The following is a 43,280-nucleotide window of genomic DNA, read 5'->3' as shown; positions in this document are numbered from 1 at the left end:
GCGGGCAGTGGGAATCGAACCCACATCATCAGCTTGGAAGGCTGAGGTAATAGCCATTATACGATGCCCGCAATTTCTAATCATCTGGATGGATTACCGAACAAATCTCTGGTCTGTTCATTTCTGAAGTGCATTTTTTCGAATCAAACATCGAAAAACCGAGACAGAATATCATCCATGCAAAAATCACAAATAAGAAAACACTCTTGACGTTCCATTTCATAACGCTTTAATCCATTTACTCACTAAATTGGCCCGCCACCGAGGTCTCGCACCTACAACATCAATGGTTATCGGCTCTATCCAGCTGAGCTAGTGGCGGTTGGTGGCCCCTGCTGGGCTTGAACCAGCGACCGAGCGATTATGAGTTTTATCAATAGGCCTTACCTATCATTACCGCTATGTAATTTTACCTTTATGATCATAACATTGGTCAATTGCTTTGATTGTACGTTTTTACCGCAAAATACCTCATTCTACCGTTATGTAGTAGCCTATAGGTATCCTAGATTTTTTAGGAGTGGAAAATCAGCCCCGATCTGGCGATTTTTTTTCTAAAAACCTGTACTGGTCTTTATCATAAGAGATGGTGGTGCTCGTGGAACCCTTTAAATTCACAAAACTGAAATTACTCGATCTCCCTCTGCCGCCAGTTGGGACACAGGCTGAGTACAGAGACAGTCATGTAAAAGGGCTTAGGATACGCGTAGGAAACTCGGGCAAAAAGACATTTTGTGTTGTGCGGAAAGCTAACAATAAGTTTATACGTACATCGCTTGGCACGTTTCCTGAACTTTCGGTCGAAATGGCGCGGACGCTGGCACTCGAGAAATTAGGGCGTATCTCAGTCACCGGCCAGAACCCAAATGATGTTAAACGGGATCAGATTGCAGCGAAAGCCAGGCTTGGCGAGGCGCTGGAGCTTTATGTCAAAACAAGGGGCGGCAGACTTAAACCCACCACGGCAAGACAGTATCGGCGAACCCTGAGTAATTTTTCTGGTGACTGGCTTGAGAGGCCGATAGCTGAGATTTCCCGTGACGATGTGCAGGCCCGGCACAATGCCATTACCGAAGGTACTGTGTGGTTTGGTGGTGATTTGTCGAAAATGCGTGCGGGCGTAGCAGGAGGAAGCCGCGCCCAGGCTGATTTATGGGGGCGGGCTTTGAGGGCTATATGTAATTTTGCCTGCGACAATTACAGAACAACTGAAGGTGTCAGGCTTCTTCCTGAACCACCAACGACCGTACTGAGCAGCAAACGTCAGTGGCATGGAATTTCGCGTAAGAATACGCATATCCGATCGCATGACCTTGCCCGATGGTTGGCCGCTGTTGAATCCGTGCGAGCTTGGGCTATGGACAGCAGAGAAGATCACATTGTTGCATGTTGTGATGCCCTTGAGATGGCTCTTTATACTGGTCTTCGTCGCGGGGAGGTTTTTCAGCTTGAATGGAGTCGAGTTGATTTCCATGGCAGATTTTTTTGGATTGATAAAACGAAAAACGGGCACCCTCTGGAATTACCCACAACTGAAACGTTGATGAAAATATTTAAACGGCGTCTGGCATACCGGACTGACGGCCAAAAACTGGTATTCCCCAGCGTAAAGGGAGGGGTAATCACCGACCCACGTCGCGCAATTGATCTTATCAGTAAAAGTACTGTCCCAGATATTAACCCGGATAATTTAAAGGCAATAAAATTCAAGTGCCACGATACTCGCAGAACATTCGCTACTATTGCTGGTCTTGCAGGATTAAGCAGTTATGTTCTGAAAAGACTTATGAACCACAGAACGGATAAAAGTGCGGATGTTACGTTGGGTTATTCGCACTTTTGCTCTGAGGAATTGAGAGATGCGGCAGAACGAATTGAGAAATATATACTGAATACAAATATTGATAGCGACGAAGGCAGAATAAACAAGGTGATTTCTGATATGAGCAATGCACAGAAACGCATTATTCTAGAAAAGTTATTGACTGAACTTAAAGAGTGACAGGTGAAATATGATTAGATTCGACGATCAGCATTGGGCGGTTAACTCATTTAACGCCATTATTTTAGCCGTGCGGGTAAGCGCCATTCGGCCTGGACGGTGCAAAATGATCAAAATGTTTATCACGCCCGATATGTTTTTAAAATCCGATGGGGATCGGTTATTGATTGAGAAAATTAAAACAAATGATGATATTGAATCTGCTGAGGAAATTCTCGAAATTAGTAAAAAATCCACCCGCCGACAGGTTGATAATTTTATAGATTTTCTTTCGCGCCTGTCTCGTAATATAAGGGAAAGTAAAAATTATAGGGCATATATTTTCGAACGATACCCCGTAACTCCAATGAGAGGCAAAGATGATGCGTTATTTATTTTGGAGAGCAGGGTTTATATGTCTTGCGGTAACAGGGTATCAAATGAAGATACCTTTATCATATTACACCTGATAAAAAATGCATTTCTGGAAGTCCTTGAGGGGCGGCGAGATAGTGCCGAAATATTTTGTACCGTTGCACTCAGGATTTTAAAAGAAAGAACGGTGGCTCGACTTGAAATATTGGTTGAGGAACTCAAATCAGTAAAAAAGTAGCAAGTAGAAACGGTAAGGGGAAAACCGTTTCAAAGGGGCAAACCGTGATGTCTGAAATAATCAAAGAAACCCTTAAGCATTACCCGACAGCAAGCGATGGGAGCCTCATAGATAAGGTCATAGATTACATGCAGCAATCGGAAAGCCTCACCCCTGCCTCCAGAAACCCAGTTTTGGGGTGGATCAAAGATGCCAAGAACGAATGCGGAATAGAAGTAAAGGGGCCAAGACACGCGGGTAATACCATAAGAGATTACGATCTTGTCATTCCGGAGCACTTAAAATTTATCAGTGGGCCTGAATGGGAAAGTGAATAAATAATCAATTCTATATTTCAAATTGATATATCTGTGCATTGTTATGATTTAAAAGGCTTTATCTCCAACATTCCTTGTTTTTAACAATTGCGGGACAGTACCAGATCTGATTTGGTACTGTTTTTCCCGTTTCTCCCCATCCATGCTTGCCGCAAGTAATCTCAATGAAGGGCAAGTAACATGAAAAACCCCAATCGCTTAACCCGTAAAGAAGCTGCCGATTATCTAGGTTTGTCAGAGCAGACGCTGGCTAACTGGGCCAGTACCGGAAGGGTGAAAATCCCCCATTACAAAATTGGCGGTCACCGCGTGACTTATCTCATGAGCGATTTAGACGCGTTTGTTGAGTCTGGTCGCCGTGTACAGACGTTATGAAAGGCAATAAAAAACCCCGCCAAGGAGCAACCGGGCGGGGCTTTTGATACGTGTGCACATGGCTTGATTAGAGTAGGCGCACATCACCTGAACTTTTTCTGAGAAAGAAATACTACGGAGTCATTATGCAACAGTTGAGCAAAAATGCAAAATTCTGTTTGACAACGCCCGTCTGCGGATCGCATGATCGCCACGTTGCCCCACATTGGGCAACCGGGGTTCGAAGCCCGATACGTTTACAGGCGACACCAGACGCGCCATGCGTCTTTTTTATTGTCGTAGCCTCAGTGCACCCTTATTCAGCGGCTTTGATCCGCACAGAATCAATGGTGGCTCTGGCGGGGCTGACTTCGGTCAGGCCGGTTTCCTGTAACGCCGGTACTTCGAACCCCGTCAGAGTCACCACCAATCAAGAGGTTCGAAGCTCCGGTGGTGGCATTAGATTGCCGTTACAGGAGATTGACGCATGTCAACGATCCCTACCCATACTCGCCCGCAATTTACCTGGCTTTTTCTGGCCGTTCGCCGCGCAGACCTGTGCGACAAACCACACCGTATCAACGTCACCGCACCTGATGAACGCGCAGCCCGCCGACTGCTGGCCCGTGATTTCGTGTTCAGCTTTGCCGGACGTATTCCCGCAGGGGAGATGCTGATATGACAACATCACTCCAGGACAAAACCTTTTCCATTTCTGGTTATGCCGTTAATGCACGCGGTTACACGCGCGGCGTACACATCGAGGTTTCAGCCCCCGACACAGACCAGGCGAAATCTCTTGCCGCTGCTCGTCTGCGCTGGGATGGGTTAACCCATTTTCGCCCGTTGACCGTCCGTGAAATCACGATCGCCCCTGACCGCCTGCAATAAGGAAATGAGAAAATGACAAATCAAAATATCGCAAATACTGCCAAAGGCATTAATAGCGCTGCGGATACCGAAGTACAGCCGCAATCAACGATCCAACAGCCATTTGAAAGAAAAAATTACGCCGCTTTTATTTCTGAGGATGCACTGAACCGCCTCGATAGACTGTGCAAAGCCTGCACGATGCTTGAAGTTTTGACGGGTGCTTTTGGGGAATTAAGTATTGATAAAGCTATTAATGCCCAGCAGGTTGAAGCTCTTCTTGAGTATTTAGGTAATGATATCCGGGCTATACAAAATGGCCTTCATATGGCGGCCGGCATTTTTACCGCATGGCAAGGTGATGCCGGATTGGAATATATACACAATAACCAATAACGCTTAATTAATCTTTATTAAATAAATATATGCGCTCAGGCGCAGGGCCTCCCCTTGCCCAAAAATACCGCCCGGCGTTATTGCCGGGCATCACATAACCAGGCAGAAAATATGAGCATAAATACTGGTGTTCCTAAAAGTAATAATCAGTTCGTTACGCCGACTTGTGGTCGGCTCGTGCCTCATGAGTCCACAATGACGGGGGAGAATACACACGCCAGCAAAACGGGACAGCCGCCCACGGCTGATATTTACGCCTTCCTTGACTGGCTATGGGGATGTAACCCACACCTTGCTGTACGCGCTCAGAATTATCACGAAAGCTGGCGTAAAATGCAGTCCCTCCCCGGCAAGAGCCCACAAGCTGCGCCCGGAGAAGATTGTATTATTGATGATCGCTATCGTGTGACCCTGGATAAAAACGGATTGTCACTGTATAGCCTGATGGAAGACAGCGAAGGGCTGCTCGCCATCTACCAGTCTCCCGGCCCACTCCTTGCTGACCTGATCGCCCACAGCATCTTGCATTCCAAACAGTTGACCGCGCGGGCGTTCTTCGCTGAATCAGCACGGCTGATGATGGTTTGCGAAACTGCCTGGACGAATTTTGCCGGATGGGCAGCATGACAGCCCCTTATGCCTGGCACTGGAACGCACCGCGCCCCGCGATTGATCCGGCAACTTTTGGCTCTGAACAGCCGACAATATCCCCACTTGCCAAGCTCACCGCCCGCTATGCCCTGGAAGAAGAAAAAGCCGCTTATGCGGCTGAGAAGGAGGGGCCTGCAACTCTCCGAACGCGACTTGATACCCTGATCGACAAAGCAGAGTCACGCGAAGAAGACAGAGCGGCGTACCTGACTAAAACAGCAGGCGCACGCCTTAAAGCCAAAACCGACAGGGAAGGTAATCAGGTTGCCGCGCTGCTTGCCCTGCCGGTTTATCTGCGTACACCATTATTGCAACGCCTGCGATTTCTGCGAGAAAAGCAGCGTGATGCAGAGCGAACCGGCAAACGGACTCGCCCTGCCAGTCGCTTTTTGCGCGATCAGCTTAACCACATATTGAAGCGCATCGGGCGGACTGACGCCCGCTTCAACACCCCGCAGTACCAGTACATTGCTGCGCGTGAGCGGCTCGACGCATTGCTGGATCTCCCTCAGCTCACCAAACGGGAAGTACAAACGCTCGCCACCCTGACCGCCGGGGCCGTCGAAGGTGAGTTTAATCGCCTGTGCGAACAGCACGGCTCGGACTCCTCCCTGATCGCCGCATTGGCTGTCTATCAGCAACTTGCCCGCATGGTCTTCAAGCTAAACATCACGCCGCCGGCATGGGCCGCGCTGGGAATGGACGGGAATCGCCGCGCGGAGCCAAACCTTGATCTGCTTCCGGGTGCTATCGCCCGTCTGACCTGCGCGACGTGGTGGCAGCATCAACTGTGGCGGCTTCGTCGCGTCTGGCGTGAGGAGCAACTCCGGGCAGCGGGCCAGGTATCCAGAACAACGTCGGTATATCTCAGCCATGACGCATTGATAGAGCACCGGGAACAGCGCCGGCGCATGCGCGATTTCCTCAAATCCTACGAGATAGTTAACGAAGACGGCTTTACTCTCGACCTTGAGGAGGCGTACTACGCCGGCAACAGCAACCCGACACATCGCCGCTGTGAAATGATGGCGACCATGAAAGGCCTGGAACTGATCGCCGAGGCAAGAGGCGATGAAGCCGTTTTTATGACCATAACCTGCCCATCCCGCTTTCACGCGACGTTAGAAAATGGCCAGCTTAACCCTAAATGGGATGGCTCAACGGTGCGCGACAGCAGCGATTACCTGGTCAACGTATTTTTTTCTGGCGTCCGTAAAAAGCTCAACCGTAAAAAATTGCGCTGGTACGGCGTCCGGGTGGCGGAGCCGAACCATGACGGCACTGTGCACTGGCACATGATGATGTTTACGCACCCTGACGACCGCGAAACCATTACCGACATCGTGCGGGAATTCGCTATTCGTGAAGATTGCGCCGAACTTAGCAACGGCATCACTCCCCGATTCAAAAGTGAACTCATTACCAAAGAGAAAGGGACGCCAACCGCCTATATCGCGACCTACATCGGAAAAGGTATTGATGGTGCCGCTGCGGGGGGTATTGATCCCAAGACGGGAAAACCCCGCATTGATAACGACAGCGGCAAAAATATAGCCGATTCCGTGGAGCACGTTGTCGGCTGGGCTTCCCTGCACCGGGTTCAGCAATTCCGCTTCTTTGGCATTCCCTCACGCCAGGCCTATCGCGAGTTACGCAGGTTAGCAATGCAGATGTCCCGCAAGAAAGACGGCCCCCACGAGCTGACAGACAAGGCGATGGATAACGTGATGGTGGCAGCAGACGCCGGGTGCTTCGCCAGCTACATCATGGCGCAGGGCGGCGTCCTTATTCCCCGCAAAGATCATGTCGTCCGCACCGCCTACGACGTTGCAGACAAACTCAACGATTACGGCGAAGCCGGTATTCAGATTTTTGGCGTTTGGTCGCCAGCACTCGGCGAGGATTCCCGCGTCTGCACCCACCCCGACAACTGGGAGCTGGTCAGAAAGCAACCACATAAAGTCGGAGATACACCAGAGCAAGGCGTGGGTTTTGAATTTTCTTTGGACTCTCTGGGCGGCCCCGCCGCCCCTTGGACTCGTGGCAATAACTGTCCCCCTGAGCAAAATAGCGACAATTTAGAGGGGGAAAGTGCCACGCATAAAGAGCATGAAAACATCAACATTGACGCCCTGACCTTTGAACAGCGGCGAGACATGCTGAAAAGAATGCGTCTTGAACCGCCGGTTAACGCAAAAAAAGAAACGCCAGAAGAAATGCCGGGTAACAGGATTATCTCTGCGCAGTCTCGTGCCCCTCAGCGGCCAGTAAATGGGGCGTCACTCACCGCCCTACTCGGTAAAGCAGGCTTTGACGCCAGCGCGCACAATATTTCAATCATCCAGAGAGGTGGCTGTTTAACCGATGGTCTGGGGAATACCGTCAGGATCCGCCAGGGCAAGCCCACCATTGCATACGATGGCGCCCACCTTTCGAATACTCAGCGACTGGAATTAAAGCGGCATGTCGATACGTTGCTTCATCGTTTGAAGCCAGCAAGAAAGTGAATGTTCTAGATAAATTGCATCGAGCACAGTCATTTCTGTCTGTGCTGGCCAGCAGCGTGAGCAAAAAAAAAGGAAAGCGATTGATGAGTATTAAGAAACTCGACGATGGTCGTTATGAAGTGGACGTCAGGCCGCAGGGTTCCGAGGGAAAGCGGATTCGGCGAAAATTTAATACTAAGGGCGAAGCGCAAATTTACGAACGCCACATTCTTGTTAACTATCACAACAAAGAATGGCTGGAAAAACCGGCAGATCGGCGCAAGCTTACGGACCTGTTGGATGTTTGGTGGGTACAACACGGCAAACATCACGTTCGTGGTGAGAAAGAGAAAGAGCGCTTAACTGCCATCATCAAGACGATGAAAGAGCTAGGTCTGCAGCGTGCTGACCAGTTAACTGTTAAAGCAATTAAAGGCTATCGAGTGTACATGCTAAACCAGGGTTTGAAGGCTTCAAGTGTTAACCGCCACCTGGCTATTATGAGCGGCATGTTCACCAAGTTAATTGAGGCGGGTGAATATCACAGTGAGCATCCTATTCGGGGGATTAAAGCATTTAAAGAGGGTGAATCTGAGATGTCATTTTTGACCACCAGCGAAATAGATACCCTCCTTGGGTTGCTTGATGGAGATGATCGCAAAGCCGCGTTGTTATGTTTGGCGACGGGAGGCCGCTGGGGAGAGGTTGCTAACCTTAAGGGCGTACACATCATTCAGGGGAAGGTTATGTTCATGAAGACGAAGAACGGTAAGCGCCGAACTGTCCCGATTTCTTCTGACCTGGAAGCATTGGTTAAAGGAGGTAAAACAGGAATATTACTTCGCCCGGATTACGTTAGGGTTCGCACCACGTTGAAAGCAATGAAGCCCGATTTGCCTATGGGTCAGGCTGTCCATGTCTTACGCCATACGTTCGCCACACATTTTATGATGAACGGAGGGAATATCATTACGCTTCAACGGATACTAGGGCACGCGACCATACAGCAAACGATGACATACGCGCACTTCGCTCCTGATTTTTTACAGGATGCCGTCGCCCTGAATCCCGTTGCGGCGAGGTTCGAAAATAGCCTGCTGGAAACCAATGCATCCGGTGCAACAGAGTGCGCTTAAGTGCAAGTAAATTCGCTGTTATCAAAATGACCTCCCGCCAGTACTGGCGGGGGATTGACGCCGCTGCAAGTTGCACAATTTCGTGCATAAAACGCGTGCGGGTGTGGTGGGGGTAGCCGCCCGCTGTGGGGGATAGGTGGAACCCCCTCTACCGATAGTGGGTGCGCACGGAGTGCATCACGATGGGGCGACATCTCAGCGCAGGAGACTTGGCTTGTGTCTTTCCATTGCACCGCGTGGCGTGCGTCTGAGCGCGTCTGATGCGTCCGGTGGTTTTGTCTCCAGGGCGTGAGCATTTCGTGCTGTGATGTGCGGAGGTTACCGCGATGTAATGGCCGGTGCCGCCGCCAGAGTTTTTCTCACTGATGCAGGGCGTGACGTTGCGGTGTGTGGGATGCGCGGCAGCGCATGGGAGGCGGTGTACCGATGTTGCAGAGATTGCGACGGTGTGGCCGCCGTAGCCCGCCCGGAAAGGGCGGTGCATTCCAGCATGGCGCACAGCACCCCTCGCGCTGCCAGACCCAGTAAGCTCGCCGCTATGCCGGCAGTCAGCCCGACGCCGTGGGGTTACGGCGGCGGTTCACCAGGTAACCCGCGCCCCGAATCATTCAAGGCATAGCAGAGGCCGTCTATGCCAGCGTGTGGCTTTCCTGTGCCAGGAGATAGGCCGGGAGAGTGAACGTGAAAACGGGGCGGGAATGTCGCCACAACGGCATGAAAGCCCGCTCACGGGTGATGCGTCGAAGTTGTGGCGCGAGGCATATTGCGGGTGCTTGCGTGCGCTGTCCCCCGCCACGCCTGCACGCGGCGATGGCGTCACAAAAAGCGAACAATGAATCGGGGTATTCAGAGACCTGAAAGACAGGCCAGACAAGGCGGGATGGGATATAAAGCTGAACAATCATGCCCCTTTTTTTGTCACGAAAAAAGCCCCTGATTGTTTAAAGTGTGACAGTTTCAGAGGGCTATTGTTCATGTTGTCACGCCCTGTTTTAGGTGCAAAAAAAACGCCGCAATGGGCGGCGGCGTTCAATGCGAGTTGTCAGTTTTTGTCACGTCCGGAACGCCCGCTTCCTTCCAGCTCGCATATTTGCTTACAGAGCTGGTCCATGTGTGCCATATCCGCCGGCGTGGTGTCCTCCGGTTCCTTCTCAAGCAACTGGAGGTAAATATCTGTCAATCGCCAGGACAGGGCGGAGGCGTTATCTCTCTGACGCTGGCGTTTACGTTCTTTCATGCGCTCTCCTTTCTGCGGTCTCCCGTCGCGGCTAATGTCGCCAGTAGCCCGGCGTATCGCTCAAGAAGGTTCAGTATGCGCGGCGTTAAACTTTCAGGGGGTTGCTCAATCAGCCGCAGATAGGCCCGCAGCGTCGCATCATAAGCCCGTTCGTTACCGCTGTAGTTCTCCCAGCCACCGCGCCGTCGCCAGGTGTAAAGGGTGTTGATGTTCACGTTCAGTTGTTCAGCCACTTCTGCCGGGCTGAATCCGGAAAGAAACAACTTTCGGGCATCCGCTTTCAATGCGGACGGGGTTTTTACCTTATGGGTTTGCGTCGTCATCGCGGCTCCTTCGTTCCGATATTGAGCGCCTCGCGTGCGGCGCTTTTCAGCAGATTTTTTGCGTACCCCGCCCATGATTCGCCCCGCTGCTGGCTGAGCATACTGATGATCTGGTCAGTTTCATGAGGTACGCGGATGGATTTCATCACCGTGTTACGCGTGCGTCGTGGTGCGGACATTTTCCCGCCTCCTGTGTGGTCATTCTGTCTGCACATCATAAGGACATTTTCCAGAAGTGAACCTCACTTTAAGCTGTCGCCGCTCTCCGACATCGTCAAGTTGACGCTTTCGGCCTCCGGGTGTGTCACGCTTTTATCGACGAAAACACAGTAAACAGGAGCATTACCGATGTCACAAATGAAAAACGAACCGTTGCAGAATGAACCTCACCAACCGCGGGTGATGAAACTTGAGGAAACCCGTAACGGATTCAACCAGGCATGGCAGGCGCTGTGTGACGCAGAGCGCGTTCTTCACAACCTTCAGGCCGAGAAGGACAGGGCAAAAGCCAAATCAGCCGACGCCGGCCGCCAGTGGGATGAAGTGATGACCGTGGGTGACGGCACGATTGCCGCCGCCGCGGAAGAATTGGAAGCCACCATCGCGCAGGCTGCTCAGCGGGCAGAACGCCTTGTGCCGCTGATTGAGGCGCAGGCCCTTAAGGTGCTGGATTTGCGCGTGCTTGCCAGTCAGGCCGCCAGTACCCACCGGGAGGCCCACCGTCTGCTGGCCGTCGATACCGCCGCGTCCGCGCTTGAAGAATTTCTGCAAACCCTGCCGCTGCTGGTCGCTCAGCCCCTGCGTCAGTTGATCGGCCTTTACCAAATTGCCGGGCTGTCGCACCGCGAGGCGCTGGAGAAAATCACCGATAAAGTAGCCGGTCTTGCCGGCGGTGAACACCAGGCTATCGCTCAGGCGGCCATCGAGCAGAACGCCGATGTTAGCCCGGCACTGGCGGCATTCCCCGGCACACTGCCGTTTGAAGTGAATAAAGCACTGCGCTATAGCCCGTCTCCAATTCAGGAAACACTTATGCGCACTCGTGACGAGTTCAGGCTTCGCCTGGCGATGGGGCTTGAACGCATGGGGGGCCGATGATGAATATGAAAAAAACGGTGACAATTACCCTTAAAGGGCAGCGCTTTCAACTCACTGGCGCAGAGCTGCAACAGCACGTATTGGCCTGCTGTGATGCGGGTTTGATGCATTTTGGTACGGCGGAAAATGCAACCGCGTTTGTAGACACCACGCGCAGGCACCGCGACAGCCATTTTTTCAGCCAGCAGAATAATAGCGGCGAAAGTGACCCCGATATTATCCCGGCGGAATACTGAGAGGCGGCATGAAAAACAAAACGCGACAGCAGTTTAATGACTGGAAGCAAGGACAACTCGACGCCAGCGGAGCAGTAGAAAGCGGAAACGGTGCCTTGCAATTCACCGCCTCCGCCTCCGTTGCGCAGACCGTGGTCAACAAAATGCAGGACAGCGCAGACTTATTGCGACGCATTAACGTGGTGGAGGTCGATGCGCAGCAGGCGGACAAGCTGGGGTTAGGAGCATCTTCTCCGATTGCCTCGACGGGGACGAACGCCACCGGCCGCCGTGATCCCCACTCGGTTTTCACGCTGGATGAAAACGGATACCGCTGTGAGCAGGTCAACACCGATACCTTTATCAGTTTTGACCAGCTTGACGCCTGGTCGGGGCTGGATGATTTTGCAGGGCGCATTGACAGTCAGATTATCACCCGCCAGGCGCTTGACCGCATCATGATCGGATTTCATGGCATTACCCACACGGCCAGGTCAAACATTGAGAAAAACCCGCTTCTGCAGGACGTTAATACGGGCTGGTTGCAGCATTACCGGGAGCATTCCCCGCAGCGCGTTATCAGCGGTGTTTCCGTGTCACGCCGCAATCGCGATAATGTGATCGAGAGCAGCGGTGACTATGGCACTGTGGATTCACTTATCCTGGACGCTTACAAGGCGGTGCTCGATCCCTGGTTCGTGGATTCGGAAGACCTGGTAGTTATTTGTGGGCGTTCGCTTTTGTCACAAAAGTATTTTCCGCTGGTGAATGGTTTGGGCAATGTGGCAACGCCCACCAAAGAGCTTTTAAGCTGGCTGATGTTGGCCGAAAACCAGACGTTGGGCGGACTGCCTGCCTATGAGGTGCCATTCTTCCCGGATAATGCCGCGCTGGTGACCACGTTTGAGAATTTGTCTTTTTACTGGCAAACCGGCACTGACCGCCGCCGAGTTGAGGATGAATCAATCTATAACCGGATAGCGGTGTATGACTCACGCAACGAAGCTTACGTGGTTGAGGATTACGGCAGTGGCTGCCTGCTGGAAAATATCGTGTGGGGAAGCGACGGTAAAAGCGAATAGCCAGCTCAGGCCGGATGCTAAGGCGCCGGCCTTTTCGCTCTGCCTGTACGGATGTACAATCGGGGCAGCAAACGAAGGGTTGCCTTCCCTCAGTGTAAACCCCGCCAGGAGCTTGAAAATCATGTCTTACCGTTGCCCCAATTGTGGTTCCAGCGCTCGCAGCCGCTTCACTGAATATGATGAACACTGTATTAGAGCAATGTTCCACCAGTGCAATAATCTTTACTGTGGGATTTCCTTCCGCACCCGTACTGAGGTTGATAAAATTATCAGCCCGCCGGTTGATGGGGCGGGAATGCTCAAAGCAGGGTTGGATCAGGGGTAAGGGAGGGTGTCATCGGCCTTGATTATTTTCCAGCGATCTCCCTCTTCTTTCAAAAAGAGCACTATATTCACTTTTTCATTTTTTCCGAATGTGACGCCCACAATTGAGCTATCTTTTGCGAGAGTCAGTGCCGGATGGATATTGATGCTTAAAAGCCATTCCGCCGGATCATAGTCCTGCACTTTAGTGAAGTAGGCGACATTACCGGGCAAACTTCCACGCCGTATATCTTCCCTTATCCTGTCCGCCGTTCCTTTTGCAACAAACCGGTACATATCCGCGCTGTCTTCTGCTGGCGTTGTACCTTTATCGGCGTTGATATACCACTCATAAAACTGCCTCACGAAAGCCTCCGGGCTTTGTGTCGAAGCATGAGAGACAGATGGCAGGGCAGTGCATATAAATGACAGGCAGAGAGTTAAAACAAGTCTGAATTTCATTATGCCCGCCTTATGAATGCCGGTAAAACTTACAGGCTGGACGAATTGCCCGATAGGAAGCTCCAGGATAAAAACCGTGATATTGCCGGAAATCCGAGATCCATATACTTCCGTCATACATAGCCATGTGACCGTGAGGGTGGTTGGGTATTGGCTGGATTACAACAACGTCACCTGCTCTTGGATGGCTACCATCTGGCAGCTGGCGAAATCCAGCAGATTCAAGACGCAATCCGTAATCCCTGGCATGGAGAGTGTTCATAACATGAATACCACCCGCCTCAATAGCCTGCCGGACATATTTGGCGCAATTACCTGTGCTGGTAGAACTGGCATGGCTGCGTAAGTGTGTCACCGCTCTGGATACATCCCACATCACCCGATCCTTCTATGACTAAGTCACGCCTATAGGCTACAGAAGTAGCCTATAGGTATCCTTGTTGAAATGAGTTAGGTGGTGTTTTTATTGTAACTCATTGATTTATTTGGTGGCCCTTGCTGGACTTGAACCAGCGACCAAGCGATTATGAGTCGCGCGCTCTAACCAACTGAGCTAAGGGGCCGAGCGGCGCATTCTATAACCATACGGTACTTAAGGCAAATTCCTGACGATACGGCGCATCTTTTGAAAGCAAAAACCCGCACATCTGCGGGTTTTTACAAATTTGGCAACATATCAAATTGGCCTTAAATATGGCCTATTTTCACAACTTTTGCAATAGGCTGCCCATTTCAATCTCTGTCAGCCGATTTAACACTGTTCGCAAAACATCAATATCCAAGCGTTCAAAAGCATTTTTTAAACCGGACCAGTGGGACGCATAGACCTTAGACCAGCATTGCTGAGATATGCTCATAAGGTTCCCCAGTGCAGTACCAGCCAGCTCGGTATAAGTATCGTTTCTATTCTTCGCAGCCGCATCCTGCGCTGCTAACCAGACTAAAGCGATCAGCCGCTTTTTCACTTTTGCCTGCAGTGGTTTGCCCTCTAACCTCCTTTCGTATTCAGCCCAAACGTGTTCGCAAAAAGCTACCTGGTGAGCAAATTTAAGGTCATGGCCATAACAGTATTTCACCCAGGCGTTTTGATACTCAGGCAGCGAATTCACAGCGCGGCGCCAGCCACACATAGCAAAATCATACTCATTCATCGGCGGCATCGGTCGGCGACGACTGCGCGTCTCCAAAACGTACAGCGCCGTGTTTTCAGCCTTAACCTGCCGATAACCTCCCCGCCCATCCTCAAGATCTACCAGATGTATTGGTTGACGGGGATTACGGTTTTTATCAGCAGGCGGGTGCTCAGCGAATGCCTGCAACTGCCCTTTTGTGCCGCCGGATAAATCAGCCAGGGCGAAGCGTAGTGCTATACGTGCGTACTCAAGTAATTGCGCATTCATCAGATGATCCCCTCTTCCCTTAAAATCTGCTGAGTACGCATAACGCCTTCCGCGTGCCATAGCCGCAAGGTGTCGTAATCCCACTCTGATTTTGTTCGCCCGTCGCAGATGTCGTGGCATGCACTGCACGCCCACGCGGCCTGTTCATCGTGTGGCTTGCAGCCGGTACCGCAGGTTCCCGCAAGCCGGTAATGCGCAAGCGCAGTGGTTTCTGAGTTTCCGTTGCATACGCCAACAATCCGGATCTGGCATTCGCGCCCTCGCGCCGCTTTGGTTAATTTGCTCATGCCGCATAGCTCATTAGCTGGCTCGCAGCGTTCTCGGCAGCCTGTGGGGTGCTGAATGTTTTATTCAGAATGAAATTCCACAACACATTCAGCGTGGCTTTGTAGAGTTCTGAAAATTCAGTGTCATCCATGCTCGCGAAGGAAATCGAGATCGGTTCTTTGACCGTTACACCATTCGGCATTACCAGTTCTGTGTAATAACCGGCCTCGACCGTAGTCCAGCGCCGGAAAGCATCGAACGACTTAATCAGCGTCACGCGGTCAGCCCGCCGCGCACTGACTTTTTTCAGATAACCGACAGCCAGAGAATTGAGCGTTTCGCCATGACCAGCATATTCAGCCAGATGGTTTACGTAACCACGGATCAGGGATTTTTCTTCGGGGGATATAGCGCCGCCGGTAGGCGTCCAGTACTCAAAACCAAGATTGAGAAGTGCGAAGTATTTACGGTGAAAGCGGGCATTGCGCGCTTTTTTGAAGTCAGAGGTCAGTATGTCGCCGACCTTGATTTTAGAATGCAAAAAATCTCTGGTATCCGGCGTTGCGGGTATCAGAGTGTTATTGCTTGCTTTGATAAATGATAACTGCGCCATCGCTATCTCCGGTGGACGCAGTGATTTTTCAGTAGGTTGTTCAGACCTGAAACTTAATTATAGTCTGTTTCTTCGGTACTCTGTAGGGGGAAGCCCTGCTTTTTTACGCGCATCTTGAAACGTTCGCAAGCTGGTAACAAACTCATCTTCACGAAGTAAAAAACCAGAAGTGGGAACTCCAGCGCAAAAGTAGAGCAACACAGGGCCATCTGTTGTTACTAACCCTTTGATTAGATCATCAGGAATATACATGTAATCTCTCCAGCGGAAAAAATTATCCTGTTATGCATCCTTTCGCGCGTTTCGGAAGTTAAGCTCATTGACGCACTTAAAACAAATAGGCAGCGCAGATCAATTTAGTAACACTGATCGTTTTCACCGATCGATTGAAGGAACGATAGCAGAAAACCACTGTATATAAAAACAGCAAAACACCCCGTTTTGAACGCAGAACTTAGAGATTGATTCTGCGAACATCGGTATGCGTATGTTTATAGGGATTTTTTCTAGAGGGGACGGGTGCTTGAGAACTCATGCGGCGACAACAAATGGCGGGGATTGCTCCCCGCCGGTTGCTCCTTACTTAGATTCGTAAGCCATGAAAACAGCAACCTCCGTTTGACCACTTCGGATGTGGATCTCGCAGAGGTCTTTCCTCATTGCTAAAATGGCAGTGCAGGCTGCCGCTATAACGATGATGGCGATCAAAACCGCCGTTGGCTGTTTCATGGTTGCTTCTCCTTGCCTTTCGGCGTGTAAGAGGCTACCTTTATGTTGCTGAAGCATAAGAGGGCCTCGGGTTGATTTATATCGACTCGGGGCTTTTCTCTTTCTGCCTTTTGCTAATGCTCAAGACAGAAAGTCTCAAGCACCCGCCGCAATACTACCCAACCGCCACGCATTATCAAAATTTAATGATCCCCACACCCACAGTTGACATAACCAAGCAGCTCCCGACAAGAAACCTTACCTCGCGCCCCCCCAGGCAGTCGTACGCAGCAATGTACGGTGCCACATTCCACTCTATGAACGCAGCCAGTGAGAGCGCTATCGCTATTACTGTGATCATCAGAGCAAGGCAGGCAACGAAAGTAATCAACCAGCAAGAAAACCAGCTTTTATTTATCAAATTTTTTATCACTGAATACCTCCGGTAAAACGCTGGCGAACCGGCATCAGCAACTGATTAAAAAGACTGGCCATGTGGCAACACTGTGCATCCTCTGGAGACATTTGCGGCCTAACTTTCGGCATTCTCTGGCTACTACCGGTATCCATTTTTTTCTTTGGTTTCTTTGCGCCACCTACGCGATAAAATTCTGGCGACACATGCACCAGGTGATATTTATTTTCACGACCTGGGGTCCGCGCAATGTCAGCGTAGGGTGAGCGCATCAACGAATTAACCACGGACTGGAGTTTAGGTGACAGCTCCCTCGCTGGGAGATCCCGATCAGGATATTTTTCAGCAAATAACTTTCTCAGTTCGGCATACGTCAGCGTTTTCCCAAGCATGATATCGATGATTTCTGCCGCAGTAATTTTGGTCATAATGCGACTCCTGCAGTTTGGCGCTGAAGCCTGCGAACCGTCTCACGGAGTTTACGCAGGCGGCGTACATCACCCTCATGCTGCCTGATTTTGCGACTCAGTGAGTCGATAGTCGGCAGCGTCACCGTCATGGTGTCGGGATCAGCAAAAATCACTGCGGGTGTTGTTTCTACTTTCTGTACTGCATTGATAATCAACGGTAATGGGGCTGGTTGCTCCACTGCTGGCTTTTCTCCCTCTACCGAACTCACTTGCACCGGTTTATCAATTCGACCGCTTACGGTGACTTCTGCGACCTTTTGAGTTTTTACAGCTCTTGACGATTTTTTCTTGGTAACTGGTTTCTCCGCTATGGCATCTGGCGAATATTTCCGGCCCTTCTCGGTGATGCTGAAATACCCGTTGACGCAATCTGCATTGCCCTGTTTGACCTGATTTTTCAGCATCGCTACAGCGACTCCGGGCTCAAGCCCGAGCGAATCAGCAATGTTCAGCGCCGTTACTTTTCCCACTTCCTGCAACTCATTCAAAATTTTTTCTATCGTCGTGCTCATCAGTCAATCCTCAGTGTTTATCCATTTTGATTTCGCTAACATCTAGCGCCCGGCTGGCGTTTGCAGCAGCTGGCATTCAAGTTCTTCATCCAGTTCTGCACCCTGGGTGGGGTCGTCCGGTTCCCGCTCACTCGACATATCGCTTTCCTGACATCATTTGCTGCGCAGGGGTAAGCCCGGTTGGTGCTGATGGCGCTGTGATTTTTTTACGAACTGGCGGGATCGACTGTCCCAGTTCCACGTGTTTAATCCATTTTTGCAGCAGGCGTTTTGCCAGTGCTTGCAGCTCTCGCTCCGGCAGATTCCGGCGCGCGCCTTCCCTGCGCAATTCAGGGCAAATCTGGTACATGACTGGGTGTGACCATGGAAACAATTCCGTTGAGTCATACCGCCAATGATCCCGGACATACCGCCAGTATTCGTTCATGACATCGTGCACCTGCAGGCCGAGTGGGTTTGATCTGAATTCCCCGCCGATGGATAAAAATTCAGCCAGATCCGGCGGCCAGTGATTGCCAGCGGCACAGCGTTCGGCGAACCGGTTAAGCGTCCAGGACAGATGTTCATCCGAGAATTTCGAAATCGCTGCTGTCCAGGCCGTCGAGGGCGTGGCGCCGTTCTTCGAGATCCAACGATCCCCGAACAGGCTGCCCATCGCTGTCCAGAGGGTCCAATCCCTGTCGCTGTCGCTCGGCATTCCGTGCATCGAGGATTTGCTGAACAGCACTTCCGCGCTGCTTGGTTGGATTAGCGATTTTTGCATGGTTTGCCCCCTCAGGATTTACGTACCAGTCGTCCTCGAAGTGCCGGGACGGCCCAAAAAATGTTTTTGCCAGTTGGATAAATTCCGTGCCGGATTTTCCGTTTGCCACGATGAACGCCGCGTAGCGCCGTGCTCCGTCCAGCATGGCCTCGGCGGTAACGCCCTCCCGCTTTCGGGCTGTCCAGGCTTTGTGGGCGCCGTGTTTGTCCGGGCTGCCGGGGCGCCGTGGGTATTCCTGCCAGGCAGCCTCGAACTCCGGCGGGTATTCGTGCCGAGTCACGCCGTTTGGTTTTTGGGGTGCCGGTTCATCGCCAGACGGTAAAAAATCATCATCTGGTCCTGTGGCGTTTTTTTCGCCATGGGACAATAGGTTTTTATCTTTTAGATCTTTATCTTTTCTTTTCTTATCTATTCTTATCTGTGGCGTTACACCGTTACCGTAACGTTTCGTAACGTTACCCTCCGTTACGTCATGCGGCTTTTCTTGCCCTTGTTTTTTCCTTTCTCGGCATTCCCTTACTCTCTCAGCCCCCGTCTTTGGCGGCTTCCCGGGATTTTTGTAATTGACACTTTGGCTTTGGCGCTTGTCCCAACCAGAGAGTAAATCTCCCTCCAACACCCTTCCTTGCATCGCCTGTGTAACGCTCTCCACCTGCTCCTCCGTTACATCCAACGAGCTCGCAATATCCTCTTTCGTTACATTCGTTACATGTAACGTTACGCCCGTTACATCCGTTACTGGGTTCTGTGCTGCACTAACCAACAATTGCAAATACACAGCCTGAACAAGCGCGATAGATTGGCCTGACACTCTGGCTATCGTTCGCCATTTCGGGTCGTTCGGCATATCGTGCCAAAGACGCAGCCATGAATTAGCCATTCATACCTCTGTTTGGTGCCGAACCAACCCTCGGTATATCCTTACGGTTCCTACACCTAAAGAACCGAAGGAGGTTCGACATGGATTTACATCTAGAATATTTTGGTAAAACGTTATCGTTCAGAAAATGCCCTAGTACCGGAAAAGTTTTCCTCTCTGTCGTAAGCGGAGATCTTTTTCCGGACATCCATCGTGACCGTGAATATGGTCACGCGGCTGCCGAACAGCGCTTCGAGTTTCTCTTCGAGGCAGATTCAGAAGAATTAAAGTCCTGCTTACGCCAGTTGGCTGAAATAACTCAGGAATGAAGAATCTCAGCGCATACCACCCCAAATTAAAACGTATGCGCTGTAAACGGGTTTCCCCCAGCAACGCTCTCAACTGTTTGGCGCTTGGGACACTATTTTTCTGCATTGAATTTTTCATAAGCCCCACCCTTGGTGTTCTGCCACTTGCTTAAACGCTCGATTCAAACGTGCCAACTCAACCTCAGCGCGTTCTCTGGCTATCTGACGCACCAGTACGCGCATAAACGGCCTGGTGACCAGCATATCGCCATACCGAAATTGTTTATTGGAGTACGATAATTTTTTCATCTGCGCCCTTTCCCTGATTTCCGTGCCGGTGCATCTGGCATGTGTTTCAGCGTCTTGATGTGCTGCTTTGCCAGGTCGAGCCACTTGTTTATTTTGACGTTGGGACCCGGAATGTAGTGCTTGACGGCCTGAGTCGCCGCTGAACGCGCAATACTCTCAGCTACGCCGTTAGATTTGAGTTGAAGCTGGATCTGCTTTTCCATCTGCTCTTTCGTGAAACTTGCCATCAGATCACCTTGCTAATGCACGCGCATACCAGAACCAGCAGGACCACTGCCAGATACCTGGTCAGCAAGAGCGATAATTGCACCAAGCATGGCCTCCCATTCACGGTCTGCACGCTCCTTCCTTTTGACGACATCACGTATCAGTTCAGATGAATGGGCACGCATGATTGCTCGCAGTTCGTTTGGCATAGCCTTTTCAATCGCAGGCATTAATGCCTGGATATTCGCTATCGCTGAGCGGGTATCACCCTCGATCCAGCGGAATATCTTTTGTGTATTCCGGCTCAATGCGTCTGGGTGCGCGTCGTCATAAAGACTCGGATTTGTCATGCCCAATGCGCGGTAAGCAACGACAATCTCGGATGCAGGTATTTTTTCCCCACCCGGACAATCAGCCCAAGCCTTTACCGCTTCTCGAATGTGCTCATGCTTGATTTTCATGATTCAGCTCCCCTTCACGTTTCGCTTTACGATGTGCATCATAAACAGCAGAGTCATAAACCAAGGCACCACCAGACGCCGCGACAAGTCGAGCGGTACGGCCCTCAGGAACCAGATCACCCCACTGCGATACGGCTTGCGAACTCACTCCAGCCGCCTTTGCTAAAAGAGCTTGGTTATTATTAAAAAACCGGACTGCATCTTCTTTGAACACAACAAACACCTCAATGTTAAGTAATCTTGTCAAGATTAAACATCAAGAAATATTAAGTCAAGATAACTTAATATCGAATGCTATGAGTAAAGAGACAATTGGTAGTCGAATTCTCCAGCGGCGTAAGGCGCTGGGATATAACCAACGGGAGCTGGGAAAGGCTTCCGGGGTTTCTTACGCAACAATATCGTTGTGGGAGGGAGACAGAACCGAGCCTACAGGCAAGAATCTGCATTCTCTGGCCGGTGTTCTGCAATGCTCTCCTGCATGGCTATTGTTTGGGGACGAAGATAAATACCCACCACCACCGGAGAAAAGGCCTTTAGCCTTTACACTTGATGAGACCGAAAAGGAACTAATTAATCTGTTTAGGGCGCTGCCTGAATCAGAACAACAGGCTCAGGTAAGTGAGTTGCGAGCTCGTGTCGAAAATTTCAATAAACTTTTCGAGGAACTCCTTAAAGCAAGGAAGAGAAGGGAAAAATAATGATTACAAACCAGTGGTTAGAAAAAAGAAGACATGGTTTAGAAACCATCAAAGCCAATCAGTTCGCCGATTACTTAAAAAACTCAGGAGCTAACACTCACTGTTTATCATGTGGAAGTGCCGAGCTAGTTCCAGCACAAACAACGCGCTTTCCAGAGCTGACGGGTGATCCGGAAACGCTAACACCTGATGAGCTAGCGGCTGAACTTGAAGAACATGGTGATTTTGTTTCATATCGTTTCCTCAGGTGTTATTACGTTGATGCAGGCGATGGGCTGATTGGTGCATTTGATTGTCAATTTCAAGTAGCATGCAAAAATTGCGGATTTGTAAGCCGACACCTGGCCTCTAAGGTCCTTGGGTGGCTGGAAAAGGATAAGGACATTGGACTCAAATGAGTGCTAAACTGAAAATAGTTGAAAACCCTGATTATCTTTTCCCTGAACAAGTATCCAACGGCGGCACTGGAGGAGGTGGGAACATGATGGATGAGCGAATTAAAAAGCTTGAAGAATCCATGAATGATCTTAAGAGTGACATTGCTGTAATCAAATCCAACTATGCCAGCAAAGAAGATATAGCAACACTGCGCACTGAACTCCATAAGTCAATTAGTGGGCAAACCAAGTGGCTAGCTGCCACACTGTTAGGCACTACCGGCTTAGCATTAGCAATTGCAAAATATATCTTTTAATCACATCTAAACGTTTCAGTTTAAATGACCGCCCCAGATGAGGGCGGTTTTTTTATGTTCTAATTCAGGCATGTATCACAACCTTCTCTGCTTTCATGTCTTTTTTGTCAAGTTTTATTGATTTTAATTCTTGACTGAAAACACAAGTTAACTTAACTTCATCCCATCGAAACCACACAGTGATTTCTCAGAAACAAGTTCTGACGGCCGGAAAGACGGCAAGGTATGACGGGTTCAACCACTGACGGAGGTGATAAGTGACAAAAACGAAGCAGGTAAAAAGCGCAATTCTTCTAAGCCTGGCGGAGCGCATAACATTGACCGCCACCAGCCTGGCACGAGATAACGGGCTGGATGAAGAAGACGTAGAACGCATTCTACGCCTTGCACATCAGGCCGTCTCCATCACAAATTATCGAGGATTTGGGGAATGATTCAGCCTTATTTGTGAGTGCCTAATTCCTTTTCGAGTGCATCAAATACTTTTGAGAATCGAACGGGAATAGCTGATATTGCGCACCCACAGTAAGAGCACTGAATGAATCTTATTTTCTCAGAGCTAACTATTTTAATTTCTGAAATTTCAAATGATGTTGAATCGCATTTTTGGGCAAGTAGTGCTTAAAGACATTGAATTTCCTTACTTGGTTTGAGAGCCGTAAGGATACCACCGTCGCCTGGAACGGAGATTTGATCTAAATCCAGGCATTAATAATAAATTGGTCACCAATAAATATTCCAGCAGCATCAGGGGAATCTAATGCACCAACTTTTATTTGCACTCGTTGTAATGTCATGCTCTGCGCATCAGGAATGTACTGACGTTATTTATGACGTATACGACTCTAAGCAGGAATGTGAAAAAGTAATATTCGATAAACGTATCGTTAACGGCAACTGCTATGAAGTGGAAGCCATCCAACATCTAAATGAAAGGAATGTGAAATGATTAAATCTATTAAGGTTGAAATAACGGCCACTGAAAATAACGTAGCAAGCTTCTCTGTGAACGATATTGTTGTGGGTAATATTGCGATGTCGGGCAAAGACGGCATTGCTCGCGTAATCATTACTGAAACGGGCGCACGCACTGACTTTTATGATTTGGGTGAGTTCACTTCCCCTGGCGAAGCATTGGATGCAATCACTGATATTTACTTATCTGTCGCTGATGCTCATATCAAAATGAAACGACAAGAATTAGACCAGCAAGTTGAATCTTATTTTGGCAAACAGGTATCTGCTCTTGATGTGATTCAACACTTACTCCGCCCGCGTAAATGCAGTAACAACTGTGCAGCCTGTAAAACAAGTAAGTAGCACTAATACGCAGAGATAAAACAAGTAAATTCAAAATAAACACTGAGAGCAATCAGGGGTTAATGACGCATTGATTGCTCTTACTCTATACATAATAAATGGAGAAAGACACAGTGCAGAACGTATATTCCTATTATTTAAAGGCTAAACAGAAAACTGGATTACCGTCCCTTTTTATCTATTACTCTGCAAAAAATGACGCGCGGGCGCTCCGTGACCTGGATAATCACATCGAAGATGCGGATCTCGACCCGAAGAACTATTTCAAAGCTGTTCGCACCAATTTCCCTGTTTACGATGACCTGCCAGAAGAAGGTGTGTTTGATGCAACTTGGTGCAGCCGGTACCAGCTCGATGACAAAAATGACTGGCAGGTGATCACCGGCGCAACCAAACCAGCGCCAGCAGAAAATAACTCCACGTCGTTCCCGCCGGTCGATGAAGAACCCGCGCTGCATTTCGCTACAGATTTCGATCTGCCACACCGTGTTACGGGTGCGTACCTGTTTGGCTCTGCAAGCCTGCAGATATCGTCTGAACAGCTGGATACCGTCAACGCGCAGATCGATAACAAACATGATATCTACCTCGGCAACCTGTTAACCGGCCTGGGCGATATTCCCAATCTTCAAAAGTGCTTCCCTGAATTGGTGATCACCGTCATCGGCGCCATTAAATCTGTCTGGCCGCCACTGAAAGAAGCGCCATCCATCAATCAAATAGCAGATTTTTCTCAGGCATTCCTTTCCGTAAAACACGAGGAGCGCGAAGCAACTGTGAATACCTGGATACGCAAATCCGTGGTGAAGCTGGTGCCAGTAGATGCAGCACCCGTGGCTGCAGAACCTCGCTCACCAGAAGAACGTGAACGAGAAACAGCGCTGCATGTGCTGGGTGTCAATCCCGTGGAGGCGAAAGCTGCTGATGTTCGAAAAGCCAAAGATTTGGTTGAAAGTCGAGATCCTACCTGGCGAACCTGGAACACAGAATATCGCTGCGTGCCGGGTATTGAATTCATTCCCAGCGGCGAGCTGTGGGAACTGATGGCCGACGGGCATAAAAATCTCAAATTGATCGAGGATGCAGCTGCACGCCGGGAATACGTCGTCAGCAAGCTTCACGGCCACCCTCTCCTGCCCGACTATCACCCCGCTGGTACCGCCTCAAATGAGGGTGAAAAAGAAAAAGTGGTCGGCACCGGTACTGGCGAAGTGCAGAGCCTTGGGAAAGGCCAGTTCACCGTGGCAAAACTTTTCGAAAACTCCCCACTGTCGAGCCTGGAAACAACGCAGGAAACTACTGCACTGGTGACCGAAACGGCAGAAATGGAAACCAAAAAGACGGAAATGGAAACCAATTCAGCTGTTTTGGAAACTGAAAGCGCCGAAATGGTAAATACCGGTACCGAAGTCACCAAAACGTTTACCACTGAGGAAGAAACCGCCACCATCACTGCGGTTGAGCCGGTAAACACCCCTTCCTATTTCGAACCGGGGCGTTACCACAATATCCCAAACGACGTGTACCACGCTGCAAACGGCATCAGCAGCACACAGGTTAAAGATGCTCGGATCAGCCCGATGTATTTCAATGCCCGCCACGTTGCAAAAACTATTTCACGCGAAAGTACCGAAGCACTCTCATTCGGATCGTTGGTTCACACATTGGCACTCGAACCAGACCAGTTGTCTGCAGATTTTAATATCGAGCCAATTGTCCCCGAAGACGCTTTTACCAATACTGCCAGTATGCGTGCATACATTGAAACCTATAACGCCACCTTGACACCGCTAATGACGGCCGACGAGCTGAAAGAAGGTCTGGAGGCTTATAACGCAAACCTCCCGCCGCTTCGCTCAACGGAAGGCAATCTTGAAGATGTCGGTTTTTCTTATCAGTGCCTACCTGCTGAATTTCAGAAAATCCCTGGCGATGCCAAAGCAACTGCAACTGCAATGAAGGCCTGTATCAAAGAGTTTAATGCCACCCTTGAGAAACCAGTCAAAACCTCAGGCAGTTACTCAACATTGCTCGATGCATATGAAACCATTTACCCAAATGTCGTCGCACTGGAACGCGCCAAACCGCAGCCACTTAACGTAACAGGAAAGAAAGAAGATCTCATTATCGCCGTACGCAGCGTTAACCCAGGTGCGGTATTCGCCGATGAACTTATCGAACAATGGCAGAACGGCGGGGATAAACGCACACCAGTTTCCCAACGCCAGATGCAGCATGGCAAAGCCATCCAGCAGGCACTGTTAAATCACCCATCGGCTGGATCGCTGTTACAACACCCCAATCGCGCCGTTGAAGTGAGCTATTTCAGCATCGATGAAGATACTGGCCTGGAAATCAGGGTACGCCCGGATCTCGAAATTGATATGAACGGCTTGCGCGTAGGCTTTGATCTGAAAACCACCACGATGGGCCGAGTTAAACAGGACTCACTCCGCGCCAGACTGCATCGTGAAATCATCGACCGGGATTATCACCTTTCCGCTGCCATGTATTCAGACGTGGCAGCCTTTGATCAATTCTTCTGGATTTTTGTGAACAAAGACGAGGGTTACCACTGGATCGCCATCGTCGAGGCTTCCGTTGATTTGCTGGAACTCGGCAGACTTGAATACAAAAAAGCGATGCGGGATATCAAAACCGGCTTCGACACCGGCGTTTGGCCCGCTCCAATCACAGAAGAAATTACAGACGACTTAAATGACTTCGACCAGCGCCGTATGGAAGCGCTGCGCTTGGCATAAGGGGATCACAATGAACAACATTACTGTTTCAGACCAAAATGAAAACCCGGTAACGAACGCCAACATCGCGCTGTTCAATCCGCAATATTTAACCGCGATCAGTAATTTTGCGCAGGTCATGGCGAGTGGCGTTTCAACAGTGCCCAACCACTTGAGAAACAATCCTGCTGACTGTATGGCGATCGCCATGCAGGCTGCCCAATGGCAAATGAACCCGTTTGCAGTAGCGCAGAAAACTTTCACAGTCGGCGGCGTTCTCGGTTATGAAGCGCAGCTTGTAAACGCGGTTATCTCAACCCGCGGACCACTCATAGACCGAATAAATTATGACTGGTTTGGTCCCTGGGAAAAGGTGATCGGCAAATTTGATATTCGAAAAAATGATAAAGGTCAGGAGTATCGAACTCCCGGTTGGAAGCTGACCGATGAGGAAGGAATCGGTATCCGCGTTTGGGCCACCTTAAAAGGCGAGGAAGAACCTCGTGAGTTGATTTTGCTATTAGCACAGGCCCGCACCAGGAATTCAACCTTGTGGGCTGATGACCCGCGCCAGCAGCTGGCATATTTGGCTGTTAAGCGATGGGCGCGACTCTACTGCCCCGAGGTGATTTTAGGCGTTTACACCGTTGATGAACTGGAAGAGCGCTGCGAGAAGGTTGTCAATCCTGCATCTAAGCCGGTACGCATGAGCGCCAGCCAAATGGCAGATCGCCAGCCCGAACCCCGGAAAGAAACTACTGCCCCGCCGGTTGCTTCTAATGACCTGATTGCAGATTTCCGCGCCGCCATCGAGGATGCCGTGACCATTGAAACGGCCACGAAGATTCGCACCGAAATTGAAGAGTTCAAAGCCAAAATTGGGATCGATGCTTTCACGGAGTTGAAAGGCAAAGTCTTTAAACGTTATCAGCAGATTAACGTAGCAGCAGAAGCCAACGAGATGTTAAGCAAGTGTCGATCTCTGGATGACTTCCAGGCAGCCGAGGCATTTATCAACCGCTCAGACCGTGATTTGCGCGCTGACGACATTGAAAAACTGCAGGTGATCCTCGACGACTTGCGGCCTGAATTTCAGAACTGATTAAACCAGCCCGGTTAGCGCCGGGCTGCAGAAGGAATAAATCATGATTGATAAATCCAACACTGAAAAAGAGACAAAAAGTTGCGGGTACCAGGGTTATGAATTTGGCGCGCATTACCCAGACAGCATTTGTTTCGAAGGTTATTTGTGGGACGCCGACAGTGGTGATGAATTGGGGATGGATAACGGCGGGGACATTCCCTGCCCAGCCTGTAACCGCTCGGAGTGGCTGGCTTATTACCGCTCAGAAATCGTCGAAATTGGTGAGGAACAAGGATTTGAAAACCATCACCACCCGCGCACGGTGAAATACGGCGGCTTCCCGGAGATTATCCGTAGCGATATTGATGCCATGCGGAAAGCTCGCCGCTGGATAAAACGCGGTTGGTATCGTGGACGGAAAGAAAGACAGATTGAAGAATTGGGGTATGCGTCATGAGCAACACAGCGAAATTGCAGCTGGGCTTTTCCCCGCTAACCAAGACCATCCAACTTGCAAAAATGAAAGATACCGTCGAAGGCCAGCGTCAACGTGTTGGAAATGACCACGGCTGCGACGTGACGAACGAGGCGGCGCAGCTGGTTTGGCAACTGGTTATGGCTGAGGGCGGGGAAATTAGTTGGGATCTACCTGACGGTAGCTGGATGGTTCTTAAGGCTGAAGGTAAGGCGGGCAACCATGGCTAAACGTCTAACTGCAGAAGTTTACATGCAGCTGTCTGTCAGCGTGCATGTCGGCGGCTGGGAGGCATCAGCCAGCTTTGAAGAATTACGGGAACAGGCAGAGCGAGAGGCGAGAGCATCACTCGGCCACCATCTCAAGAACAGCAATATCAAACTACACGGCTATCGGCTTGGATGTGGATTTTGTTGAGGTAAAACCATGAAACTGAGCATTGAAAAACTGAAAGATCTGCGGGCGAATATTTCCTGGTTGAATAGTGAAATTCCTGAATTGCGTGAGTTTGCAGAAGAACAAGCCGCGGCATTTGACGAACTGATCGCCATACGTGAAGCGAAAGGTGAGCAGGTACCGTTTGCTTTCGCATACAGATATGCAGGATGTGAAACTACATCGGGTTTTGAAGACTGGCGTAATGAGCTTTCACGTGAGCGGCCTGCCGACTGGATGATTGAGACCGGTAAAGTAACCGGCCTAATTGAGCTTTTCACCACCCCGGTGTTTCCGGTTGTGCCAGAAGGCTGGCAGTTGGTACCCATTGAACCAACAGAAAGCATGGTCATTGATGGCTTTGAATCCAAACCCGATGAGTCATTTAGCCCACGCGATGTATGGGAAGAGTACGACGCCATGAGTGGATGTGCTCAGGCCGCACACCGCGCGAAATTGTGCTGGGCAGCCATGCTGGCTGCAGCGCCAAAGTTTGGTGACGAGCCAGACAATCAGAACTGATTTCTAAAAATCAAAACGGTACCGGTCAGCGTGGAATAATGTTGACCGGTCACCCTTTTAAGGAATGACCAATGGCAAGAACAATGCTGATTATGGACTGGGCGCGCGAGGAATTATCAGAGCCGATCCCGTGTCAGGCCACACTCATTAAAGACGCAAAATGCGGACTAATTTCTCCTCCGCCGTTCAAATCAGGCAGACGCTGGCGCATCGATTCCACGGCGCGTTATATCGCTGAGAGAGAAAAACCCGTCATTAGAAGCGACGACAACCCGCGCTTGAAGAGGATTTTAGAAGATGGCACGTCCCCGTAAATACAACATCACGATCCCCGGATTGTCTTGCTACACGGACGCGCGCACTAAAAAAATATACTGGCGTTATAAACACCCTGTAACGGGGAAATTTCACGGACTCGGCGATAACCCGGAGGAAGCCCGAACCATTGCCATCGATGCCAATATGCGGCTGGCAGAACAGCAGATGGTGAACCTGATAAAAATCAGAAATGAAATCAGCCGTGAGGTTAACCAAGGCATTACCGCGAACGCTTGGATTCAAAGGTATCGCCAGATACAGCAGGATAGAGTTAAGGCGGGAGAAATCAAACCTGATACAGCCAGAGGCAGAGAACCGGCACTCCGGGCATTTATCAGTCAGTGCGGCATTCGCCCACTTCCAGAAGTCGGCGCCCGGGATATTGCCAGCATCCTAGAGACTTATATCGAAAAGGGTCAGGGCAGGATGGCACAGGTTGTCAGGGCAACACTAAGTGATGTGTTCAAAGAAGCACAGCATGCCGGCGAAGTACCCGCCGGATACAACCCAGCAACGGCTACCAAACAACCGCGGGCCAAGGTAACACGCCAAAGACTGTCGTTCGATGAATGGAAAGCGATTTACACCGAGGCGCAAAATCTGCCCGTATATATCGCTCGAGCAATGTTATTGGCAATTATCACGGGGCAGAGAGTGGGCGACATTTCCACCTTAAAATTTTCCGATATATGGGAGGACCGACTTCACATTAAACAGGAGAAAACAGGTGCAAAAGTGGCGATCCCTCTTTCACTGAAATGTGAGGCGCTGGGAATTTCATTAAGAGATGTGATCGCCGATTGCCGCGATTCTGTTCTGAGCCAATGGATCCTGCATCATCACCGGTCGCGTAGAAATTGCGCCCGAGGAGGACCTGTCACAAAGGGTACTCTGTCATGTGGCTTTGCCACCGCAAGGGACAAAACAGGGTTGGTATGGGATGGCAATACCCCACCATCGTTCCATGAACAGAGATCATTATCGGAGCGTCTTTATAGTGACCAGGGTATTAACACGCAAATTTTGCTGGGCCATAAAACCAGTGTGATGACGGACAAATATCATGACGACAGGGGAAAAGACTGGAAGGAGGTGTCAGTTTAAATGGTGTACAGTTTTGCAGAAGAATTTTGCAGGAGTTTTGCAGAAGAATTTTTTTTACTGTATTTTCATTAAGTTAGTGGTTGACCCATCTGCTTTATCAGCACCGTGTAGACCCGGAAGTACCGATTGAAGACGTTGCGGGTGCAGTAAAAGATCTGATTGCCGAGGGTAAAGTGAAGCACTTCGGGTTGTCCGAAGCGGGCGCACAAACTATCCGCCGCGCGCACGCCGTGCAGCCGGTTACCGCGCTGCAAAGCGAATATTCAATGTGGTGGCGCGAGCCGGAGCAGGAAATCATTCCGACGCTGGAAGAGCTGGGTATTGGTTTTGTGCCCTTCAGCCCGCTGGGGAAAGGCTTCCTGACCGGCGCATTTGATGCGAATGCCACCTTTGGTAGCGACGATTTCCGCAGCAAAGTGCCGCGTTTCTCACCGGAAGCGCTGGCGGTAAACCAGAGCCTGCTGGCGGTGATTCATAACATCGCGCAGGAAAAACGCGTGACACCGGCACAGATTGCGCTGGCCTGGCTGCTGGCACAAAAACCGTGGATTGTACCGATTCCGGGCACCACCAAACTGCACCGTCTGGAAGAAAACTTAGGCGCAACGGACGTCACGCTGAGCGACAGCGAATTACGCAATCTCGCCAGCGCGCTGGCCGCCGTCGAAGTTCACGGAGACCGCTATCCGGCCGCGTTGCAGGCACGCGTCGGGCGTTAACAAAACAGGCCATACTTTTATGGGTCAAATATGACCTGTAAACACTATCAACCCCGCATAAGAGGTCATAAATGACCTTTTGTGCGGGGTTTTGCATTTTTTTAATAACGGGTCTAAAATGACCTATTATCATCGATTAATGCACATAACAGGTCTTATTTGGACCATTAAGTGCCACTGGAGTGACGTTTAATGTCCCTGATGCACTTTCTTTATTCCCCTGCTGAAATTGCCCGCGATATCGGAAAAAACGCACGGGCATTACGTCTGTCGAAAAATCTTTCACGTAAAACACTGGCTGAACGTTCAGGGGTTTCTGAATCATCCATAAAACGCTTTGAACTCACGGGTTCTGCTACGCTGGAATCGATGATCTTGCTGGCGACCGCGATGGATGAACTCACGCCATTCACCACGCTGTTCAAACCTTCACAACCCGGTTCCTATGAGGAACTAAAAAATGCCAGCCGCCAGCGGGGGGGACGATGAATAAATCATTCAGAAACGACACACTGACGCATGTAGAAGAGCTAACCGTTTCCGTCAACGGACAAAAGGTCGGTGAGTTGTATCAGGCTGAAGGAAAAGGCATTTACTTCACATACAGTAAAGCGTGGCTGGCTTCAGGGTTCAGCCTTTCACCGTTTACAATGACGTTCGATGATAAACCTCAGCTGGCGAAAGATATGTTATTTCGCGGGTTACATGGCGCATTTTCAGATTCCCTGCCGGATGGCTGGGGTCTGAAATTAATGGATCGGTTCTTCGATGGCCATTTTGGTGCGGGGACATCCCGGACGCTCACTCAACTTGACCGTCTGGCGTACCTCGGCGATCGCGGCGTGGGGGCTTTTGAATATCACCCTAAATCTGAGAAAGTGGATATTCCCTCTTCGCTTAGCCTCGCAGACCTTTTTGAGGCCTCTGTCGAAGTGCAGGCCGGGGAGACTCGCCAGGTTCTTAAAACATTGCGTATTGCGGGCGGCTCGGCCGGTGGTGCCCGGCCAAAGGCCATCGTAGCCCTCTCAGCAGATACAACCCAGGCTACTTCAGCCTTTGAGCCGCTGCGTGAAGGATATACCCACTGGATTGTAAAGTTCAGGGCGTTGGATGAACCGCTGGAAACTGGCGCTATCGAGCAGGCATACGCCATCATGGCAAGAAATGCGGGCGTCACAATGGCGGACTCAACGCTGTTAGACGTGCAACTCTCTGATAAGAATCAAACCGAGCGTTTCTTTGCATCACGTCGTTTTGACCGTGAGGGCGACAGCCGCCGCCACGTGATGACCGCATCGGCGCTGATTTATGCCGATTTCAGAACCCAGTCGCTCGATTACAGTGAAATGCTTAAACTCACTTACGCGTTGACCCAAAATGCTGCTGAAGTCGAGAAAATGGCGCGTCTGATGGTCTTTAATGCGCTCTCCCATAACTACGATGATCATGCAAAAAACTTTGCATTTATCCATTCTGATGCCGAAGAACGGTGGACGTTGACCCCCGCTTATGACCTGACATTTTCTGAAGGCATGGGGGAACACACAACGTCATTTGCTGGAAAAGGAAAACCGACGCGAAAACTTATGCACCAGTTGTGCAAAGACTATAAATTCCTCAAACCGGATGATTACATTGATCAGACGCTGGCCGCACTGGCTAACTGGCAGCAAGTTTTCGCTGACACAAAGATTGCCGAATCCGCAGGAAAACCGGTCTTCAACGTTCTGAATAAACTGCGTGCAGATTTTCTGAAAGGATAGCGGGTAACCGCACCACGGAAGGTTCAAATAAGCGGAAGTCGCCTTCCGCCTTATCGTCAGCCCGTCAGTCCCCCTGCGTCACGATCTTCGCGGCAGAAAAGTAAAAAACCCGATACTCAGTACCGGGTTAGGATAATTAACGCAGAAAATAATCAGAAAATCAGAAGGTTTCCCACGAGCCTTCATCGGCGGCAGGCACCGCGCGACGGTTTGGCAATAATGCCGGAGAGTTAACCTGCGTCGCTTTACGCACGGCGGAGGTTGCCGTCGCCGCGCTGACTTTAAAGATGCTGATGGCCTGCGACAGACGCTCCGCCTGCTCATTCAGGGAATATGCTGCCGAAGAGGCTTCCTGGACCAGCGCGGCGTTCTGCTGCGTGACTTCGTCCATCTGGTTGATGGCTTTGTTGATCTCTTCGATGCCGGTGCTTTGTTCATTGCTGGCAATCGCAATTTCGCCCACGATGTCGGTCACGTTCTTCACGCTGGACACCACTTCGGCCATCGTCGCGCCCGCTTTGGCGACCAGCTGCGTCCCGTTATCGACTCTCAGAACAGAATCGTCGATCAGCGATTTAATCTCTTTCGCCGCCGAAGCAGAACGCTGCGCCAGATTACGCACTTCTGATGCCACCACGGCAAATCCGCGCCCCTGTTCACCGGCACGCGCGGCTTCCACGGCGGCGTTCAGCGCCAGAATGTTGGTCTGGAACGCAATGCCGTCGATCACCGCGATAATATCGACGATTTTGCGGGAAGAAGCATTGATGCCTTCCATCGTATTAACGACTTCGCCCACCACTTCGCCGCCCTGCACTGCCACGTGGGAAGCCTGCGCCGCGAGCTGATTAGCCTGACGCGCGTTATCAGCATTCTGTTTCACCGTCGCGGTCATCTGTTCCATGGCCGAGGCGGTTTCTTCCAGTGAGCTGGCCTGCTGTTCAGTACGGGAAGACAAATCCAGGTTCCCGGCGGCAATTTCGCTGGACGCGCTGTTAATCGCATGGGTTCCGGCACGAACTTCTGTCACGATCTTGAGCAGATTTTCGTTCATGTTTTTCAGGCCCTGCATCAGCTGGCCCGTTTCGTCGTGGGAGTTCACCTGAATCTGCGTGGTCAGGTCGCCTGCCGCCACGTTTTCCGCCACTTTCACGGCATTAAGCAGCGGACGGGTGATTGAACGGGTCAGGAAATAGCCCATTGCCGCGGCCAGCAGGATCGCCAGCGCGGAGAAAATCAGCGTCAGTTCAATGGCGGTATGCCCGTCTGCCACCGCTTTTTTGCCTTCAGCCTGCAACTGCTGATCCTGAGAATTGGCAAAAGCGATGGCCAGATCCAGATACGCGTTCTGCGACGTGGTCAGTTTACGCAGGACATATTCGGTTGCGCCGTCCATATTACCGGCGCGGGCCAGTGCAATCAGCGCTTCTTTGCCGCTTTCAAACGCATCGCTGGCATCCTGCAAGGCTTTAATTTTTTGCTTACCGGTCACCGTTGTCTGGATGGCCGCAATTTTGCTCATCGCCAGATTGGTTTGTTTAATGGTGTCATCCAGCTGTAAATAACGTTTTTGGTTTTGTTCAGGATTCTTGGTATCGATGACAATTCCGCGCAAGAATTTAATCTGGTTATTCACACCGTCGCGGACATCAAATGCCAGACGAACTTTCACATAACGATCGTTGACTATTTGGTCAATGCTGGCGTTGATAGCGCTTATTTTTGTTACTGCTGTCACGCTGACGATGATTAATAACAGAATTACCAGGCTGAATGCGGCCCCCAAACGGGCACCCACCCGCATATTGTTGATCATCTTAAACATTCTCACTCCCTTATTTCCTGGCCAATAAAATGAATACAACGCGAAACAATTCAAACCGCTGATAATTTCATAGCGAAATCACTGTTTATTTTTTTAAATAATCCGTAAACCCTTATCTCAAATTAATTTTTTGACGCGGGAATAAAACTCTTAGAAATATTTAATGTTCAGGAAGGTTATCGGTACAAATAAAGAGATCTTTAGTGAATGAATTATTAGGGAAGTGTAAAGAGAAATGAATCAGAAAGGTTTGTAACTGTACAAAAATGGAATTGCGATTTACGCCTCCCCTTTTCAGGGGAGGCCGCTTTACGCGCTGACGAACATTTCCGCCAGCCAGCCGGTGCGCATTTCCGGTACGGAATGCAGCAACGCGCGGGTGTAATCGTCCAGCGGTTCGCTCAGTGCGGATGCTACCGGCCCCTGACGCACAATCACGCCTTGCTTCAGTACCGCCACTTCATCAGCAATCTCGCGCACCACCTGCAAATCATGCGTGATAAAGAGGTACGCAATGCCGGTGTCGTGCTGGATTTTACGCAGCAGCGCCAGCACCTCGCGCGCCACCAGCGGGTCTAACGCGGACGTCGGTTCGTCGCACACAATCAGTTTCGGCTCCGCCGCCAGCGCACGCGCGATACACACGCGCTGCTTCTGGCCGCCGGAAAGTGCCGCAGGATAACGCTCCGCCAGCTCCGCATGCAGCCCGACCTGTGCCAGCAGTTCGCTGACTTTGGCCTGCCGTTCGGGGCGGTTAAGCGAAGTAAAACATTCCAGCACGCGGGAAATCTGCCCGCCAATGCGCTCTTTCGGGTTCAGCGCGGTATCGGGGATCTGATGAATCAGCTGCACATCGCGCAACTGCGGGCGGCTGCGCTGACGCAGACCGGCAGGCAGCGTTTGCTGTTCCAGCGTCACTTTCCCCGTTTCCGGGCTGAGTAACCCGCAAATCACTTTGCCGAGCGTTGATTTCCCCGAACCGGATTCGCCGATCACCGCCAGCGTCCGGCCACGCGGCAAATTCAGGGAAATATCCTGCAAGACCGGCTGCGCCTGATAACGCGCGCTGATATTGCGCAGACTTAGCGCCACCGGTGCCTCGCTGGTTTGCGGCGTTTTGGTTTCGCCCTGCGCATTCAGCAGACGCCGGGTGTATTCCTGTTGCGGCTGCGCCAGCAGTTGCGCGGCCGGTGCCTGTTCCACCGTTTTGCCGTGCTGCAACACCATAATCTTGTCGCTGATTTGCGCGACAACGGCCAGATCGTGGCTGATGTAAATAGCCGCCACGCCGGAAATGCGGATCACATCGGCAATGGCTTTCAGCACGCCAAGCTGCGTGGTGACATCCAGCGCCGTCGTCGGCTCATCGAAGATCAGCAGTTCGGGACGGGCGCACAGCGCCATCGCAATCATCGCCCGCTGCAACTGACCGCCGGAAACCTGATGCGGATAACGCTGATAAAACGCCTGCGGCTGCGGCAAACCGAGCTGTTCAAACAGTTCAATGGCGCGCGCCTGTGCCTGCTGGCGGTCATAGATTTTGTGTTTCAGTGCCGCTTCAATCACCTGTTCACCCAGGGTAATCGCCGGGTTAAACGCCGCACCGGCGGACTGCGCCACATACGCAATATGGCGACCACGGATCTGCCGTAAACGCCGGTCAGACAACGCCGTGAGATCCTGCCCGTTAAAGACAATGCTGCCGGAATGAATACGCATTCCCTGACGACAATGGCCGAGAATTGCCAGCCCGATAGTGGATTTCCCCGCGCCGGATTCACCAATCAGCCCCAGCACTTCGCCGCGTTTCACGGTAAAAGACACGTCATCCACCAGCGTCCGCGGATTTTTACTGGCGGACACCACGCGCAAATTTTCTGTTTTGAGTAAAACGTCGCTCATGCTTTTTTCCCCCAGACGCGGGTCGAACCGCTCATCAGCCAGTCGGCGACGGCATTTACCGCCAGCGCCAGCACCGCAATCGCCCCGCCGGGGATCAGCGCCGCCCAAACGCCAAACAGAATGCCGTCTTTATTATCCCGCGCCAGCCCGCCCCAGTCAGCGGTCGGTGGCTGAACGCCAAGACCGAGGAACGACAGCGCCGAAAGGAACAGCAAAATGAAAATAAAGCGCAGGCCAAATTCGGCAATCAGCGTCTGTAAGGCGTTAGGCAAAATCACCCGCCGGAGGATCCAGCCGAGGCTTTCTCCGCGCAGGCGCGCCACATCGACAAACTCCATCACGCCGATATCCGTCGCCAGCGAACGTGCCACGCGCAGCACGCGGGTGGATTCCAGCAGCCCGAGAACCAGCGTCAGGGTCAGCAAGGTTTTCGGCAAGACGGCCAGCACGATCAGCGCCAGAATCAGTGTCGGGATCGCCATCACGATGTCATTGCAGCGGGAAATCACCTGATCCAGCCAGCCGCCGCGCAATCCGGCGATAAAGCCCAACGTGCAGCCGACCGAAAAGGCCACCAGCGCCGCCAGCACGGTAACGCCCAGCGAAACACGGGTGCCCCAGATAAGGCGCGAAAGCAGATCACGCCCGAGATTGTCGGTGCCGAGCAGCGCATTGGCCCCCGGCAGATCCCACGACATGCCCAGTGTCTGATCCGGTGCGTGCGGCGCCAGCCACGGCGCAAAAACCGCGATAAGAACAAAGAGAATCAGCACCAGCAGGCCAAGGATCGAGGCAGGTTTTAAGGCAGGCATTGCAGCAATTCCTAAAATTTAGCGGTTATGGCGTAAACGCGGATTGGCGACCAGCGCCATCACGTCGGCCAGCAAATTCAGCAGGATATAAATCCCGGCCAGCAACAGCGCGCAATCCTGCATCACCGGAATGTCGCGTTTGCTGATGCTGTCGACCATGTATTGCCCCAGCCCCGGATACACAAAGACGTTCTCGACAATCACCACGCCGACCATCAGATACGCCAGATTGATCGCCACGACGTTGATAATCGGGCCGATGGCGTTGGGCAGAACGTGACGCCACAAAATGCGCGACGGCGACAGCCCTTTCAGCAGCGCGGTATCCACATAGGCGGAGCTTTGCGCGGCAATCAGCGCGGCGCGGGTCATGTTGCTCATGTGCCCGAGGATCGCCAGCACCAGGGTGGCGCACGGCAGTGAGATTGCAGAAAGTTTGGCCGCCAGCGGCATGTCCGGCGAAATACTGCTGTTGCTCGGTGCCCACGCCAGCGTGATAGCGAAAATCAGGATCAGCAGATAACCGGAGAAAAATTCCGGCAGCGCAACGGTGGCGCGGGTGATGGCATTAAGGAAAGTATCGATAATGCTGCCGTGATAACGCACGGAAATAAACCCGATGATTAGCGCCAGCGGAACCGCGATGGCGGCGGTGCATCCCGCCAGAAACAGCGTATTACCAAGCCGCGTAAACAGCGGGCCGCTGATGGCTTCGCGGGTGGAGAAACTGGTACCGAAATCGCCGTGCAGTACGCCGGACAGCCAGCTCAGATAGCGGCTCGCCGCCGGTTTATCCAGCCCGAGTTGCAAGTTCAGTTCGCGGATGGCGTCCGGCGTCGCGCTCTGGCCGAGAATGGCGGTGGCCGCGTTGCCCGGCAGCAACTGCACACCGGCAAAAATCAGCACGGAAACCGCCAGCACCACCAGCACGCCATAAAACAAACGCACCAACACCATGCGCAAAAGCGAGCCGTCTGGTGAAACACGGTTCAGCGAAAAACGGCCCGCGGGCCGTTGAGGTATTTTTACAGAAGGAAGCTCTGACATTATTCTTTACCCGGCTCAGCTTTCGATCCAGATTTTCTCTGCCGCGCGGTTACCGCTCAGCGGCATTCCCGGCACAGAGGTGAATCCTTTGATTTTGGATGAGCAGCCGTCAAGCGCGTCGGCGTACAGCGGAATGACTTCGCTACCCTGATCGACCAGCATCACCTGAATATCGTGGTAAATCTGCTTACGGCGCGCTTCATCCGGCTCCCCGCGCGCGGCTTTCACCATCGCATCGAAGGCCGGAACGTGCCAGGCCGATTCATTCCACGAAGACTGGCTGGTAAACACCAGAGAAAGCAGCGCATCGGCGGTCGGGCGGTTCGCCCAGTTAGACGACACAAACGCTTTTTTCTGCCAGATATCATTCCAGAACGCGTCATCCGGCACGCGAACCACGTTGAGGTTGATCCCGGCTTTCGCCGCAGATTGCTGATAAAGCTGACCGGCATCAACCGCGCCCGGGAAACCGGCGTCGGCCACGTTAAGCGTCAGCGGGCCGCTGAACCCGGATTTCTTCCAGTGGAACCGGGCTTTTTCTGGATCATACGGACGCTGCGGGATGTCTTTCGCAAAGTAGCGGTTCGACGGGAAAATGGGATTATCGTTGGCAACGGTGCCGTATCCGCCCAATACCGTGTCGATAATCTGCTGACGGTCAATGGCATATTTCAGCGCCAGACGGCCATCGATGTTATCAAACGGCGCCAGATTCGACAGCCCCGGGAAGGTGTAAATCATGCTGTCTTTCGCACGCACCAGTTTCAGGTTCGGCATGCGCTCGATACGGCTGACAATGCGCGGATTCACGCGGTTAATCAGGTGCGCAGAGCCGCTGACCAGCGCCGCCACGCGCGCCGTGGAATCGTTCATCGCCAGCGTTTCGACGGAATCAACATGCCCGCGTTCGCTGTTCCAGTAATTCGGATTGCGTTTGGTCAGCGTGGTTACGCCCGGCTGGAATTTCTCCAGAATGAACGCGCCTGTGCCGATGCCTTTGTCGAAGTTTTCATTTTCGGCGGTGACCGCAAAATGCACCGCGCTCAGCAGCCAGACAAATTCCACATCGGCGGCGGTCAGTTTGATCGTCACTTCGTGTTCGCCGGTCGCTTCAATGGAACTGACGGTGTCCAGATAACCTTTTACCGGCGATGTGGATTTCTCGCCGCGGTGGTGATTAAGGGAATAGACCACGTCTTTCGCGCCCAGCGAGCGGCCATCGTGGAACTGCACGCCCTGACGGATTTTCAGCACCCAGGTTTTGCTGCCATCGGCAGATGACCAGGATTCCGCCAGCGAGGGGGCAAGCCCGGCGCTTTCGTCGATTTCCACCAGGTTATTGAAAACCTGTGAGCCGACAAAATACATGTACGTTTCAAACCAGAATGCCGGATCCAGACGGTCGGTGCTGGACGCGTTATCCACGCCCACCACCAGGTGTCCGCCTTTTTTCGGCTTCTCAGCGTCGGCGGCAAATGCGTTGCCCAGCCACAATGAATGCGTGGCGGCTGCGATGGAAAGTGCCCCCGCACTTTTAATAAACGAACGACGATCAATCATGTTTTTCCCCTGTCACTGAGGCGATCACGCCCCAAATTTCAGTCCGGCGTGCGGCTGAAATGTTTTTGATTTTATTGGCTGAATGCGTTTTTCAATGCCGCGATGTGTTCCGGCCCGATACCGCAGCAGCCGCCAACCATCGTTGCGCCCTGCGCTACCCAGTCTTCGGCAAATTGCAGATATCCGGCAGGATCGGTGTCCTGACGCATTTTGCTTAACCCTTCATTCGCACCGCGTTTGTTATCCGCGGGCTCGAAAGCGTTGGCATAAACGCCGATATCAAAAGAGGTGTTTGCGGCGCGTGCCGCACGAACGGCGGCGGCCATCACTTCCGGGCGGCTACAGTTGAACAAAATCGCGCTGGCGGATAAACGCTGCGCGGCGTCAACCGCCTGCTCGATGGATTCGCCGGAGCGCAGCAGCGCGTGGCCGTCACCGGTAAGCTGATCCTGCAAGGTGAACGAGAACCACAGAGGACGCAGGTCATCGCCCAGCACATCTGTCAGCACTTCGCGCACTGCTTCAACTTCGGCGACTGAACTTTGCGTTTCGGCCAGCCAGTAATCCACGGTGTCTTTGAGATTCTCCACCAGCACGGTCAGCAGTGCTTTCGCCGCAACGGGCTCGAAGAGATCCGGGCGATAAGAACCCAGAACCGGCGGCAGGGAACCCGCCACTTTCACCGGCGTTTTTGCCGCATCAGCGGCTTCGCGCGCCAGTTTTCCGGACAGCGCAATCAGCGCTGCGCCCTGCTCCGCAAAGACGGTTTCACCCACATGGAAAGGGACAACGGCGTAGCTGTTGGTGGTGATCACGTCGGAACCGGCTGCAATAAAAGCGTCATGCGCTTTACGCACAAATTCCGGTGCCTGGATCAGCGCCAGCGCCGACCATTCCGGCTGACGGAACGGCGCGCCCATCCGGGCCAGTTCACGGCCCATTCCGCCATCGAGAATTTTAATGTTACTGATCATTGTGTCACCGCCTCGAAATTTTCTTAACTGAATCAAACAGTAATTCATCAGGTGAATGACACTCTACAAAACGAACGTTTAGATGTCTAGATTTCTTAATGGCTAAAAATGAGAAAAGAAAACTCACCATTACAGAATGGTAATATTTATTTACACCGCTAAACCCAATGCGTATTATTCTCATTCGCTTTATTAACTAAGTTTGCACTCCACCATTCCGGCCCTCTTTTTCGGGGGATCCCGGCGGGTCTTGTTCACCCTTTTAAAGCGTTATAAATATCTAAAAGTTGTGGCTAATAAAATATAAAATAATCTTTCGGAGATTAATAAATGGTATCCGTTTCAGGGAAAAATTCAGTTAAATCAATCCGTGGCAGGAATAATAATTTAGGACAGAAACTTTCACTTTCTGTTATGGCTGTTTTTATTTCGTCTTCTTTACATTCTGCTTTTGCCGCCGAAACTACGGCGAATAAAACCGACGATACGGTCGTCGTGACCGGCCAAAATAACGCGGCGGTTACCGACACTGCCGCTACCGATTACAGCGTACCGGTCACCACCGCGGGCACCAAAATGGCGCTGACCACGCGCGACATTCCGCAGTCCGTGAGCATCATCAGCAAACAACGTATGCAGGATCAGCAACTGCAAACGCTGGGTGATGTACTGAAAAACACCACCGGCATTCAGGAAAGCGTCTCGGATCTTGACCGTCGCACCTATTACGCACGTGGCTTTTTAATCGATAACTACATGGTCGATGGCATTCCGACCACCTTCGACCCGCGCTGGGATCTGGGCGATTCCCAGTCCGACACCGCACTGTTCGAACGCATCGAAGTGGTGCGCGGCGCAACCGGCCTGATGACCGGCCCGGGCAACCCGTCCGCTTCTGTCAACCAGGTGCGTAAACACGCCGACAGCAAAGAATTCACCGGCAATGTTTCCGCGACTTACGGCAGCTGGAACAAACAGCGTTACGTGGCTGATTTGTCTACTCCGCTGAATGCCTCCGGCAGTGTGCGTGGCCGCCTGATCACCGGATATCAGGATCAGAACAGCTACGTTGAGCGTTACGGCGCGACCAAAAAATTCGTCTACGCCACGGTTGATGCCGACCTGACCGATTCCACCCTGCTTTCCGCGGGCTACGAATTCCAGCAAACGAATACCGACAGCCCGACCTGGGGCGGCATGCCGCGCTGGTATGCGCATGATGACATCTTAACATTATGATTTTATTATTAATTATATCAAAAACTCACACTTTAGAATTCAAAAATACTCCATAATCAGCCCTATGAATTCATTACATAAAAAATATGTTTTGCAGAATAATTTTAAGGCCATGAATACACGAGAGGCTCAATACATATATTCTGTATTGAGCCTTTTCCTCAAGCTTTGCACGTCACTGCACTTACGCGGTATCTCACGAATCATCGAAAATTACCGTTTCACTGCTCTGCACAATAATGAATGTGAGTTCGTGATGCCTTCGTGCCCCATACATGCCCCATGGCATTTTCACGGACTCTTCAGCAAGAACGTATCCATGCTGTCATCAAACTTCATGATGTCCTTCTGCGGGCTCTTCACTATCATCAGATAGTCCAGTCCCTGCCGTAGCGAAACCGGCTCATCGTACACTTGCCCAAGCCAGTAACCCCCTCCCCCTGATATTTCCCCAGTATTTGTGTTGCAACCCGTTAAGCTTATTATGTTTCGTCAGTGAGAGAATAATCAAAGCAGTGGCATAAAGGAAATGGTCCACAGGGAAGTGATTAAATCACGAAGAATTAGCCAGCTCTGTGGCGGGACTGGTTAAGCAGGAGCTTTCACCCACAAGGATGTGGCCTACAGAAACTTTCAACTGAGGTGCTCATATTATGAAAAAAGCTTTGGTTATTGGCTATATGTCGGTCGTCTCAGTTGCTCTTTTGGTGGTTATGATAGAAGGCGCAAGACCGTAAAGACAGCAACTGTCAGCTCATGGGTGTCTGGCAGATAGGGAGCTGTGTCACAGGGATGTGGGTGTGATGCTTTCACAAATTAGAGAAAACAGAAGATGAAACTCAAATTTATACCGCCAATTATCGTACTTGCAGGTGCTGTAGGGTTTATGGTCTGGTTCTTTGCTAGCGGTGCTGCAATGCCTGGTGGCTGAAAAGACGTTTATGAGGAATTAGCCAGCACCGGGGAGGCTCTGGCCGATAGGGAGAGTAGGCACAAGGATGTGGAACATTTACATACGAACAATAAAAACAGTAGCACTGGAAATAAATCACAGGGATGTGAACTAATAGGCTTTTTTGTTCAATCACGGAGGAAACATGGCATTTAATGACCTTGAATATCACGCAGTCAAAAAAGAAGTTGAAGCGTTTGTCGAAAGCATCCGGCCGCCAGCGCACGTAAGGAACGAACTCGATATCGTTTTCACCATTGATGACCAATCCATTGAG

General features: G+C 51.3%; 54 protein-coding genes, 2 tRNA genes and 3 pseudogenes. 35 read left to right on the top strand and 24 right to left on the bottom strand.

Annotated features, from left to right (window positions below):
• A tRNA-Gly gene (locus J8X26_RS19915) sits at nt 1–71 on the bottom strand.
• A gap of 527 nt (nt 72–598) precedes the next feature.
• On the opposite strand from J8X26_RS19915, the gene J8X26_RS19910 reads away from it, so the two are divergent.
• From J8X26_RS19910 to J8X26_RS19855, 12 genes and pseudogenes are all read left to right on the top strand, one after another.
• Nucleotides 599–2,002 (top strand): site-specific integrase, encoded by a 1,404-nt coding sequence (locus J8X26_RS19910; RefSeq protein WP_208951722.1) that lies wholly within the window; start codon nt 599–601, stop codon nt 2,000–2,002.
• A 10-nt stretch (nt 2,003–2,012) separates the two neighbouring features.
• Entirely contained in the window at nt 2,013–2,594 is a 582-nt protein-coding gene (locus J8X26_RS19905; protein ID WP_208951721.1) for a hypothetical protein, read from the top strand.
• A gap of 47 nt (nt 2,595–2,641) precedes the next feature.
• On the top strand, nt 2,642–2,911 hold the full coding sequence (locus J8X26_RS19900; protein ID WP_208951720.1) for a hypothetical protein: 270 nt from the start codon (nt 2,642–2,644) through the stop codon (nt 2,909–2,911).
• A 180-nt stretch (nt 2,912–3,091) separates the two neighbouring features.
• Nucleotides 3,092–3,286 (top strand): helix-turn-helix domain-containing protein, encoded by a 195-nt coding sequence (locus J8X26_RS19895; RefSeq protein ID WP_208951719.1) that lies wholly within the window; start codon nt 3,092–3,094, stop codon nt 3,284–3,286.
• Nucleotides 3,287–3,411: 125 nt separating this feature from the next.
• Nucleotides 3,412–3,690: pseudogene (locus J8X26_RS28080) on the top strand (ash family protein); the annotation flags it as partial.
• Between the two features lie 62 nt (nt 3,691–3,752).
• Nucleotides 3,753–3,947: a host cell division inhibitor Icd-like protein gene (locus J8X26_RS19885; RefSeq protein ID WP_208951718.1), complete on the top strand. Its 195-nt coding sequence runs from the start codon at nt 3,753–3,755 to the stop codon at nt 3,945–3,947.
• Nucleotides 3,944–4,156 carry a hypothetical protein gene (locus tag J8X26_RS19880; protein WP_208951717.1) on the top strand — a complete coding sequence of 71 codons (213 nt, stop codon included), beginning with the start codon at nt 3,944–3,946 and terminating at the stop codon, nt 4,154–4,156. Before J8X26_RS19885 ends, J8X26_RS19880 begins: the two co-directional genes overlap by 4 nt.
• A 12-nt stretch (nt 4,157–4,168) precedes the next feature.
• Nucleotides 4,169–4,531 (top strand): hypothetical protein, encoded by a 363-nt coding sequence (locus J8X26_RS19875; RefSeq protein ID WP_208951716.1) that lies wholly within the window; start codon nt 4,169–4,171, stop codon nt 4,529–4,531.
• Between the two features lie 111 nt (nt 4,532–4,642).
• Complete coding sequence (locus tag J8X26_RS19870; RefSeq protein WP_208951715.1) at nt 4,643–5,158, top strand: hypothetical protein; 516 nt, start codon at nt 4,643–4,645, stop codon at nt 5,156–5,158.
• On the top strand, nt 5,155–7,689 hold the full coding sequence (locus J8X26_RS19865) for a replication endonuclease (protein WP_208951714.1): 2,535 nt from the start codon (nt 5,155–5,157) through the stop codon (nt 7,687–7,689). Before J8X26_RS19870 ends, J8X26_RS19865 begins: the two co-directional genes overlap by 4 nt.
• Nucleotides 7,690–7,772: 83 nt before the next feature.
• Entirely contained in the window at nt 7,773–8,804 is a 1,032-nt protein-coding gene (locus J8X26_RS19860) for a tyrosine-type recombinase/integrase (protein ID WP_208951713.1), read from the top strand.
• A 304-nt stretch (nt 8,805–9,108) separates the two neighbouring features.
• On the top strand, nt 9,109–9,423 hold the full coding sequence (locus J8X26_RS19855; protein ID WP_208951712.1) for a hypothetical protein: 315 nt from the start codon (nt 9,109–9,111) through the stop codon (nt 9,421–9,423).
• Nucleotides 9,424–9,846: 423 nt separating this feature from the next.
• On the opposite strand, the gene J8X26_RS19850 is transcribed toward J8X26_RS19855, so the two are convergent.
• From J8X26_RS19850 to J8X26_RS19840, 3 genes are read right to left on the bottom strand one after another with little or no spacing between them, the layout of a single operon-like run.
• On the bottom strand, nt 9,847–10,041 hold the full coding sequence (locus J8X26_RS19850) for a hypothetical protein (RefSeq protein ID WP_208951711.1): 195 nt from the start codon (nt 10,039–10,041) through the stop codon (nt 9,847–9,849).
• A complete protein-coding gene (locus J8X26_RS19845; RefSeq protein ID WP_208951710.1) occupies nt 10,038–10,364 on the bottom strand; it encodes a hypothetical protein in 327 nt (108 codons plus the stop codon). The genes J8X26_RS19850 and J8X26_RS19845 overlap by 4 nt, the downstream gene beginning before the upstream one ends.
• Entirely contained in the window at nt 10,361–10,543 is a 183-nt protein-coding gene (locus tag J8X26_RS19840; RefSeq protein WP_208951709.1) for a hypothetical protein, read from the bottom strand. Before J8X26_RS19840 ends, J8X26_RS19845 begins: the two co-directional genes overlap by 4 nt.
• Nucleotides 10,544–10,712: 169 nt before the next feature.
• Between J8X26_RS19840 and J8X26_RS19835 the strand changes: the two genes are divergently transcribed.
• The 4 genes from J8X26_RS19835 to J8X26_RS28075 are packed head-to-tail and all read left to right on the top strand — an operon-like array spanning nt 10,713 to nt 13,084.
• A complete protein-coding gene (locus tag J8X26_RS19835) occupies nt 10,713–11,462 on the top strand; it encodes a hypothetical protein (protein WP_208951708.1) in 750 nt (249 codons plus the stop codon).
• The gene (locus tag J8X26_RS19830; RefSeq protein WP_208951707.1) at nt 11,459–11,698 is read left to right on the top strand and encodes a hypothetical protein; all 240 of its coding nucleotides are present in this window, start codon (nt 11,459–11,461) and stop codon (nt 11,696–11,698) included. Before J8X26_RS19835 ends, J8X26_RS19830 begins: the two co-directional genes overlap by 4 nt.
• Nucleotides 11,699–11,706: 8 nt before the next feature.
• Nucleotides 11,707–12,759: a phage major capsid protein, P2 family gene (locus J8X26_RS19825; protein ID WP_208951706.1), complete on the top strand. Its 1,053-nt coding sequence runs from the start codon at nt 11,707–11,709 to the stop codon at nt 12,757–12,759.
• The gene (locus J8X26_RS28075) at nt 12,665–13,084 is read left to right on the top strand and encodes an ogr/Delta-like zinc finger family protein (RefSeq protein ID WP_374101292.1); all 420 of its coding nucleotides are present in this window, start codon (nt 12,665–12,667) and stop codon (nt 13,082–13,084) included. The genes J8X26_RS19825 and J8X26_RS28075 overlap by 95 nt, the downstream gene beginning before the upstream one ends.
• On the opposite strand, the gene J8X26_RS19815 is transcribed toward J8X26_RS28075, so the two are convergent.
• The 11 genes from J8X26_RS19815 to J8X26_RS19765 all read right to left on the bottom strand — a co-directional run bounded on the left by J8X26_RS19815 (nt 13,075) and on the right by J8X26_RS19765 (nt 19,552).
• The gene (locus tag J8X26_RS19815) at nt 13,075–13,641 is read right to left on the bottom strand and encodes a DUF3828 domain-containing protein (protein ID WP_208951704.1); all 567 of its coding nucleotides are present in this window, start codon (nt 13,639–13,641) and stop codon (nt 13,075–13,077) included. The two genes, J8X26_RS28075 and J8X26_RS19815, sit on opposite strands and share 10 nt — an antisense overlap.
• Nucleotides 13,642–14,010: 369 nt before the next feature.
• Nucleotides 14,011–14,087, bottom strand: a tRNA-Ile gene (locus J8X26_RS19810).
• Between the two features lie 141 nt (nt 14,088–14,228).
• Nucleotides 14,229–14,924: a bacteriophage antitermination protein Q gene (locus tag J8X26_RS19805; RefSeq protein ID WP_208951703.1), complete on the bottom strand. Its 696-nt coding sequence runs from the start codon at nt 14,922–14,924 to the stop codon at nt 14,229–14,231.
• Nucleotides 14,924–15,211 carry a DUF1364 domain-containing protein gene (locus J8X26_RS19800; RefSeq protein ID WP_208951702.1) on the bottom strand — a complete coding sequence of 96 codons (288 nt, stop codon included), beginning with the start codon at nt 15,209–15,211 and terminating at the stop codon, nt 14,924–14,926. The genes J8X26_RS19805 and J8X26_RS19800 overlap by 1 nt, the downstream gene beginning before the upstream one ends.
• A complete protein-coding gene (locus J8X26_RS19795; RefSeq protein WP_208951701.1) occupies nt 15,208–15,804 on the bottom strand; it encodes a DUF1367 family protein in 597 nt (198 codons plus the stop codon). The genes J8X26_RS19800 and J8X26_RS19795 overlap by 4 nt, the downstream gene beginning before the upstream one ends.
• Before the next feature lie 57 nt (nt 15,805–15,861).
• Nucleotides 15,862–16,056, bottom strand: coding sequence for a hypothetical protein (locus tag J8X26_RS28070; RefSeq protein ID WP_208951700.1), 195 nt, complete (start codon nt 16,054–16,056; stop codon nt 15,862–15,864).
• Between the two features lie 327 nt (nt 16,057–16,383).
• Entirely contained in the window at nt 16,384–16,533 is a 150-nt protein-coding gene (locus J8X26_RS19785) for a Hok/Gef family protein (RefSeq protein ID WP_208951699.1), read from the bottom strand.
• 408 nt (nt 16,534–16,941) lie between these two features.
• Entirely contained in the window at nt 16,942–17,355 is a 414-nt protein-coding gene (locus tag J8X26_RS19780; RefSeq protein WP_208951698.1) for a hypothetical protein, read from the bottom strand.
• Nucleotides 17,352–17,909 (bottom strand): hypothetical protein, encoded by a 558-nt coding sequence (locus J8X26_RS19775; protein ID WP_208951697.1) that lies wholly within the window; start codon nt 17,907–17,909, stop codon nt 17,352–17,354. Before J8X26_RS19775 ends, J8X26_RS19780 begins: the two co-directional genes overlap by 4 nt.
• A 127-nt stretch (nt 17,910–18,036) precedes the next feature.
• Nucleotides 18,037–18,564 (bottom strand): replication protein P, encoded by a 528-nt coding sequence (locus J8X26_RS19770; RefSeq protein WP_208951696.1) that lies wholly within the window; start codon nt 18,562–18,564, stop codon nt 18,037–18,039.
• A complete protein-coding gene (locus J8X26_RS19765; protein WP_208951695.1) occupies nt 18,473–19,552 on the bottom strand; it encodes a phage replisome organizer in 1,080 nt (359 codons plus the stop codon). Before J8X26_RS19765 ends, J8X26_RS19770 begins: the two co-directional genes overlap by 92 nt.
• 80 nt (nt 19,553–19,632) lie before the next feature.
• Between J8X26_RS19765 and J8X26_RS19760 the strand changes: the two genes are divergently transcribed.
• Nucleotides 19,633–19,860, top strand: coding sequence for a hypothetical protein (locus J8X26_RS19760; RefSeq protein WP_208951694.1), 228 nt, complete (start codon nt 19,633–19,635; stop codon nt 19,858–19,860).
• Nucleotides 19,861–20,144: 284 nt separating this feature from the next.
• Here the strand turns inward: J8X26_RS19760 and J8X26_RS19755 are convergent, their stop codons facing one another.
• From J8X26_RS19755 to J8X26_RS19745, 3 genes are read right to left on the bottom strand one after another with little or no spacing between them, the layout of a single operon-like run.
• Nucleotides 20,145–20,375 (bottom strand): hypothetical protein, encoded by a 231-nt coding sequence (locus tag J8X26_RS19755; RefSeq protein WP_208951693.1) that lies wholly within the window; start codon nt 20,373–20,375, stop codon nt 20,145–20,147.
• A gap of 12 nt (nt 20,376–20,387) precedes the next feature.
• Nucleotides 20,388–20,816: a toxin YdaT family protein gene (locus J8X26_RS19750; protein WP_208951692.1), complete on the bottom strand. Its 429-nt coding sequence runs from the start codon at nt 20,814–20,816 to the stop codon at nt 20,388–20,390.
• Nucleotides 20,800–21,030 carry a Cro/CI family transcriptional regulator gene (locus tag J8X26_RS19745; protein ID WP_208951691.1) on the bottom strand — a complete coding sequence of 77 codons (231 nt, stop codon included), beginning with the start codon at nt 21,028–21,030 and terminating at the stop codon, nt 20,800–20,802. The genes J8X26_RS19750 and J8X26_RS19745 overlap by 17 nt, the downstream gene beginning before the upstream one ends.
• 82 nt (nt 21,031–21,112) lie before the next feature.
• Between J8X26_RS19745 and J8X26_RS19740 the strand changes: the two genes are divergently transcribed.
• The 17 genes and pseudogenes from J8X26_RS19740 to J8X26_RS19660 all read left to right on the top strand — a co-directional run bounded on the left by J8X26_RS19740 (nt 21,113) and on the right by J8X26_RS19660 (nt 32,692).
• Nucleotides 21,113–21,517, top strand: coding sequence for a helix-turn-helix domain-containing protein (locus tag J8X26_RS19740; protein WP_208951727.1), 405 nt, complete (start codon nt 21,113–21,115; stop codon nt 21,515–21,517).
• On the top strand, nt 21,517–21,915 hold the full coding sequence (locus J8X26_RS19735; protein WP_208951690.1) for a hypothetical protein: 399 nt from the start codon (nt 21,517–21,519) through the stop codon (nt 21,913–21,915). Before J8X26_RS19740 ends, J8X26_RS19735 begins: the two co-directional genes overlap by 1 nt.
• Nucleotides 21,912–22,211, top strand: coding sequence for a hemolysin XhlA (locus J8X26_RS19730; protein ID WP_244370707.1), 300 nt, complete (start codon nt 21,912–21,914; stop codon nt 22,209–22,211). Before J8X26_RS19735 ends, J8X26_RS19730 begins: the two co-directional genes overlap by 4 nt.
• A 257-nt stretch (nt 22,212–22,468) precedes the next feature.
• Entirely contained in the window at nt 22,469–22,645 is a 177-nt protein-coding gene (locus tag J8X26_RS19725; RefSeq protein ID WP_208951689.1) for a hypothetical protein, read from the top strand.
• Between the two features lie 326 nt (nt 22,646–22,971).
• Entirely contained in the window at nt 22,972–23,160 is a 189-nt protein-coding gene (locus tag J8X26_RS28065; RefSeq protein WP_208951688.1) for a DUF1482 family protein, read from the top strand.
• The gene (locus J8X26_RS19715; RefSeq protein ID WP_208951687.1) at nt 23,157–23,531 is read left to right on the top strand and encodes a hypothetical protein; all 375 of its coding nucleotides are present in this window, start codon (nt 23,157–23,159) and stop codon (nt 23,529–23,531) included. Before J8X26_RS28065 ends, J8X26_RS19715 begins: the two co-directional genes overlap by 4 nt.
• Before the next feature lie 113 nt (nt 23,532–23,644).
• Nucleotides 23,645–26,293, top strand: coding sequence for a RecE family exodeoxyribonuclease (locus J8X26_RS19710; protein WP_208951686.1), 2,649 nt, complete (start codon nt 23,645–23,647; stop codon nt 26,291–26,293).
• A gap of 10 nt (nt 26,294–26,303) precedes the next feature.
• Nucleotides 26,304–27,374, top strand: a complete 1,071-nt coding sequence (locus J8X26_RS19705) for a RecT family recombinase (RefSeq protein ID WP_244370704.1) — start codon at nt 26,304–26,306, stop codon at nt 27,372–27,374.
• 43 nt (nt 27,375–27,417) lie between these two features.
• Nucleotides 27,418–27,813, top strand: coding sequence for a hypothetical protein (locus tag J8X26_RS19700; RefSeq protein WP_208951685.1), 396 nt, complete (start codon nt 27,418–27,420; stop codon nt 27,811–27,813).
• Nucleotides 27,810–28,061, top strand: coding sequence for a hypothetical protein (locus J8X26_RS19695; protein ID WP_208951684.1), 252 nt, complete (start codon nt 27,810–27,812; stop codon nt 28,059–28,061). Before J8X26_RS19700 ends, J8X26_RS19695 begins: the two co-directional genes overlap by 4 nt.
• The gene (locus tag J8X26_RS19690; RefSeq protein WP_208951683.1) at nt 28,054–28,248 is read left to right on the top strand and encodes a hypothetical protein; all 195 of its coding nucleotides are present in this window, start codon (nt 28,054–28,056) and stop codon (nt 28,246–28,248) included. Before J8X26_RS19695 ends, J8X26_RS19690 begins: the two co-directional genes overlap by 8 nt.
• A gap of 9 nt (nt 28,249–28,257) precedes the next feature.
• Nucleotides 28,258–28,788, top strand: coding sequence for a hypothetical protein (locus J8X26_RS19685; protein ID WP_208951682.1), 531 nt, complete (start codon nt 28,258–28,260; stop codon nt 28,786–28,788).
• Between the two features lie 71 nt (nt 28,789–28,859).
• Nucleotides 28,860–29,102, top strand: a complete 243-nt coding sequence (locus J8X26_RS19680) for an excisionase (protein WP_208951681.1) — start codon at nt 28,860–28,862, stop codon at nt 29,100–29,102.
• Nucleotides 29,086–30,210 carry a phage integrase Arm DNA-binding domain-containing protein gene (locus tag J8X26_RS19675; protein ID WP_208951680.1) on the top strand — a complete coding sequence of 375 codons (1,125 nt, stop codon included), beginning with the start codon at nt 29,086–29,088 and terminating at the stop codon, nt 30,208–30,210. Before J8X26_RS19680 ends, J8X26_RS19675 begins: the two co-directional genes overlap by 17 nt.
• Before the next feature lie 89 nt (nt 30,211–30,299).
• Nucleotides 30,300–30,929 (top strand): annotated as a pseudogene (locus J8X26_RS19670) (aldo/keto reductase); the annotation flags it as partial.
• Between the two features lie 192 nt (nt 30,930–31,121).
• Nucleotides 31,122–31,418, top strand: coding sequence for a helix-turn-helix transcriptional regulator (locus J8X26_RS19665; RefSeq protein WP_208951679.1), 297 nt, complete (start codon nt 31,122–31,124; stop codon nt 31,416–31,418).
• The gene (locus J8X26_RS19660) at nt 31,415–32,692 is read left to right on the top strand and encodes a type II toxin-antitoxin system HipA family toxin (protein ID WP_208951678.1); all 1,278 of its coding nucleotides are present in this window, start codon (nt 31,415–31,417) and stop codon (nt 32,690–32,692) included. Before J8X26_RS19665 ends, J8X26_RS19660 begins: the two co-directional genes overlap by 4 nt.
• Nucleotides 32,693–32,852: 160 nt before the next feature.
• Here the strand turns inward: J8X26_RS19660 and J8X26_RS19655 are convergent, their stop codons facing one another.
• The 6 genes from J8X26_RS19655 to J8X26_RS19630 all read right to left on the bottom strand — a co-directional run bounded on the left by J8X26_RS19655 (nt 32,853) and on the right by J8X26_RS19630 (nt 40,812).
• Entirely contained in the window at nt 32,853–34,517 is a 1,665-nt protein-coding gene (locus J8X26_RS19655) for a methyl-accepting chemotaxis protein (protein ID WP_208951677.1), read from the bottom strand.
• A 309-nt stretch (nt 34,518–34,826) separates the two neighbouring features.
• A complete protein-coding gene (locus J8X26_RS19650; RefSeq protein ID WP_208951676.1) occupies nt 34,827–36,419 on the bottom strand; it encodes an ABC transporter ATP-binding protein in 1,593 nt (530 codons plus the stop codon).
• Nucleotides 36,416–37,231, bottom strand: coding sequence for an ABC transporter permease (locus J8X26_RS19645; protein WP_208951675.1), 816 nt, complete (start codon nt 37,229–37,231; stop codon nt 36,416–36,418). Before J8X26_RS19645 ends, J8X26_RS19650 begins: the two co-directional genes overlap by 4 nt.
• A gap of 18 nt (nt 37,232–37,249) precedes the next feature.
• Entirely contained in the window at nt 37,250–38,188 is a 939-nt protein-coding gene (locus J8X26_RS19640) for an ABC transporter permease (RefSeq protein WP_208951724.1), read from the bottom strand.
• A gap of 105 nt (nt 38,189–38,293) precedes the next feature.
• Nucleotides 38,294–39,835, bottom strand: a complete 1,542-nt coding sequence (locus tag J8X26_RS19635) for an ABC transporter substrate-binding protein (protein WP_208951723.1) — start codon at nt 39,833–39,835, stop codon at nt 38,294–38,296.
• 74 nt (nt 39,836–39,909) lie between these two features.
• On the bottom strand, nt 39,910–40,812 hold the full coding sequence (locus J8X26_RS19630) for a homocysteine S-methyltransferase family protein (protein WP_152323789.1): 903 nt from the start codon (nt 40,810–40,812) through the stop codon (nt 39,910–39,912).
• A 330-nt stretch (nt 40,813–41,142) separates the two neighbouring features.
• On the opposite strand from J8X26_RS19630, the pseudogene J8X26_RS19625 reads away from it, so the two are divergent.
• A pseudogene (locus J8X26_RS19625) lies at nt 41,143–42,024 on the top strand (TonB-dependent receptor plug domain-containing protein); the annotation flags it as partial.
• Nucleotides 42,025–43,280: the final 1,256 nt, after the last annotated feature.

The sequence above is a fragment of the Rahnella sp. ChDrAdgB13 genome (genome assembly GCF_017655185.1).
GTDB lineage: Bacteria > Pseudomonadota > Gammaproteobacteria > Enterobacterales > Enterobacteriaceae > Rahnella > Rahnella contaminans.
Note: the sequence above shows the minus strand (reverse complement) of the source record. Positions and strands in the feature narration are given on the sequence as shown.

Excerpts from the sequence above, each read along its gene's own strand:
- J8X26_RS19905 (WP_208951721.1), top strand. The coding sequence starts at position 2,013 with ATGATTAGATTCGACGATCAGCATTGGGCGGTTAACTCATTTAACGCC.
- J8X26_RS19900 (WP_208951720.1), top strand. The coding sequence starts at position 2,642 with ATGTCTGAAATAATCAAAGAAACCCTTAAGCATTACCCGACAGCAAGC.
- J8X26_RS19895 (WP_208951719.1), top strand. The coding sequence starts at position 3,092 with ATGAAAAACCCCAATCGCTTAACCCGTAAAGAAGCTGCCGATTATCTA.
- J8X26_RS19885 (WP_208951718.1), top strand. The coding sequence starts at position 3,753 with ATGTCAACGATCCCTACCCATACTCGCCCGCAATTTACCTGGCTTTTT.
- J8X26_RS19880 (WP_208951717.1), top strand. The coding sequence starts at position 3,944 with ATGACAACATCACTCCAGGACAAAACCTTTTCCATTTCTGGTTATGCC.
- J8X26_RS19875 (WP_208951716.1), top strand. The coding sequence starts at position 4,169 with ATGACAAATCAAAATATCGCAAATACTGCCAAAGGCATTAATAGCGCT.
- J8X26_RS19870 (WP_208951715.1), top strand. The coding sequence starts at position 4,643 with ATGAGCATAAATACTGGTGTTCCTAAAAGTAATAATCAGTTCGTTACG.
- J8X26_RS19865 (WP_208951714.1), top strand. The coding sequence starts at position 5,155 with ATGACAGCCCCTTATGCCTGGCACTGGAACGCACCGCGCCCCGCGATT.
- J8X26_RS19860 (WP_208951713.1), top strand. The coding sequence starts at position 7,773 with ATGAGTATTAAGAAACTCGACGATGGTCGTTATGAAGTGGACGTCAGG.
- J8X26_RS19850 (WP_208951711.1), bottom strand. The coding sequence starts at position 10,041 with ATGAAAGAACGTAAACGCCAGCGTCAGAGAGATAACGCCTCCGCCCTG.
- J8X26_RS19845 (WP_208951710.1), bottom strand. The coding sequence starts at position 10,364 with ATGACGACGCAAACCCATAAGGTAAAAACCCCGTCCGCATTGAAAGCG.
- J8X26_RS19840 (WP_208951709.1), bottom strand. The coding sequence starts at position 10,543 with ATGTCCGCACCACGACGCACGCGTAACACGGTGATGAAATCCATCCGC.
- J8X26_RS19835 (WP_208951708.1), top strand. The coding sequence starts at position 10,713 with ATGTCACAAATGAAAAACGAACCGTTGCAGAATGAACCTCACCAACCG.
- J8X26_RS19830 (WP_208951707.1), top strand. The coding sequence starts at position 11,459 with ATGATGAATATGAAAAAAACGGTGACAATTACCCTTAAAGGGCAGCGC.
- J8X26_RS19825 (WP_208951706.1), top strand. The coding sequence starts at position 11,707 with ATGAAAAACAAAACGCGACAGCAGTTTAATGACTGGAAGCAAGGACAA.
- J8X26_RS28075 (WP_374101292.1), top strand. The coding sequence starts at position 12,665 with ATGACTCACGCAACGAAGCTTACGTGGTTGAGGATTACGGCAGTGGCT.
- J8X26_RS19815 (WP_208951704.1), bottom strand. The coding sequence starts at position 13,641 with ATGACGGAAGTATATGGATCTCGGATTTCCGGCAATATCACGGTTTTT.
- J8X26_RS19805 (WP_208951703.1), bottom strand. The coding sequence starts at position 14,924 with ATGAATGCGCAATTACTTGAGTACGCACGTATAGCACTACGCTTCGCC.
- J8X26_RS19800 (WP_208951702.1), bottom strand. The coding sequence starts at position 15,211 with ATGAGCAAATTAACCAAAGCGGCGCGAGGGCGCGAATGCCAGATCCGG.
- J8X26_RS19795 (WP_208951701.1), bottom strand. The coding sequence starts at position 15,804 with ATGGCGCAGTTATCATTTATCAAAGCAAGCAATAACACTCTGATACCC.
- J8X26_RS28070 (WP_208951700.1), bottom strand. The coding sequence starts at position 16,056 with ATGTATATTCCTGATGATCTAATCAAAGGGTTAGTAACAACAGATGGC.
- J8X26_RS19785 (WP_208951699.1), bottom strand. The coding sequence starts at position 16,533 with ATGAAACAGCCAACGGCGGTTTTGATCGCCATCATCGTTATAGCGGCA.
- J8X26_RS19780 (WP_208951698.1), bottom strand. The coding sequence starts at position 17,355 with ATGACCAAAATTACTGCGGCAGAAATCATCGATATCATGCTTGGGAAA.
- J8X26_RS19775 (WP_208951697.1), bottom strand. The coding sequence starts at position 17,909 with ATGAGCACGACGATAGAAAAAATTTTGAATGAGTTGCAGGAAGTGGGA.
- J8X26_RS19770 (WP_208951696.1), bottom strand. The coding sequence starts at position 18,564 with ATGGGCAGCCTGTTCGGGGATCGTTGGATCTCGAAGAACGGCGCCACG.
- J8X26_RS19765 (WP_208951695.1), bottom strand. The coding sequence starts at position 19,552 with ATGGCTAATTCATGGCTGCGTCTTTGGCACGATATGCCGAACGACCCG.
- J8X26_RS19760 (WP_208951694.1), top strand. The coding sequence starts at position 19,633 with ATGGATTTACATCTAGAATATTTTGGTAAAACGTTATCGTTCAGAAAA.
- J8X26_RS19755 (WP_208951693.1), bottom strand. The coding sequence starts at position 20,375 with ATGGCAAGTTTCACGAAAGAGCAGATGGAAAAGCAGATCCAGCTTCAA.
- J8X26_RS19750 (WP_208951692.1), bottom strand. The coding sequence starts at position 20,816 with ATGAAAATCAAGCATGAGCACATTCGAGAAGCGGTAAAGGCTTGGGCT.
- J8X26_RS19740 (WP_208951727.1), top strand. The coding sequence starts at position 21,113 with ATGAGTAAAGAGACAATTGGTAGTCGAATTCTCCAGCGGCGTAAGGCG.
- J8X26_RS19735 (WP_208951690.1), top strand. The coding sequence starts at position 21,517 with ATGATTACAAACCAGTGGTTAGAAAAAAGAAGACATGGTTTAGAAACC.
- J8X26_RS19730 (WP_244370707.1), top strand. The coding sequence starts at position 21,912 with ATGAGTGCTAAACTGAAAATAGTTGAAAACCCTGATTATCTTTTCCCT.
- J8X26_RS28065 (WP_208951688.1), top strand. The coding sequence starts at position 22,972 with ATGCACCAACTTTTATTTGCACTCGTTGTAATGTCATGCTCTGCGCAT.
- J8X26_RS19715 (WP_208951687.1), top strand. The coding sequence starts at position 23,157 with ATGATTAAATCTATTAAGGTTGAAATAACGGCCACTGAAAATAACGTA.
- J8X26_RS19705 (WP_244370704.1), top strand. The coding sequence starts at position 26,304 with ATGAACAACATTACTGTTTCAGACCAAAATGAAAACCCGGTAACGAAC.
- J8X26_RS19700 (WP_208951685.1), top strand. The coding sequence starts at position 27,418 with ATGATTGATAAATCCAACACTGAAAAAGAGACAAAAAGTTGCGGGTAC.
- J8X26_RS19695 (WP_208951684.1), top strand. The coding sequence starts at position 27,810 with ATGAGCAACACAGCGAAATTGCAGCTGGGCTTTTCCCCGCTAACCAAG.
- J8X26_RS19690 (WP_208951683.1), top strand. The coding sequence starts at position 28,054 with ATGGCTAAACGTCTAACTGCAGAAGTTTACATGCAGCTGTCTGTCAGC.
- J8X26_RS19685 (WP_208951682.1), top strand. The coding sequence starts at position 28,258 with ATGAAACTGAGCATTGAAAAACTGAAAGATCTGCGGGCGAATATTTCC.
- J8X26_RS19680 (WP_208951681.1), top strand. The coding sequence starts at position 28,860 with ATGGCAAGAACAATGCTGATTATGGACTGGGCGCGCGAGGAATTATCA.
- J8X26_RS19675 (WP_208951680.1), top strand. The coding sequence starts at position 29,086 with ATGGCACGTCCCCGTAAATACAACATCACGATCCCCGGATTGTCTTGC.
- J8X26_RS19665 (WP_208951679.1), top strand. The coding sequence starts at position 31,122 with ATGTCCCTGATGCACTTTCTTTATTCCCCTGCTGAAATTGCCCGCGAT.
- J8X26_RS19660 (WP_208951678.1), top strand. The coding sequence starts at position 31,415 with ATGAATAAATCATTCAGAAACGACACACTGACGCATGTAGAAGAGCTA.
- J8X26_RS19655 (WP_208951677.1), bottom strand. The coding sequence starts at position 34,517 with ATGTTTAAGATGATCAACAATATGCGGGTGGGTGCCCGTTTGGGGGCC.
- J8X26_RS19650 (WP_208951676.1), bottom strand. The coding sequence starts at position 36,419 with ATGAGCGACGTTTTACTCAAAACAGAAAATTTGCGCGTGGTGTCCGCC.
- J8X26_RS19645 (WP_208951675.1), bottom strand. The coding sequence starts at position 37,231 with ATGCCTGCCTTAAAACCTGCCTCGATCCTTGGCCTGCTGGTGCTGATT.
- J8X26_RS19640 (WP_208951724.1), bottom strand. The coding sequence starts at position 38,188 with ATGGTGTTGGTGCGTTTGTTTTATGGCGTGCTGGTGGTGCTGGCGGTT.
- J8X26_RS19630 (WP_152323789.1), bottom strand. The coding sequence starts at position 40,812 with ATGATCAGTAACATTAAAATTCTCGATGGCGGAATGGGCCGTGAACTG.